This is a genomic window from Sorangium sp. So ce1335, from assembly GCF_051521615.1.
Lineage (GTDB): Bacteria > Myxococcota_A > Polyangia > Polyangiales > Polyangiaceae > Sorangium.
The window spans coordinates 6,604,764-6,661,846 of the sequence record NZ_CP150363.1 but is presented as its reverse complement, the minus strand read 5'-3'; the positions used below and the strand labels follow the sequence as shown (position 1 = coordinate 6,661,846).

Sequence of the window (57,083 nt, the reverse complement as noted above, 5' to 3'; positions counted from 1 at the left end):
TGTTCACCAGGTGATCGATCGGCCGCTCGGCGAGCAGCGACTCCATCGCCCGCGCGACGTCCTCCGCCCGGCTGATGTCGAGCTCGAGGACGTCGACGCGCGCGGACGGGTGCTCGCGCCGGATGCCCACCGCCGCCTCCTCGAGGAGGGCCCGGCGGCGCGCGACGAGCGTCACCGCGGCGCCGTGACCCGCGACGAGCCGCGCGAACGACAGGCCGATGCCGCTCGAGCCGCCGGTGACGAGAACGCTCTTGCCCTGGAAGTAAGTTCGGGTGTCCATCGGGGGGCGGAACCTACTCCAGGACAGCGTCCGGCGCGAGACGCTCGTGCGGCGCGCGCGGGAGCGCCTCGGCGCGCGGGGGTGCTCCGCGCGCCCAGGTGCTCCCGCGGCGGGGCAGCTCAGCGGCCGCGCCGCCGCTTCTTCAGCGCGTCCTTCAGCAGGCTCCCGGCGGCGGCGCCGATCGTCTCGACCGCGATCATCGCGGCTGCCGTCGACACGGCCTTGACCGCCCTTCGAAGGGCACGACGGGTCTTCTTCTTCATGACGACTGCACGAGCTCGACTTCCGGGCGAGCTCTCCCCGAGACGCCATTGGCCAGCTTCGATACGCCCAGCGAGCTCGCCAGTCCCTTCACCTTGCGGGTCACGGCGCTGCCGGCGCTGGACAGATAGCTCCTCGCCGCGCCGCTGTACAATCCGGCCGCGAACACCGCGGCGATGCTCGTCACGGCGGCCACGGGCTTGAGGACCTTCCGACCGAGCTTGTTGAGCTTCTTCTTTTGCTTCTTGGACAGCTTCGTCTTCATGCGCGTCAGTCCAGCACGCAGCATGCCATGCATTCCAATTCGAAACGCTGTGACCATCACGACGAGCAATCGTGGCGCGCGCCCGGTGACCAGGGCGCTTTGCCCCACTGTGGTGAAATGGCGCGGCCTCCGGATCGCTCCTGCCGCGAGGGCGCCCGCCGTGAAACGCGCGCGACGTTCCACCCGGCGCCGACGCCAGGGCAGCCGCGCGAGCGCCGACGCCAGGGCAGCCGCGCGAGCGCCGACGCCAGGGCAGCCGCGAGCGCCTACCCGCGGCAGCCGGGCGGACGGGCGCGACGCCGCCCGCGCTCCGCTCGCCGCCCACAGCTCGGGCCGCTGTGGTGAATTGTTGTTCATGTTACATATTCTGGGCGCTGTCTCGTTCTTCCTGGCGGCGCCGCCCCGCCGCGTCGTCGCCGCGTCCGGCCGCTCCGGGCGGAGCCGCTGGCGATCGGCGGCGAGTTCGTTTACTCACGGTTGTAAGCAGGCTCATGCGAGGTCTCAGGTAAGACGGGGCGTCGGGATGCGCGTGGGAGACGTCATCGACCGTCGCTTCCAGATCGAGCGCCTCGCCAGCTCGGGGGGGATGGGCGACGTCTACCGCGCCCTCGATCTGGCCACGAACGAGCTGGTGGCGCTCAAGGTCCTGCAGCGCCGGGGGCTCCAGGAGGGGGTCCGGTTCGCGCGCGAGGCGGAGGCGCTCGAGGCGCTCACCGCGCTGCGGCACCCCGGCATCGTGCGCTACATCGCGCACGGCGTCACCGACAAGGGGCAGCCGTTCCTCGCGATGGAATGGCTCGCCGGCGAGACGCTGACCGAGCGCCTCGCCCGCAAGCCGCTCACGGTGGCCGAGAGCGTCACGCTCGCCTCGACCCTCGCCTCCACGCTGGGCGTCATCCACCGCGCGGGCCTCGTCCACCGCGACCTCAAGCCGAGCAACCTGCTCCTCGTCGGCGGCGCGATCGAGGGGGTCACCCTCATCGACTTCGGCGTCGTGCGCCTCGGCGCCATCGACCGGCACCTCACCATGCCCGGCACGATGCTCGGCACCCCGGGCTACATGGCGCCGGAGCAGGCCCGCAGCGAGCCGGTCATCGACGCCCGCGCCGACGTCTTCTCGCTCGGCTGCGTGCTCTTCAAGTGCCTCACCGGGCGCTCGGCGTTCCAGGGGGCCGACGGGCTCTCGGTGCTCATCAAGGTCATCCTCGAGGACCCGCCGCGCCTGCGGGAGCTGCGCGGCGACATCCCCGAGGCGCTCGACGACCTCGTCGCGCGCATGCTCGCGAAGGCGCCGCAGGCCCGACCCCGCGACGGCGACGCGGTCGCGGCCGAGCTCCTCGCGCTCGACGACGTGGGCGCGGGCGCCGTGAGCAGCCGCCCGTTCAACACGCTGCGCGGGAGCGAGATCACGACGAACGAGCGCAAGATGATGTGCCTCGTGCTCGCGCGCGACGTGACCGGCGACGCCGAGGCGACGCGCTCGCAGGAGGAGGACCTGGAGCGCAGCAAGGCGCTCATCGCCGTGGCCGAGCGCTACCAGGGCGAGCTCGAGATCCTGGAGTCCCGCTCGCCGCTCATCGTGCTCACCGCGGGCGGCGCGCCGACCGACCTCGCGGCGCAAGCCGCGCGCTGCGCGCTCGCGCTGAACGCGCTGCTCGGCTGCGTGCCCGTCGCGCTCGTCACCGGCCGCGCGGAGATCTCCTCGCGGCTGCCGGTCGGCGAGCTGATCGACCGCGCGGTCCACCTGCTGCCGCCCGCGCACGCGCCGGTCCGCGTGGACGCCGTCCGCATGGACGAGGTGACCGCGGGGCTGCTCGGCTCGCGGTTCGACGTCACGCGCGACAAGGGCGGCCTGCGCCTCCACGGCGAGCGCGAGGCGCTCGCCACGACGCCGCCGCTGCTCGGCAGGCCGACGCCGTGCGTCGGGCGCGACCGCGAGCTCGCGCTCCTCGAGGCCGCGTTCTCGCACTGCGTCGAGGAGTCGACGCCGAGCGCCGTGCTCGTCACCGCGCCCGCGGGCGCCGGCAAGTCGCGCCTGCGCACCGAGCTCTTGCGGCGGCTCCGCGACCGCGGCGAGGAGATCGAGGTGTGGTTCGGGCGCGGCGACCCGATCAGCGCGGGCTCGGCGTTCGCGATGCTCGCCCCGGCGCTCCGGCGCGCGATCGGCCTGTTCGACGGCGAGCCGATCGAGGCGCGGCAGCACAAGATCCGCGCGCGCGTGGCGCGGTACGGCCGGGGCGACTCCGCGCGCACGGCGGCGTTCCTCGGCGAGCTCATCGGCGTGCCGTTCCCCGACGGCGACAGCGTGCAGCTCATGGCGGCGCGGCGCAGCCCCGTGCTGATGAGCGACCAGATCCGCCTCGCCTGGGAGGAGCTCCTGCGGGCCGAGTGCTCGGCGCGGCCGGTGCTCCTCGTCCTGGAGGACCTGCACTGGGGCGACCTGCCGAGCGTGATGCTCGTCGACTCGGCGCTGCGCAACCTCGTCGACCAGCGGCTCATGGTGCTCGCGCTCGGGCGGCCCGAGGTGCACGAGCTCTTCCCGAAGCTCTGGGCGGGCCGCGGGGTGCACGAGGTGCAGCTCTCGGGGCTGCCGCGCCGCGCGAGCGAGCGGCTCGTGCGGCAGGTGCTCGGCGAGGACGTGGCGCCGGAGCTGCTCGCGATGATCGTCGACCGGGCCGACGGCAACGCGTTCTACCTGGAAGAGCAGCTCCGCGCGGTCGCCGACGGCAAGGGCGCCGACCTGCCCGAGACGGTGCTGGCGATGGTGCAGGCGCGCATCGAGGCGCTCGACGTCGAGGCGCGGCGCGTGCTTCGCGCGGCGAGCATCTTCGGCCAGACGTTCTGGCAGGGCGGCGTGTCGGCGCTCGTGGGCGGCGCGCAGGTGGCGCCGAAGCTCGTCGAGCTGGAGCAGCGCGAGGTGATCGCGCGGCGCGGCGAGGGGAGCCTGCCCGGCGAGGTCGAGTACAGCTTCCAGCACGCGATCGTCCGGGAGGCGGCGTACGGGATGCTGACCGAGGGCGACCGGCGGCTCGGGCACCGGCTCGCGGGCGACTGGCTCTCGCGCGCGGGCGCGGCGGAGGCGATGGCGCTGGCGGAGCACTTCGAGCGCGGCGGCGAGCTGTCGCGGGCGGCGTCCGCCTACTGCCGCGCGGCCGAGCAGGCGCTGCGCGCGCAGGACCTCGCGGCGGCGGTCGAGCGGGCCGAGCGGGGGATCGCGTGCGGCCCCACGGCGCACACGCTGGGCGCGCTGCGCCTCGTCGAGGCCGAGGCGCACGTCTGGCGCGGGGAGCTCGCGCTCGCGGAGCAGCGCGGCATCGAGGCGGTCGACCGGCTGCCGGCCGGGTCGGCGGCGTGGTTCTCGGCGATCAAGCAGGTGGCGGTCGCCGCGGGCAAGCTGGGCGGCTTCGAGCGGGTGGAGCGCTGGATGGGCGTGGCGCAGGCCGCCGAGGCGGCGGAGGGCGCGCTCGTGGCGAAGCACATGTGCCTCGGCGAGGGCGCGCTGCTGCTTGTGTTCGGGGGGCGCTACGCGTTCGCGGACGCGCTGATCGAGGCGGTCGAGGGCGACGGGACCGACCTCGCCGAGCGCGAGGTCGAGGTGGCGGCGCGGCTGCACGAGGCGCGGTCGGTGCGGGCGCTCGTGAACGGCGATCCGGGCGCGTGCCTCGCGGGGCTCCGGGCGGCGCTCGCGGCGTTCGAGCGCGCCGGCGACCGCGGCAACGCCTGCGCGGTCCGCATGAACGTCGGCTACATGCACGCGGAGCTCGGCGATTTCACGGGCGCGGAGGAGGTGCTGCGCAGCGCGCTGGCGGGCGCCGAGGGGATGGGGCTGCACGAGCTCGTGGCGGCGACGCTGAGCAACCTGGGGCACGTCCTCGGCTACCAGGGGCGCATCGACGAGGCGCAGCGGACGGAGCGGGAGGCGATCGCGCTGTCGCAGCGGCTCGGGGATCCGCGCCAGGAGGGGAGCGCGCGGACGTACCTCGCGCGGATCGCGCTGATCGCGCGCGACTACGAGGGGGCGGAGCGGGAGGCGCGGACGGCGGCGGAGGTGCTGCAGAGCGCGCCGCCGCTGCGCGCGGCGGCGGTGGCGGAGCGCGCGCGGGCGCTGCTCGGGATGGGGCGGTTCGACGAGGGGCTGTCGGCGGCGGGGGAGGCGTTCTCGATGCTGAAGGCGATCGGCGCGATCGAGGAGGGGGAGTCGTCGGTGCGGCTCGTCTACGCCGAGGCGCTGGCGGCGAACGGCATGGAGGCGGACTGCGCGGCGGCGATCGCGGCGGCGAGGGAGCGGCTGCTGGAGCGGGCGGCGAAGATCAGCGATCCGGTGTGGCGGGAGCGGTTCCTGACGCTGCCGGACAACCGGAGGACGCTCGCGATGGCGGAGCGGTGGCTCGAGCACCGGCCCGCGTGAGAGGCCGGTGGCAGCGCGAGACGCCGTCGAAGAGAAAGAGAGATTCGAACCACAGAGGCACAGAGGGCACAGAGGAGAGAGAAGAATTTTTTTCTCTTCTCTTCCCTCTGTGCCCTCTGTGCCTCTGTGGTTCCCTTTTTCTTCTCTCTCCTCTGTGCCTCTGTGATCAGCCGTCGCCGGGCTCGGCGGCGAGGCCGGCGTTCTTGCGGAGGGTGGCGAGGAGGGCGTCCATCGACTCGCGGTAGCTCTTCTGGGCGGCGGCGATGCGCTCGTCCATCGCCTCGTCGATCTGCTTCGCCTGGGTCGCGGACGCGTCGAGCATCGCCTTGCTGCGGCCGAGCTCGTCGATGCGCGCGTCCGACGCCTTCTTCTCCTCGTCGGTGCGCTTGCCCGACGACTGGAACGCGCGCTCCGCCGCGACGGCCTCGTCGATCGACGCCTTGACCGCCTCGATCTCCTCGAGCATCCGGCGGAGCCGCACCTTGTGCTCGACCAGATCGATGTGCACGAGGTAGCTCGTGAAGCTCACGGCGTCGGCCTGCTTCTCGAGCGCCGCGGCGTTCTCCTTGCCGAGCGAGGCGCGGTGGCGATCGAGGCGGCGGTGCGCCTCGTTGCGGTCGCGGACGTACTTCTCGAGCTGGCGCTCGACGCCCTCCTCGAGCGCGTGGGACGTGGCGCCGGTGACGTCGACGTCGCAGCCCTTCTGCTTGACGACGTACTGCGCGGCGCCGCTCACCTTGCGGGTGAGCTCGTCCTTGTTCTCGTTGAAGAACGCCACCGCGCCGTCCACGGCGCGCACGCGCTCCACGTAGTCGTAGCTGCGGCCAGCGGCGTCCGCCTGCTCGATGACCTCGACGACGACCTTCCAGTCCGGCTTCTTGAGCTGGTCGGGGTAGCCCTTGAACTGGTCGGCCGTGCGCTTCGCGATGTCCTCGCGATCGCTGAACGACGTGGCCGTGGCCTGGAGCTCGGCCGGATAACGCTCCGCGTAGCCGCTCTGCGGGGCCGAGGAGGCGATCTCGGGCTCCGGCTTGGGAGCGCTGCAACCGAACGCGAAGAGGTGGCCGGCAAGGAAAATCGCGCCGGCGACGAGGCGAGGGCGGTTCATGGGGGCAGGGCTATACCCCAACTCGGCCCCGGCCGATCGCTCGTGCACCGGACCCGGGGCGGTTTTGACGCGTCGCGTTGTGCGATTCTGGCTACAGCGCGGGGCGGTGCTTTTCTCGACAGCGCAGGTTGGTGCTCGCTGGAGGGCTGATCGAGAGGGGGCGCCCGCCGGGCAAGGCGGAACAACGCGGGTAGGGAGCGGCGCCGCGATGCACCTCGCTGGACGCCCGGACAGCCATTCACCGCGTCCATGAGCGCTCAACCGCCCGCGCCACCTGCTCCGCCCGCGCCAACCTCGTCGCCGCAGCTCACCCCATCACCGTTGTTGTCGAAGCCATCGCCGCGCTCCTCCTCGGCTCCCGGATGGACCAGGGGACTGCTGTCATTGCAGTCCGACACCTCGTCGTACCCACCTCGGTCGCAGCCCGATCACGGCTTGTTGTGCACCAGCAGGCCTTCGGCGAAGTAGTTCCGCTCCGGTCCATCGATCGTCAGGTTGAAGACCTCGATCTTGCCGGCCGACGGCGCCGGGCGGTGCGCCGTGACCGAGAGCTCGCGGACGTCCGCCGAGCCGAGCCAGGCGAGGAGCCGAGTCCCTTCGCGCAGCGTGCTCGCCTCGATCCAGGCGCCGCGCTCGGCGTCGTAAAAGGGGTGCTCGGCCGTCACGCCGGCGATGACGAGCTCCCCCGCGGCGACGTGGAGGACCTCGGTCGCCGTGGCGCGGAGCACCCGCGCTACCCGGCGCACGACGGGCGCGCGCCGCGCCAGGTCCAGGCTGAAGACCTCGTCGCCGAAATCGAGCTCGTCGATGCGGCGGAAGCCCCGCGGCGTGATGATGCGCGTGCCGCGCACGAAGCAGCTCTCCGAGCAGCACGCCGCGCCCGCCGTCAACAGCCCGGCCCCGAACACCCCGATACCCCGCCACATCGCTCTCATCGTCATCTCTCCTGCGCGAGCGCGGGAACATACCCGCCATCGCCCGGGAACACGAGACGAAAGACCGAAGCAGAGGTTGCGCGGCCCACACCGGCGCGGCGGTACGAACGCAAATTGCCATGAACCGCCATGTCCCCCCCAGGGCCGCGCGCCGCGCGCCGCGCCGAAGCACGCGAAGGGCGCCGGAATCGCTTCCCTTTTCGCCGCGCCCTTGGCATCGTCGCCCGTCCGTCTGGCGCGGCTGGTCGGTGCTCCAGGCGCCGGAAGACCGTTGTTCCATCTCGGCATCTGGAGCGCCGGAGCCGGTCGCGGCGGCTTGTTTACCTTCGAGAGAGGACGTGCGGCATGGGAGCTTTGCAAGGCAAGGTCGTCATCGTCACGGGCGCGAGCTCGGGCATCGGCAGGGAGACGGCCGTCGCGCTCGCCGCCGAGGGCGCCAGGGTGGTCGCGACAGCGCGGCGCGAGGCGCAGGGGCGCGCGCTCGTCGCCGAGGTCAAGGAGCGCGGCGGCGAGATCACCTGGGTCACCGCCGACATGCGGGTCGAGCGCGACATCGAGGCGCTCGTCGACGCCGCGCTCTCCACCTATGGCCGCCTCGACGGCAGCTTCAACAACGCGGGCTGCGGCAGTTTTGCGCGGCTCGCAGAGACGACCAACGACGACTACGACCTCGTGATGGACACCAACCTTCGCGGCACCTTCTGGTGCATGAAGCACCAGATCAAGGCGATGCTCGCGGGCGGCGGGGGCTCCATCGTCAACTGCGCCTCGGTGGCCGTGTCGCGCTTCTACCCCGGGCTCTCCGCCTACAGCGCCGCCAAGGCGGGCATCGTCGCCATGACGCGCACCGCCGCGGTCGAGTACGCGCAGCAGGGCATCCGCGTGAACGTGGTGAGCCCCGGCATCATCGAGTCGGAGCTGTCCGTCGCGAACTTCCGCCTCGACCAGCCCGAGGGCCGCGCCTTCGCCTCGTCGCTCCACGCGATGAACCGCGTCGGCAGGGTCGAGGAGGTGGCCTCGGCCGTCGCGTTCCTCCTCGGCGACAAGGCGTCGTTCATCACCGGCCTGGACCTCGCCATCGACGGCGGCAGCCTCTCGGCGGCGTGGCCGGCGAACTACGCCGGCAAGGGCTGACGCGCGCTCCACGGAAGAGCCCGGCACCGCGCGCCGTGCGGCCGGCCCCCAGGCGCGCGCGCCAGTCGAGCGCGCCGGTCGAGCGCGCCGGTCGAGCGCGCCGGTCGAGCGCGCCGGTCGAGCGCGCCGGTCGAGCGCGCCGGTCGAGCGCGCCGGTCGAATGCGCGATGCCCGGGTCCGCGGGCGCAGCCCGTACAATACTGCGGCCATGGGTCAGCCTGAAGCGGTGCCGCCCCCCGCGGCCTCGGAGCGCGCGCGGCCGCCGGCTTCCCGCGCGGCGCTGCTGCGCGCGCTCCGCCACCGGAACTACCAGCTCTTCTTCTCGGGGCAGCTCGTCTCGCTGGTCGGCACCTGGATGCAGTCGGTCGCGCAGTCGTGGCTCGTCTACCGGCTCACGGGCTCGTCGCTGCTGCTCGGCACGGTCGGGTTCGCCACGCAGATCCCGGTCTTCGTGCTCGCCCCGATCGGGGGCGCGGTCGCCGACCGGCGGAGCCGCCACCGCATCCTCATCGCCACGCAGTCGACCGCGATGGTGCTCGCGCTCGGGCTCGCCGCGCTCACGATGAGCGGGCGCATCCAGGTCGCGCACATCCTCGGGTTCAGCGTGCTCCTCGGCGTCGTGAACGCGTTCGACATCCCGACGCGGCAGGCGTTCGTCGTCGAGATGGTGGGCCGGGAGGACCTCGCGAACGCGATCGCGCTGAACTCGTCGATGTTCAACGGCGCGCGGATCGTCGGCCCGGCGGTGGCGGGCATCCTCGTCGGCGCGATCGGCGAGGCGTGGTGCTTCCTCGCGAACGGGGTGAGCTTCCTCGCCGTGATCGCGAGCCTCCTGGCGATGCGCGTCCCGCCGCGGCCGCGCGTCGCGGCGCGCGCGTCGGCGCTCGCCGAGACGGCGGAGGGCTTCCGGTTCGTCGCGCGCACGCGCGCGGTCCGCGCGCTGCTCTTGCTGCTCGGGGTCGTGAGCGTCACCGCGATGCCGTACGCGGTGCTGATGCCGATCTTCGCCGACCGGATCCTCCGCGGCGGCGCGCAGGGGCTCGGCATCCTGATGGGCGCGTCGGGCGTCGGCGCGCTGCTCGGCGCGCTGGCGCTCGCGAGCCGCCGGCGGCTCCGCGGGCTCGGCCACTGGGTCGTCGGGGCGTGCGCGGGCTTCGGGGTGGCGCTCGGGCTGTTCGCGCTGTCGCGCTCGTTCTGGCTGTCGGCGGCGCTGCTCGTGCCCGTGGGCTTCTCGATGATGGTGCAGATGGCGGGGTCGAACACGCTCGTGCAGGCGATGGTGCCGGACGCGCTGCGCGGCCGCGTCATGGCGGTCTACGCGATGATGTTCATGGGGATGGCCCCGCTCGGCGCGCTGCTCGCGGGCTGGCTCGCGGACCGCATCGGCGCGCCCGCGACGGTCGCCTCCGGCGGAGCCTGCTGCGTCGTCGCGGCGGCGGTGTTCGCGACGAAGCTCTCCGGGCTGCGGCAGGAGGCGCGCGAGCTCATCATCGCGCAGCAGATGGCCGCGGGGACGCCGCCGGAGCAGATCACCCCGGCGGTCGCGGTGCAGGCGTCGACGGGCGGGCAGGGCGCGGCCGGCGTGAGCGGGGGAGGGGACGCAGCGCGGCCGGCGTGAGCGCGGGCGGGGCGGCGGCCGGGGTCGGCGCGCGCCGGCACCTCGCGTGCACGCAGCGGACGGCAGCGCGCGTGTGCGGGAGGTGCACGGCGCGCGTCGGCCGAGGGAGGGGAACCATGGGGCGCGATAAGAAGGCGCGGTCCGAGCCGCAGGCGCAGGGCAAGGGGCGAATCGACGAGGTCGATCAGTCGAAGGGAATCTTCCGGCTCGACGGGCCGCATCCGAAGGACGCCGAGCTGCGCGCGCCGGGCACGCTCGGCGGCGGTCCTTACGAGGAGTCGGGCCGCGGGGGCCCCGCGGGCTCGCTCGAGCCGCGGGATCCGAGCATCGCGGCCGCAGCCGCGGCTGCGGGCGCGGCGGCTGCGCAGGAGGAGGAGCCGGCGCCGGACGGCGGCGCGACCGAGGAGGCGCGGCCCATCGGGGCGCTCCCGCAGCACGAGGAGCGGGGCCCGGAGGAGCGCAGGCCAGGCGGGCAGGGGTAGCCGCGGGGCTCGCGGGGCTCGCGGGGCTCGCGGGGCGTGGTAGCATGCAGCCATGAGCGTGCTGGACCCTTCGGAGCTGGAGAAGATCCTCGCCGCAGCGCGACGTCTGCCCCGGAAGGCGCAGACCGAGCTGGCCGAGATGCTCCTGCGCGAGGCCGGGGCGCCCGCTGACGAGCCGTCCGGCCAGCCGGGGCTCGAGGCGCTGCGAGGGATGAGCGAGACGGAGCTCGTCGCGCTGTCCAGCTCCGTTGTCGCGCCCGGGCGCCAGCGACGGATGAGGGCGCTTCTGCGGCACAATGCACGGGGGGAACTCGGCGATGTCGAGCGGCAGGAGCTCGAGGCGCTGCTGGAAGAGGCTGACCGCATCGCCCTGCTGAAGGCCAGGGCTGCGTACACCCTTGCCCAGCTCGGACGTCTCCGCACGGCCGCGGCGTGACCGCGGGCCGGATCCCCCTCCGGCTGCGCAAGCTGATCCTCGCCCGCGACACTGGCCGGTGTGCGTTCTGTCGCTGCGCCGAGGCCCTCATGGGCGTGACGTTCGAGATCGATCATGTCGTGCCTCGCTCCGCGGGCGGCTCGACATCGCCCGACAATCTCTGCCTCTGCTGCCCGACGTGCAACCGCCACAAGGCGGCACGTACATCTGCTCTCGACCCGACCACCGGAGAGAGCGCTCCGCTGTTTCACCCCATCCACGATGTCTGGCAGGACCACTTCCGGTGGCGCGAGGGCGCGACGCTCATCGCGGGCTGTACGGCAACCGGTCGCACGACCGTGGCGGCTCTCCAGATGAATCGACCCGTGGTGGTCGAGCTCCGCCGCTACTGGGCCGCCACGGGCCTCCATCCACCGCACGAGCGTACCGGATAAACGTTCCCGGGCTCTTGGGCCATCGCCGCACCTGGCAGCGCAGCGCCCGACGATCCCGCCCCCCGACCTGCCTCAGGCAGGGCCGAGGGCGATCGCATCGGCGCCTCGCGCGCTCACCGCCGCGGGGCCGCGGCGCTCGCGACGCCGAGGGCGACGTACTTGCTCAAGGTGCCGAGCACGCCCATCTTTCGGCGGAAGTTCTTCATGAGCCGGTCGGGCAACACCAGATCGTCGAGCAGGAAGCCGCCGAACGCGGACAGCGCGCCCGTGAGCGCGTCGCTCCGCCGCCCCGCCGCGTCGAGCGCCTTCTCGTAACCGATCCCCCAGACGAGCAGACCCCCGGCGAGCGCCGCGATCCCCGCAGGCGTCACCGCCGGGTCGAACCGGTCGCCCACGCGGCGCCCCCCGACCCCGATCGCGGTCGCCATGGCGTTCATGGACGCCCACGGCGACCCGCGCTTGAGGGTGGACGCCGCCATCATCGTGCACATCGTCGCCGCCGTCATGACGGCGCCGGTCCGCAGCCCGCGCGTGACGATCTCGCGCATCGGGGTCCCCTGCCGGGGGCGCGGCTCCGCTGCGGGTGGTGTCGCCCGGGGAGCCTGAGGCATCGCCTCGGGCGGCAAGGCGGTCGCCTCCGGCGGCAGCGCCGTCGCCTCGGGCGGCAGGGCGGTCGCTCCGGGCGGCGTGGCCGTCGCCTCCACACGCGGCCGCATCCCCTCGGAAGGAGGTACCAGCGCCTCGGGCTGGTCGGTCCCAGCGCCCCCCTGGCGGCCGACATGGAGGTAGTCCTCGCGGCCGTCATGGTACGTGTACGGGACCGGCCTGGGACCCTGGTGCTCCGGCTCCGACGTGCCTGCAGCGTGTTCCGGGTTCATTCGATTATCCATCTGACACCTTTCAGCATTTCTTCGAAACGGTTGGGCTGGGGCATGTGCCAACTCCGTGCCAGTCCCGAAGCGGCCATTCGACAGGGCGAGACCGCGCTCCAACGACCGTCGGCGGCACCACCGCGAAGCCCGCGTCTGCAAGCTGGAAGACGAGCGACACCGCCGGCCCGGAGGGTCCGTCCGCGCCGGGGTCGACGCCGTGGTTTGGCGCTCGCATGGCTGCGCCGCGGAGGAACCGATGAGCACAGCCCGCCCGTTCGCGACCGATCTCCCCGCGAGGACACGGCGCGCCGTGAAGACGGCGGGAGTGCTCTTCGGCATGGGCGCAGGCGGCCTCATCGACGGCATCCTGTTTCACCAGCTCCTCCAGTGGCATCACCTGATCTGCTTCAGCTGCCACCCGGGAGCGACCATCGAGGACGTGCGGCGGAACATCTTCGCGGATGGGCTATTCAGCGTCGTCGCATTCGGTCTCACCGTGGCAGGAGTCAGCAAGCTCTGGAGCGCGCTGCGCGCGGGCGCAGCCCCGCTGCCGGGGCGGATCTTCCCGGGCGCCGCCGCCGTTGGCTGGGGCGTGTTCAACCTCGTCGAGGGGGTGATCGACCACCACCTCCTCCAGATTCACCACGTCCGTCCAGGGCCGGGTCAGACGGCCTGGGATCTGGCGTTCCTCGCGTCCGGCGCCCTGCTCGTGCTCGGCGGCCTGCGCCTGATGCGCGAGGCGCCCAGCGGCGCGTCGGCCCGGCTCTCGGCGCGGTGAGCGGCGCGGCGCGGGCGGCGCCCGGCGCTCCGCGAGGACGCCTGTGCGGCCCGGCGTGAACGCGCCGGGCTCACCGGGACACGCGCGCTCCAGTCACCGCCTCGTGCCACCGCGGTGAGCTCCCGCCTCCGGCTGCGCCTCTGGCCTATGCGTCGGACGGGCCGCTCTCGGCCTCGACCCAGGCCATCCGGGCGAGGCGGCGCAGCAGGGACAGCGAGGGCGCGCCCGGGCCCGCCTCCAGCGACGGGAAAGGGCAGGTGAGCTGGACCGCGGCGAACGGCGTCCTCCTGGCGACGAGCAGCTCGCAGTGGCCGCCGAACACCGCCGGATCCCGCGGCGCGGCGGGGGAGCCCAGCGAGAGGCCGTCCGGCAGCTCCGCGAGCGCCCGCTGGAGATCGTCGATCTCCTCGGGCGCGAGGCGCCGCGCGCGGGGCTCTCCGGCGGTGCCCCCGCCGGCGCGGACGAGCGCGTACCCCGCGGCCTGCGCGCGGAACGGGGCCGCCGAGGACGGCGGCAGCGAGAGCTCGACCTTGATCCAGCGCCGCCCGCCGCCGGCCGGCGCGATGCCCTCGAGGACGAGCAGCCAGTCCGGCGCCGGCGGCCGCGCCATGGCGCGCGCTGCCCAGCGCCGCAGCGCCCGGGGCCCCACCCAGGGCGAGAGCCCCGCGTGCCAGTCGCGGAACGCGAGCTCCTCCCGGAACGCAGCGCCGGGCAGCCACGCCCTGGCCGTCCCGAGCGACTCCCAGACGACGAGCCCCGCCGCGAACGCCGGGCCCACGCTGATGCACTGGACCAGCCCCGGAATGCAGGCCGCGGCCGCCGCGAGCACGGCGCCCCCCGCGACCGTCGACGCGACGAGCTGGATCGCGCCGAGCCCGACCTCCCACGGGTGGCAGCTCCGGCACTGCCGCCGCAGCTCGGCGGTGCTCAGCTCGATGGGATCGCGCTCGTCGCAGGCCGCTCTGGTCATATCCCTCGTCGCCGCCGCCGCGCCCGGACCGCCTGGCCCAGCCTCGCCAGCATACCGCGATCCGGCGGCGGGCGCCCTCACTCCGGCTCGCTGCCGGGCCCGGCGATGGCGCCGACCCTGGCCCGGGTCGCGCGCAGGTAGTCGGCCGGGGACAGGAGGATCTGCGTGCCGCGCACGCCGGCCGAGACGGAGACGACATCGAAGAGCTCGATCGTCTCGTCCGCGTAGACGGGATAGGCCTTCTTCGCGCCGAGCGCCGTGACCCCGCCGCGCACGTACCCCGTGAGCGGCTGGACCTCCTTCAGGGACACGGTGTCGACCTTCCTGTCGCCCGTGAGCCGCGCCATCGCCTTCAGGTCGAGCTGGGCGTTGCCCGGGACCACCGCGAAGCAGACGCCGTGGCGATCGCCGCGCGCAACGAGCGTCTTCCACACCTGCTCGGGCGGCAGGCCGATCTTCCTGGCCACCGTGCCCGCGGTGAGGTCGCTCGGGTCGACCTCGTAGCTGCGCAGCTCGTACTCGATGCCGAGCCCGTCGAGGATGCGCGCCGCGTTGGTCTTCGTGGTCATGAGCCCGGCCATGCTACTACGAGCCCGCCGCGCCGATGACGACCGGGAAGAAGGTCGCCGAGGGTCGCCCTCAGGCGCTCGGTCGGGCGAGCTGCTCGATGACCGCGGCGAGCTGCTCCGGCTCGATCGGCTTGGCGAGGTACGCGGCGAACCCCGCCGCGAGCGCCTTCGCCCGGTCGTCCGCGCGGGCATACGCCGTGAGCAGCGCGGCCGGGAGCGGCCGGTCCCCCCGCGCGCCTTCCAGCGCCCTGAGCCGGCGGAGCAGGTCGTAGCCGTCCATGCCCGGCATGCCCAGATCGCTCAGCAGCACGTGCGGCCTCCTCGCGCGGCTCGCCCCCGGATCGAGGGCGTCCAGCGCGGCCTGCGGCGACCCGACGGCCGTCACCTCCGCCCCTTGCTCCTCCAGCATGCAGACCATCACCTCCCGCGTGTCGATGTCGTCCTCGACAAGGAGCACCCGGATCCCCTCCAGCGGCCGCTCAGCCCTGGCCACCTCGGCCTCGCGCGGCGCGACCGCCTCGGCCGGAGCGGCGGCCGCAGCCGGCCAGGCGGCGCGGGGGGCCGCGCCGCGGACCTCGCCGGCGACGAGGGGCAGCGCCACCGTGAACACGGCGCCGAGCCCCTCCCCGGGGCTTTTCGCGGACAGGGTGCCGCCGTGCAGCTCGACGAGCTGGCGGCAGATGGCCAGCCCGAGCCCCAGGCCGCCCTGCCGGCGCTGCGCCTCCGCGTCGTCCTGCCGGAAGCGCTCGAACACGTGGGACAGGAGCTCCGGGCGGATGCCGCGGCCCGTGTCGGCGACCTCGATGCGGACCTCGCCGCCGTCGCGCCGCATCGAGAGCCGCACCTGCCCGCCCGGCGGGGTGAACTTGACGGCATTGCTCAGCAGGTTCCAGAGCACCTGCTGGATGCGCGCGGGGTCGACCCGCGCAGCGCCGAGCCCGGCGTCGAGCGCCGCCTCGAGCCGGATGCGCCTGGCCTCCGCCGCGGGGCGGACCACCTCGACGGCCGCCTCGACGATCTGCGCGAGCTCCACGTCCTGCACGCTCAGCCGGAGCTTGCCCGAGGCCATCCGCGCCAGGTCGAGCAGGTCCTCGACGAGGCGCGACTGGGCGCGGGCGCTGCGCTCGATCGCGAGAAGGCCGCGCGTCACCTCCTGTGCGTCCGGCGGCTTGCTCGTGAGCAGGTGAGTCCGTAGCAGGATCGCGTTCAGCGGGGTGCGGAGCTCGTGGGACACGTTCGCGAGGAACTCGTCCTTGACCCGGGACGCGTCCTCCGCCTGCCGCCGCGCCGTCTCCGCGGCCTGCCGCGCGTCCCGCTCGCGCTCGACGAGGTCGCGAACCTCGATCTGCCGCCGGCGCGCCCGGAGCGCCGCCTGGACGGCCGTCACGAGCGTGAGCTCCCGGACCGGCCGCTCCAGGACCGTCAGGTTGCCGGCCGAGCGCAGCGCCGCGACGGCCTGGGCGCTGCGGGGCGCGAGCGGCTCCGCGCCGGCCAGCAGCAGCAAGGGCAGGTCCGACCACGAGGGCTGCGAGGCCAGCTCCGCGAGCAGGACCGACACGGCCGCGGGCGAGAGCGCCTCCTCCGTCAGCAGAACGGCGCCCGCGCCGCCCCGCAGGCAGTCCGCCAGCTCGTCCGCATGGCCGCACGGGGCGGCCTGGAGCCGGGCCCGGTCGAGGACCTGGCACAGCAGCGGGGCGTCCCGCCCGACCGGCGCCAGCACGAGGACGCGCGCGCTGCACGCCGCGGCGCCCCCCTCATCCACCGCGGCCGTCCTGGCGTCGGCCGCTGCCGGCAGGCACCGGATCTCCGCTGAGAATGCTGCGGAGGTGCCGCAGCGGCTCCGTCCCGACCCGCACGCCGTCGGGGCTGATGCAGAGCTCCCGGATCGACGTGTCGTGCTCGCCCTGGCGCTTCTTCACGGCCGCCAGGCACCGGCGGATGCCGCCTTCGGCCTCGAACATCTGCAGGACGATGATCGAGTCCGACAGGTAGCTCATGTCCACCACCTGCCTGGACCCGATGCCCAGCAGCCACTCGCTCGATGTCGTCAGGATCGTGAGCACCCCTCTGCGGTTCAGGAAATTGAGCAGCTCGTGCATCTGCACCGCGAGCATCGAGATGTCCGTCATCACGTTGAAGTACCCCATGAGGCTGTCGATCACGACCAGCCGGGCCCCGCTGTGTTCCACTGCCCCGCGGACGCGGTGCGCGAACTCGCCCGGGGTGATGTCCGGCGTGCTCATCTGCTCGATGGCCAGCCGGCCGCTGTCCAGGTGCGGCTGGAGGTCGAGCTTCACGCTCCTGGCCCGCGCCGTGAACGTCTCCGGGCGCTCCTCGAGGAGGAAGATGGCGCCGGCCTCGCCGATCCGGGCGGCCGCCAGGGCGTAGACCGAGGCCAGCGTGCTCTTTCCCGCGCCGGCCGGACCGATGAGCAGGCAGGTGGTGCCGTGCTCCAGCCCGCCGCCGAGCAGCTGGTCGAGCGGCGCGAGGCCGCTCCGGATCTGCCGGAACTCGGCGTACTCCTCCGGGACGCGCTCCCCGAGGCGCGGATACACAGCGAGCCCGCCGGTCCGGATGCGGAAGTCGTGGTGTCCGCTCTGGAACGGGACGCCGCGGACCTTGAGCACCTGGAGTCGCCTGCGGACCTCACCGTAGTCCGGCGTCCTGTGCTCCAGGTGGAGCACGCTGGCGGCCAGGCCCTGAAACGCGACGCTGTCGTGGCAGTCGAGCGCCGACCCCGAAGGCACCTCGCCGATGAACAGCGCCGTGCATCCGTACCCGGCCAGGAACTGCCGGAGCGCCATGATTTCCCGGTGGAGCCGCGATCGGCTGCCAGCCAGCAGGCCGAGCACGCCGATCGAGTCGATCACCACGCGCGGGGGCCGGGCGTGCTCCACCGCCTGGCGCATCCTCCGGGTGAGCTCACCCAGCTCCACGTCGGCCGTGTGCAGCACCGTCTGTACCGCGGCGAGCTGCTCCGTGATGTCGCCCAGCGACAGGTCGTGCACGGCCACGCCGTCCAGCGACCACCCGTGCGAGCGCGCGATCGCCTGGAGCCCTCTCCTCGTCTGAGAGAGCGTGATGTACAGGCCGGCCTCACCGGCACGCACGCCGGCGAGCAGGAATTGCAGCGCGAGCGTGGTCTTGCCGGTCCCGGAGGCGCCCTGGACGAGGTGCATCTCTCCGCGCGGGAAGCCGCCTCTCAGGATCTTGTCCAGACCGTCGATCCCTGAGCTCGCTTGTCTCTCGCAGAGCTCGTCCGCGTCGTCCTGCCGGGGCGCCATGGTGACGCATGTATGTCACGCGGCGGCGCGTGTCCCAGGGGCCCGGCGAGCTGGTGAGCTGGTGGAGGTCGCGCGGGCCGGCGGCGCGTGCGCGATCCGGCGCGAGCGCGCCGCTGGTGAGGGGCGCCCAGGCGAACGCCTCGACGGCCTCGGGCGGAGCGATCGATCTGATATAGGCTGATCGAGGCCCGTTGTCAGGGCAAGGCCATGGAGGCCCACATGAACAGACTGGCTTATCGAGGGACGATCGCCGCGCTCACCCTGCTCGCCGCCGCTTGTGGCGGATCGTCGGACGATACGCCCGCTGGTGCGGGCGGCGGGACGACCGCCTCCGGTAGCGCGGGAGGTGGGACGACAGCGTCGGGTGGCGCGGGAGGCGGGACGACGGCGTCGGGCGGCGGGACGACGGCGTCGAGCGGCGAGGGAGGCGGGACGACAACGCCGGAGAGCAAGATGCCGTCGCTCGAGATCGTCGATTGGAACCAGGACGCGTCGGAGGTGCGGGTGCGCTTGATCCTGAAGAACGAGGATACGTTGCCGCTGCCCGTGACGCCGTCGAGCTTCTCCATCGAGACCACGGAGGGGTTCTCGATCGCCGGGGAGCCGTTTCACGGGCACGAGGAGCCGTGCGGCTCGGTGAACCTCGCGTCCTCTGCCTCCTTGCGCTGCGAGATGGGCTTCAGCAAGCGCGAAGGCCAGGAGCCGGCGCGGCTCTTGTTCGCCGCGCTCGACGGGCGCCAGGCCGGCGTCCCGTTTCCGGCCGAGTCGCCCATCACCCCGGACAACTTCTGCGAGCACGTCGGCTTCGGGGGGGACCGTTGCTACGAGTGCGCGATCGATTGTGGGCTGGTCGATACCGTCTGCTCGTCGGAGGACGATTATACACACCTCGACATCCTCCTCTTCTCCGGGGGGCCCTATTGCGCTGAAGGTGTTTCCCTCCTGAGCGAGGCCTGTTACGACGGGCTGCTGGCGTGTGTACGCGGCGAGTGCGCCGATCGCTGCGAGTTCCAGCCGTGATCCACGGGGCGCCCGACCGCGCGAGCGCGCCTCGGCTCCCCGGCCGCCGGTAGGCCGCGCGGCGCGCGGTCAGCGCGGGCGGCGGTCGTGGAAGAGGAGCATCTCGATCGTGCCGGCCTCGCGCAGCCAGGGCTGGTCGTGCGGGCCCGGCAGGACGCGGAGCGCGTGGGGGATGGAGCGCTTCGCGAGCTGCGCGGCGAGGGCCGCGTTCGCGTCGTGGAACGGGTCGCCCTTGCTCGTGAGCAGGTGCAGGTCGCGCGGGCCTGCGGCGGCGACGGCCCTGGCGAGCCTGTCGGCGTAGGCCGGGGCGCGGTGGGCGCTGATGGCGGACTGCACGCCGCCCCAGGCGCCGAAGAGCTCGGGCCTGCGGAGGAACACCTCGATGCCGACGAAGCCGCCGAGCGAGCAGCCGTCGAGCGAGGTGCGGGCCGCGTCCTGGAACACGGGCGCCTCGGCGCGGGCGCGCGGCAGGACGACCTCCGCGAGCCAGCGCGCGTAGCCGTCGAGCGCGGCGGAGGGGTTCGGCGCCTTGTGGACGTTGGGCGTGAACGGGCACGCGACCGCGAGGCCGCGGAACGGCCGCGCGGCGAGCGCGGCGTTCACCTCGGCGAGCCGCGCGTCGGTCCAGTCCTTGCGGCGCGCGGTGCGGCCGAGCGGCGGGCGGCGGAGCCGCTCGTAGGAGGACCCGAGGCCGTAGCGCTCGAGCCACGCGAAGGCGCCCATGCGCTCGTCGCCGGTCTCGCCGAGGCCGTGGAGCAGCACGAGCAGCGGCACGCGCTCGCCGGGGGCGAGGTGCTTCGGGACGAGCAGCGTGAACCGCCGGCCGAGGGCGCGCTCGCCGGGGACCTGGAGGTCGCGCACCTCGAAGGCGGGCGGGGCGGCGGGGGGCGCCGGAGCCGGCGGGGTCGGCGGGGGCGCCGGGGTCGGCGAGGGCGCCCGGGCCGGCGGCGCGGCGCCGGCGGGGTCGGCGAGCGCGGCGCGCGGGGCGAGCGCGGCGGCGCAGAGGGCGAGGAAGGGGCGCCGGGGGAGGAGCATGCGGGGGAGTGTCGCAAGCTCGGCGGCGCCCGGCCAGCGGCACAACGCACGTCCGCGACATCGGAGGACCGGGCTCGCGCCCTGCGCCGACAGCGCGCTTGACTCGGCTTTGTGGGGCCGTACGCTCCAGGGTAGGTGTCGCGCCGCTGCGCTCTGTTCGGGGTGCACCGCGGCGGCGCGCGCAGGAGGCCTGTCGCGCTCGAGGGAGCCGAACAGGAAAAGCGCGCCATTCGCCGGATCCTGACATGCGGTGTCGGCGATGGGCGCGCGCTCGCGGCGGAGCTCACGCCGATCCGGGTGAGCCTGGCAATCAGGGGGCGACCATGTGGAGAATCCAGATCGGCGCGATCGCGCTCGCGGTGCTGGCGGCGTCCGCGTGCGCGCACTCGAAGGGGCGCGGGCGCGCGGGTGATGTCGTGTTCCTCGACCAGGGGTGGGGCGAGGAGGAGCGCCGGATCTTCTACCGTGTCTCCCAGGGCACCCGGCTGATGCCGCTCCGGTGGTTCCTCGCCCTGGAGCGGGAGGACAGCGCGGAGCGGTTCGCCGCGAGCGACAACGTGGCGCGCTATCGCTTCATCGAGGACACGGCATCGAAGGACAACCCGGAGCGCCTCCCCGTGGGCTTCGCCAGGGACGTCGACGCCGCGACCGGCGAGGAGTACGTCGGGTTCACGTGCGGGGCGTGCCACACCCGCCAGATATCGTATCGCGGCGCGACGATCCGGATCGACGGCGGCCCGGCGACGATCGACGTCGTGGCCTTCACTGGTTCGGTCTTCCGCGCGCTCGATCGCACCCTGAAGGCGCCCGACAAGATGGAGCGCTTCGCCACGGCCGTCCTGAAGGACCGGTACGGCGAGGGCTCCGTGAGCGCCCTGCGAGCGCAGATGGAGAAGGCGCTCGACGTGGTGAAGCTGCAAGCGCGCTCCGATGCCGCGGCGGGGGCCCACGCCACGGTGGCGGGCTTCGGCCGGCTGGACGCGCTCGGGCGCGCCGGCAACCTGCTGTTCGGGCAGCTCGACCCGAGGAACCTCCGCCCGACCAACGCGCCGGCGGACTATCCGCACCTCTGGGAGACGCCGACATACGACTGGGTGCAATGGAACGGATCGATCATGCAGCCCATGGCGCGCAACATCGCGGAGGCGCTCGGCGTTGGCACGCACACGGAGCTCGTCCCGGCGGCGCAGGGGAGGATGGAAGTCCGGTCGAGCATCCGCGTGGACAACCTGCGCCTGATCGAGCAGCAGATCGAGAAGCTCCGCGCCCCGCGCTGGCCGGAGCACCTCTTCGGCAGCATCGACCAGGAGCGGGCGGACCGCGGCAGGCGCCTCTTCCGCAGGCACTGCGCGAGCTGCCATGATCCGGGGCTGACGCGCCCGAACGAGCACGGCAAGCGCTTCCGGAGAGCATCGATGTCCCCGCTCGACCTGATCGGCACCGATCCGGCGCACGCGGTCAGCTTCAACGAGCGCACGGCGGATCTCGGGGCGCTCGGGCTCGGCACGCTCGGGATGGCGCAGGCGCTGGAGATCGGCACGTGGGCGATCCGCGAGACGAAGTACGAGGCGTACGGCCTCTCCCCGGAGCAGCGGGCCGCGTGGGACGGTTACCGCCCGAACCGGTGGCGCGCGCCGCTCGCGTACAGGGCGCGCGATCTGAGCGGGATCTGGGCGACGGCGCCGTACCTCCACAACGGCTCTGTCCCGAGCCTGTACGAGCTCCTGCTCCCGGCGGAGCGGCGCTCGAAGCGGTTCACTCTGGGGAGCGCGGAGTTCGACCCGGAGCGCGTCGGCCTGCGGGTGGAGCCGTCGAAAGGCGGGTTCGAGCTCGTGACGGACAGGCCCGGCAACTCGAACGCCGGGCACGAGTACCGCGACGGCCCGCGCGGAAAGGGCGTGATCGGGCCCGCGCTGACGGAAGAGGAGCGGTGGGAGCTCGTCGAGTACATGAAGACGCTGTGACGAGCGCCTCGCGGGCACCTCGCGCGGGCGCTGGCGCCTCGCGGGGCGCGGGGGCGCGCGCGCCGGGCGGCTGTCCGGAGGGAGCACCGGATCCGCGGGAGCTGACAGGAAATGACCGAGGCGCGCTGGACGGGGTGGACGCGGCGTGCGCCGAGCGGGTACACCGGGGCGCCCATGGACACGGCAGACGAGGCGACGGACGGGACGCAGGACGAGGTGGGGCAGGCGCGGTCGATCCGCCCCGAGGACCAGGATCCGAAGCTGTGGAGGGGCCAGGGGTGGACGGCGCGGGTCATCAAGAACGAGGACGATGACGGCTGGGCCGTCGAGATGACGTGCGACGGCCAGAGCGAGCCGTCGCTCGTGGGGCCGTGGACGATGGGGCGCGACAAGAAGAACCCGAAGCCCCTCGACGCGAGCGCCTTCGCCACCCTGGTGAAGACGGCGAACGAGGTGCTGGCGCGCCACGTCCAGCAGCGCCGGGCGCAGCTCCACCGGAACGTGACGGTCCCGGTCGAGGGCGGCGCGCGGGTGCGGGTCGACCTCGACGTGGTGCCCGACGAGGACGATCCCCACGCGATCCTCACGGTGCACGACGCCGCGGGGGAGGTCGTGTCGCGGTCGCGGGTGCCCGCGGACTTCAAGCTCACCACGGAGAGCGCACGCAGGTGGCTCCAGGGGGGCGCTTCCGAGGGGTGACGGGCACGCGGCCGGGCGTGCGTCCGGCGACGGCGCGATGTGCCAGGTGGGGCTCCCGCTGTGCCAGATGAGGGGGTCCGGCACTGGCTCAACCGCAATGCATTGCGGCACACAGTGGTCCGGACCCCCCCGAGACGATCCGCAGAGCGAAATTCTGGGCATGGTTGTGCCAGAGTTCGCTCTGGATTGCTCGATCCTGAGCCAGCGGACCGGTGGAAACGCTCGATTTTGTGCCACAGGGGGGCCGGACCCCTCCGGACCGCAACTCAGAGCGCGATCACCGGGTCCGGACCCCTCCAGAGCGGAATTCAGAGCGCGATCACGGGGTCCGGACCCCTCCGGACCGCGGTTCCGGATGGGGCGACGGGCAAGACGCCTCGTCCGCGGTTGCGTGCGCCGGAACGGGAACGCTCGCCGGTGGGCCGCGGTGCCCACGCGAACGGACGGGCCGATGCGTCCGGAACAGGCCGTCGGGGCGCTTCAGTAACGCGGAATCCCGACGTTTCAGGCGAACACGAGCGCGCAATACCTCCGCACGTCCTCCTGCAGCGGCCATCGTTGCGGTATTCTCACGTCGTCATGGTGCAGGTTACGCTGGACGAAGCATTGGCCCGCCTCGACGAGCTGATGGGCGCCGCCCGCGGCGGAGAGGCGGTCGTGATCGTGCACGGCGGCGCTGCCGTCCAGCTCGTTCCAGTCCCCACACCCGCCGAGTCACACGGAAGGCGGCGGAAGGCGGGGGGAGCCGCCGGGCAGATCTGGATGGCTCCCGATTTCGACGCGCCTCTCGATGACTTCGCGGAGTACGAGCGGTGAGGCTACTTGTCGATACGCATGCCTTTCTCTGGTTTCTCGCGAATGATCCCCAGCTCAGCACCGAGGCGAAGAGGTCCCTGGAGGAGCCGACGAACGACCTCGTGATGAGCGTGGCGAGCCCGTGGGAGATCGCGATCAAGGTGAGCCTGGGCAAGCTGTCGATCCCCGGCGATGTCGAGGCGTTCCTCAGGCAGCACCTGGTGATCAACGACATCGCTTTGCTCGACATCACGCTGCGGCACATCGCGCGTGTGAGCGTGTTGCCGTTTCATCATCGCGATCCGTTCGATCGCCTCATCGTCGCGCAGGCGCTGGTCGAGAACATCCCCATCGTGAGCCAGGACGCTGTCTTCGACGCCTACGGCGTCGAGCGCATCGGCTGAACCGTGTGGGGCCTTGCGTGAGCGCTCGCAACGCTCGCCGACGGCGACTCATGGCCCGGCCAGCGCGGCGACCCCGCGGCTCAGCCCGGGCAGCCCGGGCAGCTCGGCGTCCAGAACGGGGCGTCGCTCGCCGGGAACGACTCCTTCGACGCCTGGTCCACCGGCTCCATCCGCGCGTCCAGCGGCCCGTCGGGCGCGAGCGCCCCGCCGCGGTCGACCGGCGCCTCCGGAAGGCGCGTCTCGTCCACCGCGCCATCGAGCCCGTCCGCCGCGCCTTCAGGCGCCTCCGCCCGTCGCCTCACCGCCGCCCGCTTGCTCGCCTCCATGCGCTCCATGCGTCCCCCCTCCGGCGTCCTCGTGCCTCCACGGCAACTGGCGCCGGCGAGGGGAGCCGCAAGGGGGATCCCGCGCCGGATCGCGGCAACGCGCTGTGCTCTCCGCGCTCGGCGCCGCTCGCTCCCCGCTTCCCGCTCAGAGCGCCGGCTGCGCCCCGACGAACCGCTCCATCACCGCCTTGCGCAGGAGCTTCGGCGGCAGGATCCCCTGGGCGAGCACGAAGTCGTGGAACCGCTGCGCGTCGAAGCGGGGCCCCATCGTCGACTCGACCTCTGCCCGCAGCTCCATCAGCCGCGTGAACCCGTAGAAATACGATGTTGCCTGCCCCGGCGCGCGGAACGTGTAGCGCTCCACCTCGGACTGCGCGAACGGCGCCGACAGCACGACCTCCTTCTCGAGGAAGGCGCGCGCCGCCGCGGGCGTGATCTTGCCGGCCTGGAGCTCCGGGTCAAGGAACGCGCGCGCGGCCCGCAAGAGGCGGTATTGCAGCGACACGAGCTGCCCCTCGGGCGGCATGAACGGGAGCACGATCGCCTCCGCGTAAAGGCCCCACCCCTCCACGTTGGCGCTGTTCATCGCGAAGATGGCCCGGGCGATCGACACGCCGCGCTCGACGAGCGACGCGAACTGGAGCTCGTGACCGGGGCGCGCCTCGTGCGCGGTGAGCGTCCACGACGCCGCGGCATGGGTGAAGTCGTCGATCTTCCGCAGCTCCTCCGGCGACCCGGGCGGCCCCGGGAGGCTCAGCGGCAGCACGAACTCCCCCTCTTCCCCCTGGTTGCCGAGCAGCCGCGGCGGCCGCATGTGCGGCGCCGGCGTCTCGGCGCTCTCGGCGGCCGTGCCGAGCCGGATGCGCGCCGGCCGCTCTGGAAGGGTGACGAGGCGCTCCCTCCGGATGATCTCCTCGATCTGGGCGAGCCGCTCCTTGTAATGCGGCAAGATCGCCTCGCCAACGAACTGCTCCTTCTTCAAGGCGCGGAGCACCTCGCGGTGATCCGCGGACGGCAGCTTGCGCGCCCGGGCGATCGGCTGCGCGAGCTTCTGCATCTGCGCCTTCAGATCGTCGAAGGCGGCGTGGGCCAGCGGCGCGAGCTCGGCGGGCGGGAGATCGACGCCATACCGCTCGAGCGCGTATGCGTAGAGCGGTGGCGGCAACGCGAAGTCGGTCCGCGCCCGGGGGAGCACGTCGGCCTGCAGCGACGCGTCGTACGCCTCGAGCTGGCGGTTCAGTGCAGCGAGCGGCTCTTCATGGCCGGCGATGGCGTATTTCCGGAAGAGCTCACCGATGCCCTCGCGCACGCGGGCGTTCGTGGCGAGGTGCCGCTCGATCTCCATCTTCGAGGGGGCGAGCAGCCCGGGCCTGCCGAGCTTCTCGAGGAGCCTCGCCCTGGCCCGCTCGGCGATGGGCGTATAGCCCTTCTCCATGCCGGCATAGCGCCGGAGCCGCGTGAGGGCCGCTGTCCGCCGCCCCGGCGACACCCGGTCGTCGAGGAGGATCGAGATGCCCTCGAACACGAGCCCCGTGACGTGCACATAGGGGACCAGGTGCTTCTCCTCCAGCTCGGAGCCGCGGACGAACCGGTCCGCCGTGTCCAGCAAGATCTGCAGATCCTCGGCGACGGCCGGATCCTTCTCGGCCTCTCGCCGGTCCTGGAGCTCCACGATCGCCTCGCGGTAGGCCGCGCGCTCCCGCGCCTCGATCCCGGGCGAGAGATCGGTGATCTCCAGATCCGCGCGCTCGATCCCGATCGCGCCGGCGTGCTCCGGCGAGAACCTGGCGAGCACGTCGAGGAGGACCTGCGCGTGCTCGTTGCTGCGCTCCACCCACGCGGGGAGCCGCCGGGCCGCGGCGGGCGCAGCGGGCGTCGCAGGCGCGGCGCTCGCCGTCGCCGGGGTCGCCGGCGAGGGCAGGGGAGCCGGCGCGGCCGCCGGGGGCGGCGCCTCGCGGGCGCACGCGGCCACGAGCAGCGAGACGAGGGAGAGATTGCGGAGCGCGCGCAATGCCATGGGCCACCTCTTGCACAGGCGCCGCCGTGCGCCAACCCGATCGGACCGACGACGGTGGTCAGGTGGTGAAGGTGGTTGGAGAGAGGCCGGGCTCTTCTGGCCTTCCGCTGTCCTGTGGACTTTCTCCGGGCAAACACGGCCATTGCCAGGTCGTCCCGCGCCGCTGTGGTGGATCCTCGTTTCCTGTGGGCGTGGGGACGAGGCGCTCGTCGGGGCTCCTCGACTGCCAATCTGCCGATCTCGCAACGACCTGTATTGCCAGCCCTGGAGACCAGGCGTAGCGTGGTGCGCATTGAAGTTCCTTCAACATCGGGGGGTTCATGAGTTTCCCGTCCCTGCCGCAGAAAGACGCTCCCGCGGAGCAGCAGCAGCGCAAGAAGGCGCTCGCCCGGGCCCAGCAGACCTACGTCTACGCGTACAACACCCGTCTGGCGCCGCTCGGGGTGGCCAAGAGCGTTCCTGACGGACAGGGCTTTGCCCCCATCCTCGTGGGATCGGCGGCGCTCGTCGTCCTCGATCTCGTCGGCAATGTGGTGGCCAAGGCGTCCAAGCTCGTGGGCCCTGACGGCTCGCTGCGCACCGCCGAAGGCGCTCCGATGGAGAAGACGACGCGCGACAGGATCCAGGGCGTCTTCCTCGACCTGAAGCAGAGCCATCGCGATCTCGCCCGCCGGCTGACGCCGCTCCACGCCGAGCCCGAGCGCGCTCCGGCGCCGCCGGTTCCGCCGCCGCCGCCGGCGGGCGGGCCGCCTGCGGCGCTCCGCGGAGCGGTCGCGCAGCAGAGCGCCCCGGGGGCGCAGGGGAGCGCGGCGGGCATCGCCCCCGGCGCGACGGAGCTCTCCGTCGATCAGGTGGGCGATCTCATCAAGAGGCTGCTGAAGACGCTGCTGAGCGACGCGGGGAAGCTCCTCCTCGACATGGTCGGGATGTACGGGCAGGCGACGAGCGTGTACGCCTATGCGTCCGAGTTCCAGACGTTCCGCCTGCCGGAGATCGCGAGCGTCTATCAGGACGACGCGACCTTCGCCTGGATGCGCGTGGCGGGGCCGAACCCGCTCGTGATCCGGCGCGTCCCGTCGCCTGGCCCGAGCTTCCCCGTGACCGACGCGCAGTTTCGATCCGTGATGGGCGAGGGCGACTCCCTGGCGAGCGCCGGCGAGCAGGGGCGCCTCTACCTGGCCGATTACAATGTGCTCTCGCAGCTCGAGCCCGGGAAGGCGCCGGACCGGCAGAAATACGTCGAGGCGCCGCTCGCGCTCTTCGCGGTGCCCGCCGCGGGCTCGCCGAGCCGCCAGCTCCGCCCGGTGGCCATCCAGTGCGCGCAGACGCCCGGCGCGGCGAGCCCGATCTTCACCCCGTCGGACGGCGTGGCGTGGGAGGTGGCCAAGCTCCACGTGCAGGTCGCCGACGGGAATTACCACGAGATGATCTCCCACCTCGGGCAAACCCACCTCCTCATCGAGGCGTTCGCGATGGCCACGCCGCGGCAGCTCGCCCCCCAGCACCCGGTGAACGTCCTGCTCACGCCGCATTTCCAGGGCACCCTGGCGATCAACAACGCCGCGGAGGCCGATCTGATCGCCCCCGAAGGCCCGGTGGACAACCTGCTGGCCGGGACGATCGCGTCGTCCACGAAGCTCGCTGTGGACTCCGTGCTGAGCTACAGCGTCAATCAGCAGTTCCTCCCGGTGACGCTCGAGGGCCGCGGGGTCGACGATCCGAGCGCCCTGCCGAGCTATCCCTACCGCGACGACGCGCTCCTCCTCTGGGGAGCCCTCCATACGTGGGTGTCGCGCTACCTCGCCGTCTATTACGCAAGCGACGCGGACGTGCTCGGCGATTACGAGCTGCAGGGCTGGCTCGCCGAGCTGTCGTCCTCGCCAGGCTCAGGCTCGGGCTGCGGTCTGAAGGACATCGGCGAGGACGGGGCGATCCGCACCGTGGCCTACCTGGCCAACCTGCTGACACACGTGATCTTCACGGCCAGCGCCCAGCACGCGGCGGTGAACTTCCCGCAGAGCTCCCTCATGAGCTTCACCCCGGCGCTGCCGCTCGCCGCCTACGCCCCGGCGCCCAGCGTCACGACGGGCCTGCCGCCGTCGGAGATCTATCAGCACCTGCCGCCCCTCGAGCAGGCGCTGCTCCAGCTGAACGTGATGCAGCTCCTCGGCGGGGTGTACTACTCGCGGCTCGGCGACTACGACCGGAACATCCCGGGCACGTATTTCACCGACCCGCGGATCCGAGAGCCCCTCGAGGCGTTCCAGCGAGCGCTGATCGAGATCGAGGCGACGATCGGCAAGCGCAACCTCCAGCGCTTCCCGTACATCGTGCTCCTGCCGTCGCAGATCCCGCAGAGCATCAACATCTGAGCCTCTCCGGAGAGGCGGCGCCGCCCTCGGAGTCGACGGCGGAAAGACCGTCCTGACGCGGCAGATCGGCGGGGAGGCCGGCTCGGCCGGACACCGCTGCTCGCCCGCCGCGGACCCTTGCCGGTGGATACCGCCTCGCCCATGTTCCCGCCCGCAGGACCGCGCCGCGCTGTGGAGCCCGGGAGGCCGTGACTGCCTCTCCGCGTCGCCGCCTCGTCGAGAGAACATGGACGCCGTCATCCCTGGAGTCCCAGCGCCGGGCGAGATCCTCGCGGAGAGGTATCGCGTCGAGCGCGTGCTCGGGCGCGGCGGCATGGGCGTGGTCCTCGCCGCGGAGCACCTGGCGCTGCGGCAGCCGGTCGCGCTGAAGCTGCTGCTCCCGGGTTGCATGCAGTCGGCCGGCTCCGTGGAGCGCTTCCTGCGCGAGGCGCGCGCCGCCGCGTCGCTCCAGGGCACGCACGTCGTGCGCGTGCTCGACGCCGGCCTGCTCGAGGCGGGCACGCCGTACCTCGTCATGGAGCGCCTCGCGGGGCGCGATCTCCGGGAGGTGCTCCGCGAGCGCGACCACCTGCCGGTCGCCGAGGCCGTCGACCTCGTCCTGCAGGCGTGCGAGGCGATCGCGGAGGCCCACGCCCGCGGGATCATCCACCGCGACCTGAAGCCGGCCAACCTGTTCCTGGCGAAGGACGAGCGCGGCGCGGCGCTCATCAAGGTGCTCGATTTCGGCCTCTCGAAGTGCACGACGGACGACGACAGCTCGAGCCTCACGAGCCCGAACCTGATCGCCGGCTCCTTGCCGTACATGGCACCCGAGCAGGCGCTCAGCTTGAAGTGGGCCGACGCGCGCGCCGACATCTGGGCGCTCGGCGTGATCCTCTACGAGCTCATCACAGGGCACCGCCCGTTCGAGGTCGGGGGGACGCCGGAGAGCCTGCGCACGAGCCTCGAGGCCCCGCCGGCGGCCATCAGCGCGTGGGGCATCGACGTGCCGGCGGGCATCGAGCGCGCGATCCTGCGCTGCCTCGAGAAGGAGCGACGCCTGCGCCCGCAGACGATCGCCGAGCTGGCCCAGGCGATCGCGCCGTTCGGGACGCCGGCGGCCAGCGGCTCCGTCGAGCGCATCGGCCGCTGCGGGGCGCCGGCGGAGCCCGGCGAGCCGCCCGGCCGCGGTGATCCGGCGGTCGAGCCCACCGAGCGGCTCGCGCCGGCGCGCGCGGACGGGACGCGCCCTCACGGCGAGAGCGCCGCGGAGATGCCGCCGCAGGGCGCGAGCACCACGCGGCGGATGGCGGCCGCCGCGCTGCCGCGCGCGCGCTGGTCCATGGGCCGGCTGGTCGTCTCGCCTGCCGGCACGAGGGCCGCGAGGGCGCTGGCCCCCCGGCTCGCCGCGGGCGCGGCAGCGCCGACGCGGTCCGGGTGGGGGTGGTCCGTGTTCCTGGCGGTCGCCGTCTCCGCCGCCGCCCTCGTCGCCTTCGCGCTCGCGCGCGTGGCGCCGTGGCTCGGTGGCGGGCCCTCGATCATCGCCCCGGAGCGGCTCGCGAGCTTCGCGCCGCTGCCCACCGGGCCGGCCAGGCCGCTCGACCCGGCCACCGCGGCGCAGATCAGGCTGGGCCGGATGCTCTTCCAGGACCCGCGCCTGTCCGGGCACCACGACGTCGCCTGCACCTCGTGCCACCCGCTCGACACCTGGGGCGTGGACGGCCGGAAGCTGTCGCGGGGGAGCGAGGGCCGCGAGCCCCCGCGGAACACGCTGAGCGTCTACAACATCGCCGGCTACTTCGCGCTCCTCTGGGATGGCCGGCAGACGAACCTCGTGGATCAGGCGAAGGAGGTGCTGCTGTCCCGGAACGCGATGGGGGCGACGCCCGAGGGCATCGAGGCGGCGCTGCGCGCGTCGAGCGGATACGCGCAGGCGTTCGCGGAGGCGTTTCCCGATCAGCCCGAGGCCGTGACGTTCCACAACGTCGCGCAGGCGCTCGCGGCCTTCCAGGCGACGCTGTTCACGAGGAGCCGCTGGGACGTGTTCCTCGAGGGGGACAAGACCGCGCTGAGCGACGAGGAGAAGGCGGGCTTCAACGCGTTCGTCGACACAGGCTGCGTGTCGTGCCACTTCGGCCCCGACATCGGCGCGACGATGTACCAGAAGAGCGGGCTCGTGAAGCCGTGGCCCGACTCGAAGGACAGGGGCCGCTACGAGATCACGCGGCGGGACGTCGACTGGATGGTCTTCCGGGTGCCCGGCCTGCGCAACGTCGCCAGGACGGGGCCCTACTTCCACGACGGCTCGGTCTCCTCGCTGGAGGAGGCCGTGAGGATGATGGCGAGACACCAGCTCGGGAAGGAGCTGGGCGGCGAGGAGGTGCGCCTGATCGTCCGCTGGCTCGGCAGCCTGACGGGCGAGATCCCGCGCGCCGACGTCGAGCTCGACGAGGCGTCGCGCGCGATCGTGAACGGCCGCGCGGCGCCGTGAGCGCCGGAGCGGCCTGACCTCACCTCGGGTGCGCGCGGCGCGGTGCCGCCTCGCCCCGCGCCGACACGGGCACGCCGGAGCGCCGCGCGCGGCGCCTCACGGGCGATCGAGGAACGTGACCTCGCCGGTCTCCAGGGCGTACTCGGCGCCGACGATCAGCATGCGCTCCTCGGCGCAGAGCCGCTCGAGCAGGCGGCTGCCGTGCCGGAGGTGAGCGCACGAGTTGCGCACGTTGGCGCGCATCGCCTCGCGGAGCAGGAAGTCCCTTGGCGCGTGGCGGCCGGCGACGCTGAGCACCGTCTCCACGGGGGGGCGGCAGCGCTCGACGATATCGCGGATGTTGTCCGTCAGGAGGCCGCCGTCCTCGTCCTGGAGGAGCTCGCCGACCGTCGCCTCGATGGCGCCGCAGCGCGAGTGGCCCATCACCACCGCGAGGCGCGTGCCGAAGGCGGCGGCGGCGAACTCGACGCTGCCGACGAGCGAGGGCGCCACGACGTTGCCCGCCACCCGGATGACGAACAGGTCGCCGAGCCCCTGGTCGAAGATGATCTCCGCCGGCACCCTCGAGTCCGAGCAGGTGAGGACGATGGCGAAGGGCCGCTGCCCGTCGGCGAGCGCGGCCCGCGCCCGCTTCCCCAGCGTGACGTGCTCGCTGCGGATGTCGTCCACGAAGCGCCGGTTGCCCTCGATCAGGCGCTGCAGCGCCTGGTCGGCGGACAGGGCGGGGATGGCGGGCGGATGCTTGCTGATTCCCATGGCGCGCGCACCGTGGTGAACCCCACCGCGGGCGTCAACCACCGTCCCGGGCGCCCGCCCCCCGCGGCCCGGCCGGCGCCCCGGCGGGCGCCCGCCCCCCCGCGGCCCGGCCGGCGCCCCGGCGGGCGCCCGCCCCCCGCGGCCCGGCCGGCGCTCCGCCGGGCGCCCGCCCCCCGCGGCCCGGCCGGCGCCCCGCCGGGCGCCCGCCCCCCGCGGCCCGGCCGGCGCTCCGGCGGCCGGCTCGGCTCCGCGCCTACGCGCTCCGCCGCCGCCGCCGCGCGAGCGCCGCGGCGGCCGTCAGCGCCCCGAGCGCCCCGAGCGCCCCGCGCGGCGCGTCCCCCGGCACCGCGCAGCCGCACGCGTCGTCCGGCTCGCCCGAGAGCTCCATCGCCGGATCGACGACCACGCTCACCTCGTCGATCGCCTCCAGCATCCCGTCGCTCACCTTCACCTCGAACGTGAACGTCGTCGCCGCCGCCACCTCGGGCGCCACGAACGTCGCCCGCGCGCCCTCGCCGGTCAGCTCGACCGCCGGCCCCGCCGTCTGCGTCCAGGCGAACGTCAGCGCGTCCTCCTCGGGATCCGAGCTCCCCGACGCGTCGAGCGTCACGAGCTCGCCGACAGCGACCGTCCGGTCCGCGCCGGCGTCGGCCACCGGCCCTCCCTGGCAGGAGGCCGTGTCCGGGACGATCGTCGCGAACGGCTTGTTGGTCACGCCCACGAACCCGATGTCGTCGAGCTCCCAGCCTGTGTCGCCCGCGGCCTCGTCCGTGCCCACCCGGAACCGCACGCGCACCGTCTTGCCAGCGAACGCCGTCCCCAGATCCACGGCCACCCGGTCGACCTCGGGCCACGAGGGGCTCTCGCCGACATAGGCCCTCCGTCGGCCCAGCGGGTTGCCCGCCTCGCTCGTGATCCGCCCGCTGTAGCCCGCGTCCGCGTACCTCGCGACGTCCTCCCACGTCTCGCCGCCGTCGGCGCTGATCTCGATCACCGCGCCGTCCCAGAACAGGCCGTCGCTCTCCTCGAACTTGTACCGGTGCGCGAACGTCAGCACGAAGCGCTCGGCCTCGCTCACCTCCAGCGCCGGCGACACGAGCGCCGCGTCGGCGAGGCTCCCGAGGTTGACGCCGCGCCACACGCGGTTCGGCGGGGTGCCCTCGGCGCGCGACCAGACGAGATCGCCGGAGAGCCCCTCGACGGTCCACGTCGTGCTCTGCGTCTCGACGCCGTCGACCGCCGACGACGCCGCGACCTCGTCGTAGTTCACGCGCCGCACGAGCGCCTCCACGCGCGTCGGCGTGCACGCCTCGGCGCTCTTCAGCGTCAGGTCGAGCTTCAGGTCCTCGGACGGCTTCACCGTCCTGTCGAGCTTCACCCTGACCTTCGCCGTCCCGGTCGCGAACGGCGCGACGTCGCCGAACGACACGCGCTCGCCGTCCGGGAACGTCACCCCGCCGCCCGGCCCCTCGACCGTGGCCACCGCCCCGGTCAGCGGCGCCGTGCCGCGGTTGACGATCTCGATCGTGACGGTGCCCGTCTCCTCCGCGTCGAGCAGCCCGTCGCGGTCGCAGGATCCGGCGCTGTCGTCGAGCTCCGCGCGCACGAGCGCGATCTCCGGCTGGACCTCGAAGCCCTCGACCACGCCCGCGAAGTCGTACGAGTCGGCGCGCGGCGACGCGGCGCACGTGCCGGCGCCCCGCCGCGCGAACGCCTCCGCCAGGGCGAGGAAGTCGCCGTGGTCGCTGGCGAGCGCCGCGGCCAGGATGGCGTCGCGCTGCTCGGTGAACGTCGGGTTGGCCGGGGCGAGCTTCATGCCCGCCACGACGTAATCGCTCATCCGCCGCTGGGTCTGCGCGAACGGGCGCGGCGGGGTCAGCCCGCTCCCGTGCCGGATCAGCGCGACGTAGGCCTCGAACATCATGCTCGCCCAGATCTCGCCGGCGTTGTGCACCTCGGAGTTGTCGGGCGCCGAGACGCTGAGCGGGTGGTCGGGCAGGCCAGCGTCGTCGGCGATGTGCTTGAACGTCAGGCCGTTCTTCGTGAAGTCGACGGAGTAGGGCGCGCGGCGGATGCCGAAGTAGCTGTCGCCCATCACCGCGCTCCCGTAGCCCGAGATCGCGTAGGCCCCGTCGAGGTCGTCGCCGTCGCGCAGCATCATGTGGAGCGCGATGAAGTCGCCCCACCCCTCGCTCTGCGCGCCGCACATCTGCGTGCCGCACGGCACCAGGCGGAGGTGGATGTAGTGGCCCCACTCGTGCGCCACGATGGTGTTGTCGATCGTGCCGTCGCGCTCGACGCTGGGCGCGCGCGTCATGGTGACCGTGAGCGGCTCGCCCCCGGCGGCGAGCGCCGCCCTGAGCGCGCGGCCGTCCTCCAGCGAGATGCTCTGGGCCGGCGTCGTCACATCGGGCGCCTCGCCCGCCAGGCGCGGGGCCCCGTCGCTCTCGCGGTTGTTGGCGATGAGCACGCCGACGGCGCCCGCCTCCTGCGCGTTCTGCGCCTTCTTCGCGAAGGTGCAGCCGCCCCTGTCGACGAGCGCGATCTTGCCGGCGACGTCGCTCGTGAGCGGCCCGCACGCGTCGCTGCGGGGCTCCGTGTCGTCCTCGCCGAGGGCGAGCTCGCCGGTCACCTCGTAGTGCTCGGGCCCGAACAGGGCGGTGTTCGAGGCGTAGCTCGCGTTCTGCGGCGTGACGCTGAGCGACCGCTGCTCAGGCCCGGACCACAGGTACATCTGCATCCGCGGCGGCGCGCCGTCGTATGTCGCGTCCATGTTCGCGTTGTCGCGGCTGCCGCCGGGCGCGTCGTCCTGCGCCTCCGCGAGCAGCGGGTCGCCGTCGAGGCCGCCCCGGCCGAGGTTGTCCTGCTGGGCGTTGCCGGCGGCCTCGTTGAAGCCGGAGTCGTAGTACCAGTCGTGGAGCCAGTTCGTGACGTAGAAGACCTGGGTGACCGCCGCCATGATCTGCTCCTGATCGGCGAGCGGCTCGGCGGAGGTGTCGTAGACGTGGTCGAACGCGCGCGGCCCCGTGAGCGTCGCGCGCGTGTCGCCGCTGGAGAACCCGTCGGGCGCGCTGTGGTCCGCGTAGGCGTCGACGTTGTTGCCGCGGGTCGAGGTCGCGTCGTCCGGCAGCCACGGGTCGGCGCCGCCGCCAGGGCTCGTGTTGAAGCCGTCGATCGAGATGAGGTTCGGCGCGATGAACCGCGGGGAGGAGCCGTCCGGCCGCCCGGTGGGGTGCGGCGAGAAGTCCGCGAGCGGCCCGTCGAGCGGGACGTGCGTGCCCCCCTCCTCGGCCCAGACGCGGTAATCGAACGCGGCGGCGTGGGAGAGGTTCTCGCGGTAGAGATACCGCCCGTCGTCGGCCCCGAACACCCACGCATACGCCTCGGAGCTCGTGCTGTTCCCGTCGCCCGAGACGAGCTCGACGAAGTGGCCTGGCACGAGCCGGTCGGGCAGCGGGAAGAGGACCTTCCTGACGCGCGCCGGCTGCGTGAAGCGGAGCGTCCCGACGCGCGAGCGCGCGTGCCCGGTGTCCGCGATATCGAAGTACCGATACCCGCCCTTCGTGTGGGGCAGCTCGCGCAGATCGACCGACTTGATGTCGACGCGGTGCGCGTCGCGCACGGCGCGGACGACGGCCTCGGCCGGCGAGCGGGAGAACGCGCGGCTGCGCTTCGATCCGGGCCGAAGCGATCCGGCGCCGGGCGGCAGCGCGACGGCCGACGCGTGGAGGTTGCCCGCGAGGGCGACGAGCGCGAGGTCGCGCCGCAGGAGCACCTTGAGCTCGCTGCGGAAGACGGGCACCCCGTCGACGTCCTGACCGAGCGTCACGACGATGCCGCCGCGCCCGGTGTCGTGGACGTGCCGCACGACGGCCGTGTCGAGCGCGGCCTGGGGCAGGTTGTACAGGCGCGCGTACCGCTGCACGTACCAGCGGGCCGCGGCCTCGGCCGAGCTGTGGGTCGCGGCGGGCGGGCGGTGCTCCGGCGAGGTCGCCCACACGAAGGTGGGCACCCCGCGCTGCGGATCGATCGAGGCGACGACGGCGCCCGGCACGTCGTCCTGCGCGACGCGGGCCACGCCGGGGGGCAGCGCCGGCGGCTCCCTGTAATAGGCGTCGTGGTTCGGGCGCTCCCGCGCGTGGGCGAGGGGACCGGCGAGCAGCGCGAACGAAAGCGCGGTATACCGAACTGAAACCTTCATGTTCCTCGATTCTCCGACTCCGAGGGAACGACGCCTGACCGGACGGCGCGAGAGAGATGGCCGCGCGCAGCGTCCCTGGGCGCCTCGCGCCCACCCGTCGAATCCGCGACGGCGGGCACCCTAGCCGCAGCGTGCGTGCAGGGGAAGCGCGGTGTCTCGCGCTCTGACACGCACAGTAAGGCGCCTCTCATGCGCTCTCGCGAGGCGCTCGCCAGGGTGCAAATCGGGCGGAACCGAGCTCATGATGGAAATCGCAAGGAGACCTTCTGGCGCCCACCATGAATCCACGAATGCCATGTTGCGCCGGTCGCTTCACCCGATCGCGCGGGGCGGACCGGCGTCTGCCTGTGTCGGCGGAGTTCCGGCTCGCACGGCGCGCCGCGGGAGCGGGCTCATGCGATGGGCGTGGCGGGCTCGTGGGCTGAGCGCCGTTGGCTCGCGCGCTGTGCGCCGCCGGCTCATGAGCCGCTGCGCACGCGGGCTCATGCGCCTCGGATGCGTAAGGCGTTGCGCATCGCGCTCTGCGTCACGCGTCATGAGCTCAGGGGCTCATCGCGGGCTCAGGCCGTATGTCCCGCAAGCCACCTCACTGTCGGGCTGCGGGTATGACGAAGCGCTGACACGCAGCGCGAGTTCCGGGAACTATCCTCACAAAAGCGAACGTGATCCACACCTTGCACCTCGAGACAAAGCTCGTCTCCGAAGAGCTCTGCGCTCTTCTGCGTCAAGTTGATCCCGCGGTCTTCGCGTTCCGGGACGAGCCCGAGGTTCGTGCCCGGGTCGATCGGGTGGCGTCGCGGCTCCGGGAGCTCGTCGTGGCGGCCGAGCGCGACGACCCGGGTGGCGCGCTCGAGAGGCTCCGCGAGCGCCTCCGCGCGCTGCTGGCGGCGGTCGAGCGGGCGACCCCGACCAGAACGCCCTCGCCCAAGGCGGCGTGGATCGCGTTTCAGCGGGAGGTGCAGCCCGCCTACGAATCGCTGCTGTTGACGCTGCGTGGCGTCGTCGTCGCGCCGCCGAGCGTCAGGCCGACGAACCATGCGCGGAGCCTGTGGCATGTGGGCTCGGGGCTGGCGGTGCTCGGGCTGGTCCAGCTCCTGCCCGAGCGTGGCTGGCTGGTGGCCGTGAGCGGCGCGTTCGCGGCGGCGGCATGGTCGATGGAGATCGCGCGCCGGGTGAGCGAGCGGGTGAACGACCGGCTGATGCGGGCCTTCCGGCTCGTCGCGCACCCGCACGAGCGTTACCGGGTGAACTCGTCGACCTGGTACATGACGGCGCTCCTCTTGCTGGCGCTGTTCGGCACGCGGCTCAGCCAGTCGCTCGCGGTGGTGGTGCTCGCGGTGGCCGATCCGGCGGCGGCCCTCATCGGCCGCCGCTTCGGCCGCACGCGGCTGCTCGACGGCCGCTCGCTGGAGGGGACGCTCGCGTTCTTCGTCGCGGGCGCGCTGAGCTCACTCCTTGTGATGTGGGCGCTCGGCCCGGCGTCGCTCTCGTCGCGCCTCTTGCTGGCCGCCGTCGCCGGCCTGGCCGGGGCGGCGACCGAGCTGTTCTCGTCGCGGCTGGACGACAACTTCACGATCCCCGTCGTGGTGGCGGCCGCGGTGACCGTCGCCGGCGCGGGCTGATCTCGGATCGCCTGGCCCCCTGCGCCGAGACGGGCCCGGCTCAACCATCTGTCGCAAAACGCTGCGGTATGCCGTCCGGGGCTCGGTGGCTCAAGCCGCGCCGTGTTGACCAGCCGGTACCGAAATGAGCCCGGCTTCGATCAGGATCGCACGCTCCGATCTCGTGCACCGCGAACGCCATCGACTCGGGGAACAGGCAGTACTCGCACGCACCTCCGGCACGCCCATGAACGAGCCGTCGCAGCGCCGCCGGGATGTGTTTCATCGCTGCCGCAGCTTCAGTGCCGCTTTCGCTTTTGCGAGCCTTACCAGGTGTTCGACGGCCTGATAGCGCTGCCACTCCTCGTCTTCCGCGGGCGAGAGTCCCACGGACCGGTTCTTCTCGAGCAGCTCGCTCGTTCGCGCCTGAAGCTGAGGCGAGGGGCGGAGCGCCAGGACCTCCTCCGGGGTTGGCAGGCTGGCGAGGAACTCCAGGATGTCCGAAGCACCCGAGAACGAGGTCACGGACGCGGCATCGAGCTCCCGGAGAGCCAACTCCAGGATCTTGGGCAGGCGATCGGCGTGCGAGCGCAGCCGGTCCGCGAGCTCGTCTGGAAGGTCGAGGGTGATGGCGGCCATGTGGCCGTACTCTACAGGAGAAGACGAACCTGGCACGTTGCGCGTGCACGGGCAGGATGACGCGGGGGCCGTCCGCGGCGTGAGGTGGTGCCGGTGCTGTCCGGCCTCTCGTCCGTCTGCAGCCGGACGCTGGGCGCCCTCACGGAGCGCTCAGCGCTCGGCCTGGCGTCGCTGTCGTCGCGCCTGCTCCTGGGCGCCGTCGTCGGCTGAACGGGGCGGACACCGCGCTGTTCTCGTCGCCGATGGACGACAACTTCGGGATCCCCATGGCCGTGGCGGCCGCGGTGACCCTGGCCGATGCGCGCTGCCCGTCAGGGCATCTCGCCTCCAATCTCGACCGCGAGGCGATCGAGATATTGCCTCATGAACTCCGCCCGTCGCGCGCCCTCGCGCCGCCCGGCGGCCGTCGTGAGGCTCTCGGCGGTCTTGAACAGCTTCACATGGAAGTGATCGATCGCGTTCTCGCGATCGTTCCACGGCCTCCGCTCGGCGAACGGGTCGTGCGGATCGTAGAACCGCACGCCCATCAGGCCGCCGACGGCGAAGCACCGGGCGATCCCGATCGCCCCGAGGCCATCGAGGCGGTCCGCGTCCTGGACAACCCTGGCCTCCACGGTCCTCGGCTCGATTCCGGCGCTGTAGCTGTGGGCCTCGATGGCGTGGGCGATGTCTCCGAGGAGCTCCTCGGGGTAATCGATGCTCCGGAGGAAGGCCAGCGCCTCCTCCGCGGAGAGCCGCGAGGCCTGGGAGCGCCTGGGGTCGTTCTTGGGGACGTTCACGAGATCGTGCAGCCACGCCGCGGGGACGACGACCTCGAGCCTGGCGCCCTCGTCGGCCGCGAGCGCCTTGGCCGTCGCGACCACCCGCGTGAAGTGCGCAAGATCGTGGGCGGGGTCATCGCCGAGGTCGGTCGCCTCGAGCTTCTTCACGAAGAGCGGTTCCCAGGGTTTCATCCCCCGGCTCTTATCCGTGGATGCGCGCGCCTGCAATGCGGACAGGGCAGACCACGCCTCCCGGGCTGAAGAACAATCGCTCTCGGCGTGGTGTCGGGAAGACCATCGTCGTCGTGCCCGACGACAGCGATCGAGGGGCGGCCCACGTGTGCGAGACCGGGCGCAGACACGCCCCCGCGATGCCGCCGCGCAGCGGCGCATGGCCCCGGCCGTGGTGGGCCGTGCTCCTGCGAGCTAGGCCGTCGGGTGCACCTCGGCGTTCCCGCTGCGCAGGGGAGGCGCCGCCGCGAGCTGCTGGATGTGCACGTGCTGGCTCGGGACAGGCAACCCCATCTTCCCGAGCTCCTCGCGGATGACCTTGGTGGTCGCGAAGTACACGTCCCAGTAGTGATCGGTATGGCAGAAGGGCCGGACGGCCAGCACGGGCCCGGCGAGGTTGAACTCCAGGATCTCGACGGTGGGCCCCGGCTCCTTCATCACGTCGGGGATGAGCGCGAGGCGCGCCCTGAGCCGCGTGATCGCCGCCTCGTGATCCGCGCCGTGGGCGAGCTGCGCTGTGCAGTCGACGCGGCGGAACGGGTTCGTGCTGTAGTTGTGGATGTTGTCGCTGAAGATCTTGCCGTTGCCCACGATGGTGCGGACGTTGTCCGGCGTGTCGAGGGCGGTCGCGAAGAGGCCGATCGAGTGGATCGTGCCGGTCACGCCCCCGGCCATCACGAAGTCGCCCACCTTGAAGGGGCGCAGGAGGATCATGAAGATGCCCGCCGCGAGGTTCGACAGCAGGCCCGACCACGCCATGCCGATGGCGATGCCGATGGCGGCGAGCAGGCTCGCGAACGTGGTCGTCTCGACGCCGAAGACGCTGAGCACCGCGATGACGAGCAGGATGTTCAGCAGCACGGACGCCGCCGACTCCAGGTAGCTGGCCAGCGTCACGTCCAGCTTCTTCAGCGCCGCGCTCCGCTGCATCAGCGACATGACCCCCCGGATGATCACGCGGCCGATGACCCAGACCAGGATCGCGCCCACGATCTTCCCGCCGACGTTGACCCCGAGCGCGACCCCCATATCGACATACCGCTGAACCCTCTCGTCCATCTCGAGCCTCCTGGCGGCGTCCACGCCGCTCGCGGGGCCCCAGTGCAAGGGGCGTGCGCGCATCGCACCGCGCGGTATCCCCCCGCTGAGAGCTCACGGCGCCGCAGGGGCGCCCTGCGAGGCGACGATAGCGTCCTTCAAGCATCAACGCTGCGGCCTGTACACATCAGGTGACCGCGGATCTCGTCCTCTGGCGCCGCTCAGCTTCACCACGGTAGGCCCGAGGATCCCCTGTTCGCCGGGCGGCGCGGGGGCTCCTCGGGCCCGGGCGACTCGGCACGACCTTCGCGTTCCGGCCCGCCCCCCCCCGCGGAACTACGGCGTGAGCGACAACCCGCGCACGTACTCCTCGAGCGCCCGCTCCGCGCTCGCCACCGCCTCCCGCGCCCCCGAGAGCTTCGCCCCCAGCGCCGCCATCCGATCTTCCTGCTCGCTCAGCGCGCGCAGATACCGCTCCTCCAGCGCGCTCCCCCTCGGCACCACCTTGAGGTTCTGCCGCACGCGCTCCTGCTCCTCCCGCAGCGTCGCGAGCTCGGTCTCCAGCGCCGCCAGCGCCCGCTGCCGCTCGGCGACCGCCGCCCTGAGCTCCGCCAGCCGCGCGAACACCGCCCGCACCGCCTCGGGCATCTCCCGCGACGACAGGTACACCTGGATCTGCTCGCTCGTCAGGCTCGTGAGCGCGACCGTGTGCGAGATGGGCTGCTCCAGCACCACCGTGAGCCGCGCCGTCTCCCCCGCCGCCACCTCCCGCCGGATCCGGTAGCGATCCCTCGTCGTCTCGACGCCCTCCGCCGGCTCCGCGAGCTCCCACCCGGCGGCGCGCGGGTGCTCCACGACAACGACGCGCGGCTCCCGCGCGGCGCCGACGATCGTGTACTCCGTCACCCGGCGCGCCGTCCTGACGATCTCCAGCATGCCCCCCTGGATCCGGGCGCGCGACAGCACCTCCTCGCTCCGCTCCTCGCGGTCGATGCGCACCTTTCGATCCACGGCGAAGCTCACGAGCCGCGACTCCCCCGGCGGCAGCGGCGCGAGGCGCGCGTCGCCCACGTGGGTGATCTCTCCCCTGTCGGATCGCTCGTAGATCGTCACCGCCCCCGGCGGCAGGCTCGCGTCGCCGTCGTTGCGCAGCCGCACCGACGCGAGCGGGCTGCGCGCGCTCGCCTCCGGCTGGTACAGCCAGAGCCGCTCCACCGGGATCTGCCGCTCGACGACCGGCAGGAGCGCCGTCTGCCCGCTCGCGAGCGTGAGCGGCGCCGGGAAGCGGAACACCACCTGCGTCGCCGCCTCCTCGCGCTCCGGCACCCGCGGCGCGGCGGTCCCGGGGGGCGCGGCCGCCTCGTCGCGGGCCCCGCCCGCGCCGTAGCGCTCGCGCCGCACCGCCCTCATCGCGAGCGCCGAGGCGCCCTCGTCGAGCCGCGGCAGCACCCGCTCGGCCACGTCGACCGGCACCTCCGGGCGGTCCACATAATAGATCTCGTAGAGCGCCTGGCGGAACGTCACCGGGTCTCCCGACACCAGCGTGAAATCGACGTTCTCCCAGTCTCCGCCGCTCTGGTTCTCGACGACCGCCCACCCCGAGAGCCCGCCGGTCTTCGCGTGCGGATCGGCCGCGACGGTCAGCCGATACGACATCTTCCAGAGCGGCGTCTCGACCACGTACGCCACCCGCACGACCCGCTCTCCCTCGCCGGCAGCGCGCAGGATCAGCGTGCGGCGGTTCCGCTCGCGCAGGCTCGCGAGCCCGACGAGCGCCGCGCCGACCTGCTGCCGGAGCCGCTCCTCGACGAGCTCCACGCTCTCGAGCTCCTCCAGCACGACCTGCCTCAGCGCGCCTTCCGAGATCAGCGCGAGCCGGTGCCGCCCCTCCGTGCCGCCGCCCGGCACGCCGACCTGCGCCTCCGTCACAGCGACGATCCGCCCGGCGATGGCGCCATCGAGCCCTCGAGTCCGCACCTCGGCGCCGCGCAGCGCGTTCAGCAGGGTGGCCTCGGACTCGAGCGCCCCCTCATCGAACGGCAGCTCCCGGAACAGGTCGCGCAGCGGCTCTTTCCCGGGGAGCGTGATCTTCCCGGCCGCGCCGCGTTCGTCGTACACGACGATGCTCTTCAGCACGTCGTCGACCTGATCGAGCCGCACCTCGAGCGCGAGCTCGGCGTCGCCGCGCACGCGCGCCTCGTGCTCGAAGTACCCGACGCCGCCCGTCGAGAGCACGACCCGGCGGAGCGGGAGCGCGTCCGCCGCCCCCGGCCGGGCAAGATCCATCGTGGCGGCCGCCAGCGTCGCTGTCGTCCACAGCCCGTGATTCATCGTTGCCTCCCCCCGGCGGAGGCGTGCGAAGGCCTCGCCTCGTGGGTTCATAGAGCCCCTCGAGAGGCCGTCAACGACGCGGCTGGACGGTACCTGGGTCGATCGCGCGCCGCCCCGGCGCGCGCGTCAACCGCGGCGGGAGGCCTCGAGGCGCCTCACGACGGCGAGCGCCTCCTCGACGTGCCTGGCGGCGCGGAGCTGGGAGGAGAAGACATGTCGAACAACACCGTCCCTGTCGATGACGAACGTCACGCGGCCCGGCAGCAGGCCGAGGACGGGCCTCACGCCGTAGCGGGCCGCGGTCTGCCCGCCGGGGTCGCTCAGCAGCGTCATGGGCAGGCGGTGCTTCTGCGCGAAATCGGCGTGCGAGCCCTCCGAGTCGGCGCTCACGCCGATCACCTCGGCGCCGGCCTCCACGAAGGCGTCGTACTGGTCGCGGAACGCGCACGACTCCGCCGTGCACACGAGCGTGTCGTCCTTCGGATAGAAAAAGAGGACGACCGTCTTCTTGCCGCGAAAGTCGGAGAGCTTCACCGCCTCCCGCTTCTGCGATTGCAGGGCGAAGTCGGGGGCGGGCGCGCCGACGGACAGCGTGGATTGGCCGAACATGGAGTCGTCTCTACCCGATGCGTCGGCGCGCGTCCAAGCGCCGGGGCGCGTCGAGCGCGCGGGCGGCCGGGGCGCGTCGGGCGCGCGTCCAGGCGACGGGGCGCGCCGGGCGCGCGGGCGACCGGGGCGCGTCGGGGCGCGCGTCCAGGCGGCGTCCAGGCGGCCGTGGCGCGCCGGGCGGGCGCCCCAGGCGCCGGCGCTCGGGCTACCCTGGGCCCCATGGCCACCACGTTCGCTGCGCTGATCTTTCGACCCGCCGAGATCCCGGACCGCGCGCTGTCCCAGGGCTTTGCCGTGGCGCTCGGCGGCTGGGACGTCGCCTCGCCGCGCCTGTTCGTCGCGCCGCTCCCGGGCGTGCCCGGCTTCAGCGCCGCGTACTACGCCAGCGGCGACCCTGCCTCCGCCGGGGGCGACGAGCTCGACCACCTCGCCGAGCTCTTCGAGGACGAGCTCTCGCCGCCCGTCGCCGTCCTCGACGCCGCCGCCGAGCTGGGCCACCCGGGCGCGACGATCTTCGCGCTCGTGTACTCGGACGAGATGGTCCACGACGACGGCTGGCGGTTCGAGGCGAGCGGGTATCTCCGCCATTTCGTGAGGGAAGGGGAGGAGGGCCTCGAGGCCGGCGTGGAGACGCCCGACCGGAGCGACGTCGTCGAGCTCGACGTCGATCTGCCGGACGGCGCGACCGAGGCGCAGGAGCGCGAGGCGACGGACCGGGCGATCCGGCCGCACCGCGGCTCGACGTTCCTCTCGACGGAGCTGGGCGCCCCGGTCCTTGGCGCGCTCGTGGGGGGCCTCTTCGCGCCCGAGCGCCGCGTCGACGTGCGCCTCGTCGAGCCGGGGCCCGCGTCGATCGCCGCCGAGGTGAGCCGGCTCAACCGCGTGCTCCGGCGCGAGGACGGCCGCGGCGCGCCCGCGTCCGTGCCGCCGGTCCGCGGCGTCGCCGCGCCGGCGGCGTACGAGGCGTTCGCGCGCGCGTACGACTGGGCCGACCCGGCGGACCCGGAGGACCTCTACCGCGAGCTCGCGATCGGCGCCGTGGAGGGCACCCTGCGCTTCCTGCGCGAGGACGAGCTCCGCCACCACGAGCGCGAGCCCGGCTGGGGGGCCGCGGCGGCGCGGCGGCTCTACCCGATCGCCCGGCTCTCGGGCTCGGCGCTCGGCGGCGGCGCCGCGCAGCGGGCCATCGTCGCGCTCGGCGAAGGCGGCGAGCAGCTCTGGATCGTGCGCGGCGGCGCGAGCGCGGCGCCCGCCGGACCCACGTTCGGCGAGCTCCTTCGCTACCTGTCGCTCGGCTGGTCGCGCCGGAGCGACGCCGAGGAGGACCTCATCGGCGCGCTGATGCTGCGCGCGCGGCTCCGAGCGTCCGGTGGTTGATCCGGGGAACAGCCGCCGTGACGCTCGGAATTGAACGGCCGGACAGGACACCAGGAGCTCCAGTGTCCTGTGGGGCCATTCAATGGATATCCATTCAATGGATCTACATTCAATGGATCTGTCGTGCCTCTGCGCCCATGGCTCGAGCGGTGGGGCGCTTTGCCACGCACGCTCCGCTGGAACGGAGGATCCATGCGTGTCGCGTCCCCGACACCCGCGACGTGGGCCGCCTTGCTTCGCGAGGTTTCGTTCAGATGAACGTCTCGTAGGCCTGCGGGCCGGTCGTCGCAGGGCGCACCGCGAACCTGCCGGAATCGTCGAGGACGAGGTGGAGCAGGCCGACGTCTCGTTCGCTGTGGGCGAAGACGCTCACGAGGATCCCGCCCTGCCGGACGCCCGTGTCGTAGCGCTCTGCCCAGTGCTTCGGGACGCCGGCGGAGATGAGGATCTCGCGCAGGCCACCCGTGATCCCGGCGCCGACCGCGCTGGCCACGACGGCCGCCAGCGGCCCGGCCACGACGAACCCGAGGTCGGGGACCACGACGCTCATCGCGATCGCCGCGCCGAACGTGTGCGCCGGCGGCGATCCGTCCGGGATCCTGAAGTGCCTGTGGCGCGTCGCGTCGGTCATCAGGAGGCTGATGTCCTGTCGCGTGTAGCCGCAGTCGATGATGCGTTCGGCCGCAGCTTCCGCCTCATCGCGCGTCTGAACCAGGCCAATTACGAGCTTCGTCATGAAGAGACCTCCTTCGCGTTGAGCGCGTCCTCGCTCCGGGCCCCCGCGACCGTTACCGCATGACCTGTGCCAATCGGAAATTGGCACGCGCCGATGAGGTTCCCCTGATTTCGATGGTCTCCGCGCCCCGGCGTGGCGAGGCGGGATGTCGCACTGCGCCCGCCTCGCCTCGCTTTTCTGATGCTGACTTTCGCCCGCAACCACGCGATTTATTCCAGGTTTTGCAGGCCTGCGGCGGCTGATCGCGCTTTCCAGGGGTGAGCCTCTGGCCGCGCTCGACGCACGACCACGGTGCGCGCGGAAGTGCGGACGTTGAAGACGGCCGATCCCGGCGTGGAGGATCGCCTCAGAAGCCGATCGTGTCCTCGGGCGGCGGCGGCAGCGGCTTCGCTGTCGCGCGCCCCGTCGCCGCGTCCTTCGGCGCGGCGCGCCCGCGGCCGTCCGCGGTGCCGCGCGGCGCCGCCGTCGCGCTCGGCCTGGCCGCTGTCGCGCCCGGCTTCGCCGGCTGCGCGCCCGCCGTGGCCGCCTTCTGGACTGCCTGGGCCGCCGGCGCCGCCGTCCTCGCGGGCTCTGCCGTGGCTGCAGCCCTCGCGGGCTCTGCCGTGGCCGACGCCGTCGCGGGCTCTTCCGCCGCTGCCGCCGGTGCGGGCGCCACCGGCGTCGGCGCTGCCGCGCTGGCCGGCACCGCCGCGGCGCCCTGAGCCGCCGGCCCTGCCGGCTGCGCGACAGGCCCGCCCCGGGGTACGGTCTGGTCGTCCGAGGAGGGCGTCACCTCGACCGTGTGCGACCCCCTCGCCGTCAGGAACACAACCACCGCCGCCAGCGCCCCGAGGGCGAGCGCCGCCGCCGCGATCGCCGGCGCCCATCGGCGGGGCCCGTCCGACCCCGACGCCGCCATGCCGGCGAGCGTCCGTCCCGGCGTGCCGGTGGTCGAGAGCCGCGCGCCCGGCGCCGACGCCGGCGTGCCGGTGGTCGAGAGCCGCGCGCCCGGGCCCGACGCCGGCGCGCCGAGCCCCACCGTCGCCGCGCCGGCCTCCGGCGCCGCCGGCAGCGGCGTCGGCGCCCCGAACAGCACAGGCTGCGACGGGACCCCGGCCGCGCCCGCGTGGCTGAGCCGGTCGCCCGAGGAGGACGGGTCGTTCGTGAACGGCGTGCGCGCGATCCCGAGCACCGCGTGCTCCAGCGCCTCCGCCATCTGCCGCGCCGACCCGAACCGCGCCGCGGGATCGAGCGCCAGCGCCCTCTTCATCCAGGCGTCGATCGCCGGCGAGAGCTCCGGCCGCAGCGCGCTCGGCGGCGTGAAGATCCCCGTGTGGAGCACGACGGACAGCGCGCCCAGCGTCTCGCCCGTGAACGGGACCTGCCCTGTGAGCGCGTGGTAGGCGACGACGGCGAGCCCCCAGAGATCCGCGCGGAAATCGACGTTCTTCGCGCTGAGGAGCTGCTCGGGGCTCATGTAGAGCGGCGTGCCCAGCACGTGCCCCGTCGACGTCATGCCGAGATCGCCCTGCGGCGCCCCCTGGACCCGCTTGGCCACCCCGAAGTCGAGCACCTTCACGAACAGCTCGCCCTCGACGTCGAGCAGGAAGATGTTGTCCGGCTTGATGTCGCGGTGGACGATCCCGAGCTGGTGCGCCCGCCCGAGCGCCCTGGCCGTCTGCGCGACGATCGTCGCCACCTCGACCGGCGGGAGCGCGCCGAGCCGCTGGATGCGGCGCTTCAGGTCCTCCCCCTCGAGCAGCTCCATCACGATGTACGGCGCGCCGTCCTGCGTGACGCCGTGATCGAACACCTGCGCCACGTGCGGGCTCTTGATCTGCGCCGCCGCCATCGCCTCGCGCCGGAAGCGCTCCACGAAGCCGACCTGCTCCGCGTAGGCCGGCGACATGAACTTCACCGCCACCTGGGTCCCGAGCGTCAGGTGGTCGGCCACCCACACGCTCCCCATCGCCCCCTTCCCGAGCTCGCGCGCCAGCCGGAGCGTGCTCGTCACCTGCTGTCCGGGGTTCATCGGGGGTCGTTCTCCATCGGCCAGCTTCGTCCGCCGGCTCCGCCGCCGGGATGCGCCGGGCCGCGTCGGCCGCGCCGCCGACGCCGCCGACGCCATCGACCGGAGAGGGCGTCGTGCCCGCGCGGCGTGGGGCCGTGAGGCGTCTCTGCGCGCACAGCGTACAACAAACACCCCGGACCGTCACCACCGAGCGCGCGGACCGCGCACGTCGCAGGAGCTCTCGGATAAGCTTGCGCCATGCGCGAGGGCACGCTGGTCGCAGGCCGGTTCGAGGTGCACCGCCTCGCCGGCGCCGGCGGGATGGGCACGGTGTACAGGGCGACCGATCAGCTCACCGGCCGCCCCGTGGCGCTCAAGGTCGCACCCCCGGAGCTCGCGCCCCGCTTCCGCCGGGAGGCGCGCCTGCTCGAGGCGGTGCAGCACCCGCTCATCGTCCAGCACATCGCGCACGGCACGAGCGACGACGGCGCCCTGTGGCTCGCGATGGAGTGGCTCGACGGCATCACGCTCGGCGAGCGCCTCGAGCGGGGCGCGCTCCCCGTGGCCGACGCGCTGCTCGTCGCGCACCAGATCGCCGAGGCGCTCGCCGCCGTGCACGCCCTCGGCATCACGCACCGCGACCTCAAGCCGAGCAACGTGCTGCTGCGCGACGGCCGCGTCGACGGCGTCGTGCTCCTCGACTTCGGCGTCGCGCGCGCGGCCGCGTCGACGACGCTCGTCACCGAGGCGAGCTCGCTCGTCGGATCGCTCGGCTACGTCGCGCCCGAGCAGGCGCGCGGCGACGCCGAGGTCGACGCGCGCGCCGACGTCTTCGCGCTCGGCGTGCTGCTCTTCGAGAGCGTCGCGGGGCAGCGCCCGTTCGCCGCCGAGGACCCGCTCGCCGAGATGTGCCGCATCCTCCTCGAGGAGGCGCCGCGCCTCGCCGACAGGGGCCCGGACGTCCCGCCCCCGGTCGACGAGCTCGCCGCGCGCCTGCTCGCCAAGGACCCGGCGGCCCGCCCTGCCGACGGGCGCGCGGCGGCCGCGGCGCTCGCGGAGACGCGCGCCCTGCTCGCGCGCTCGCCGGGCGAGGGCCAGAGCGGCGCGCCCGCCTCGGTCACGGGCGAGGAGCGGCGGCTCATCAGCGTCGTCCTCGTCGACCTCGGCCCCGCCGAGGTCGAGCCGGCGAGCGATCGCGGCGCGGAGCGCGTCGTCGCCGAGGTCGCCGAGGCGTTCGGCGGCGAGCGCGTGCGGCTCGCGGGCGGCACGCGCCTCGTGATCCTGACCTCGCAGGGCGACGAGGTGTTCTCCGGCCGCGGCGGCGCTGGCACGATGGTCGCCTTCGACCTCGCCGCGCGCGCCGCGCAGTGCGCGCTCGCGATGAAGGCGCGCCTGCCCGGGCGCCCCGTCGCGCTCGCCACGGGCCGCGCGCAGGTCGGCGAGCGCCTGCCCGCGGGCGACGTGATCGACCGCGCCGTCGCGGCCCTGCGCGAGGCCGGGGGCGACGTGCGCGTCGACGAGGTCACGGCGGGGCTCGCGGCCCCGCGCTTCGAGGTGACCGGCGACGGCCCCTCGTTCCTGCTGAAGGGCGAGCGCGACGGCTCGGAGCCCGAGGGCACGCTGCTCGGGCGCGTCACCGCGTTCGTCGGGCGCGATCGCGAGCTCGCGATGCTCCGCGGCCTCTTCGAGCAGAGCGCCGACGAGCCCGTGGCGCGCGCCGCGCTCGTGCTCGGCGAGGCGGGCATCGGCAAGACGCGCCTGCGGTGCGAGCTCGTCCGCGCCGTGCGCGACGGCGACCCGCGCGCGTCGGTCTATGTGGCGCGCGGCGATCCGATCGCCGCGGGCGCCCCGTTCGGCATGATCGGCGAGATCGTCCTCGCGGCCGCCGGCTGCCTGCCCGGCGAGCCGATCGAGGCGCGTCGCGGCAAGATCCGCGAACAGGTGGCGCGCGTCGTGCCCGCGTCGCCCGCGGCGCCCGACGACGCGCGGCGCGTCGCGTGGTTCCTCGGCGAGATCGCGGGCACGCCGTTCGACGATCCGGATCCGGAGCTCCTCGCCGCCCGGGCGGACGCCGTCCTGCTCGGCGATCAGGCCCGCCGCGCGGTGCTCGACTGGCTGGCCGCGCGGTGCGCGGCGGGGCCGGTCGTCGTGGCGCTCGACGACATGCACTGGAGCGATCACGCGTCGGTCGCGGTGCTGGACGAGGCGCTCCAGGCGCTCTCGGATCGCCCGCTGCTCGTGCTCGGCTTCGCGCGCCACAGCGTGACGGAGACGTTCCCCGGCCTGTGGGCGCAGCGCGGGGTGCAGCAGATCAAGCTCGGCCCGCTCAGCCCGCGGGCGTCCGAGCGGCTCGTCCGCAGCGTCTTCGGCGACGAGCTCGCGCCGTCCGAGGTGGCGCGGCTCGTCGAGCACGCGGACGGCCACCCGTTCTTCCTCGAGGAGCTCATGCGCGCGCGCGCCGAGGGCCGGAGCGACCTGCCGCCCACGGTCGTGGCGCTGATGCACACGCGCATCGAGGCGCTGCCGGCCGAGGCGCGGCGCACGCTGCGGGCGGCGAGCCTCTTCGGCGGCAGCTTCTGGCCCGAGGGGGTGCGTCAGCTCCTCGGCGCCGGCACGCCGGCCGAGTCGGTCGACCGGTGGCTCAAGAGCCTGCTCGAGGAGGAGCTCATCGCCCGGCGCGGCGCGTCGCGCTACCCGGGGCACGAGGAGCTCACGTTCCGGCACGGCCTCGTGCGCGACGCCGCCTACGGGATGCTGACGGACGGCGATCGCCGGGCCGGCCACCAGGCCGCCGCGCGCTGGCTGCGCTCGGTGGGCGAGCGCGACGAGCGCGTGCTGGCGGAGCACGCGGAGCGCGGGGGGTAGAGCTCATCCCCGCCCCGCGGTCGTGCGGTGCTTTGTCGAAAGTGCGGGACTCGGGGAACCGCCAAGGCGCCAAGGACGCCAAGAAATCTCAATAATTTGGCGCTCTTGGCGTCTTGGCGGTTCGATCCTCTGCGGCCCGTCTGCGGTACGTACCGCACCACCCACCCCGCGCGGAGAGGACACCCTCGTCGCGAGCCTGCGGGAATTCGTTTGCGGTGATGAGCCGTCGCCTCCTCGAGCGCCTGACCTTGGTGACGGAAGCTTCGGTATTGGATGGGGTGAGCGCGGCCGCACGCTGGAGATCGCCGCTGCTCCGATGCCCCGCCGAAAATGAAGTGATAGTCTGGCGGCGGAGGGGCGCCCATGTCGGATCCCTACGACTTGCAACGATTCGTGGACGCGCAGGCTCCGGTCTATGACCGCGTCCTGGCCGAGCTGCGCCGGGGACAGAAGACCAGCCACTGGATGTGGTTCATTTTCCCGCAGGTACAGGGCCTGGGACACAGCGCCATGGCGCGAAGGTATGGCATCGCTTCGAAGGCCGAGGCCGAAGCCTATCTGCAGCACCCGACGCTCGGCCCGAGATTGATCGAGTGTGCTCGCCTCGTGAACCAGATCGAGGGGTGTTCGCTGTACGATATCTTCGACAGCCCCGATGACATGAAGTTCTGCTCGTCGATGACGCTGTTCGCCCACGTGGCTCCCGACAACGAGACGTTCCGCGCGGCGCTCGAGAAGTATTGCGGTGCCGAGCCCGATCCGCGGACGCTCGAGCTCCTCGAGGAGCGCTGAGGGGGGCGCCGGTCCGCTGCTCCGCGCCGGAGGGCGGGCGCGGTGACACCCGATGAGGGCGTCGACCCGGATCTGCCTCGTGAGGGCGGTCCGCGATCTCAGGCCCGCCCGCGCAGCGCCCCGGCGGCAGCGCCGAGGAGCGCGCCGGCCGCGATCGGCAGGCCGTGCGCGAAGGCGACGTGGAGGAGGTCGTCGTACGAGCAATGCGCCTGGATGCCGATCACCGCCCCGAGCCCGCACAGGGCTCCGACCGCGGCGCCGCGCCATGCCGGAGCCGAGAGGAACGAGCGGCGCAGGACGAGCGCCGCCAGCGCGAGCGGCAGCAGCGCCATGCCGAGGGCGATCGCGCTGCACCTGAAGTGCGCCATCAGCGGCAGCGGTCCGTCGGCGGGGGCCGACATCGCGACGGCCGCAGCCAGGAACCCGATCGGCGCCGCCGCGACGAGCGCCTGGAGCGCCCTCACGCCGGCCGGCAGACCCCGGGCGCGCGGCGCCAGCGCGAGCCGCAGTCCGAGGCCGGAGAGCAACGCCCAGAGGACGAGCGGGATCGCGACCCGGGGCGAGCCGATGTCGGCGCGGAAGCCCGCGATCAAGGTCAGGAGCAAGACCCAGCCGAGCCCGGCCAGGATCGCGCTCATCACGCGGCGCTCGCGCGCAGGCCGCGTGAGCGACGGCTCGGCCGGCGCCGCCATCCGGGGCGGCGGCGGGCGGCCAGCGACGTGGGCCGCGGGATCGGGGATGTCCTCGAGCCCTTCCAGCAAATCACGATCATCCGTCACGGGCACCTCCTCGGACGTCCCCCCGAGCCCTGCCGCGGCGGCCGCCCTGCTCCGGCTCCGCGGCCGCGCGCTCCTCGGCGCCCGCTCCCGCGCGCCGCTTCGCGCTCTGTTCGGCGCGCTGTTCCGCGCTCTGTTCGGCGCGCTGTTCCGCGCTCTGTTCCGCGCGCTGTTCCACGCGCTGTTCCACGCCCTTCCCGGCCTCGGGCCGCCGCCTGAGCTCCTCGATCTCGGCCCGCAGCGCCTCATAGGCGCGGAATGCGCGGAGCTTCACCGCGCTCGAGGTCGTACCCAGGACGGCCGCGGCGTCCTGAACGCTCAGCCCCTCGTAGCGGAGCAGGATGAACGCCTCGCGCTGCGCCGCCGGGAGGCTCGCGAGCACCCGCTCGACGGCCCGCGCTGTCTGCGAGGCCATCGCGATGGCCTCGGCGTCGGCGCCGCGGGTGTCCGGCGGCTCGGCGCCCGGGTCGCTCGGGAGGCGCTCGGCGCTGCGGTGTCGCTGCGCGCGCACGTGGTCGAGGTAGACGTTGCGCGCGATGGAGTAGGCCCACGGAGCGACGGCGCCGCCCGGGGCGAAGGTCGAGCGGGCGCGGTGCACCCGCAGGAAGGTCTCCTGCGTCAGGTCGCCCGCGAGCGTCGCGGAGCTGCACATGCGGGTGAGGTACGCGAGCAGGCGCGCGTGGAGCGCGCGGTGCAGCTCCGGGAAGGCGCGTGCGTCGCCGCACGCGTACCGATCCATCGCGGCGTTCAGAGCGAGCTCATCCATCGTCAACAGGCGCCTGCGGGCATGCTGCTCCCTCTACGCGCGCGCCGCACCGTGGTTTCGCCGGCGCCCGTTGAGCGAGCGAGAAATAAACCGCCAAGACGCCAGGGACGCCAAGAAGAAGACGATGCCTTCGCGTCCCTGGCGTCTTGGCGGTTCGAAGTTCTGCTCGTTTCAGGCGGGTTCAACCCGTTTGTTGCTCCAGACGATTGCCGTTCAGGGTGAAAAAATCCTTCCGGTCGCGATCGTGCAGGCGCGTGAGAGGGGCGCGAAACCGACCTGCTCCGGGGGCGTAGCACCATCGAACGACGCGCCGCGGACCATCGCGAGCCGAGGCGGGCGCCATGCGGGCGCCCGCGGCCGCTCCGGTCCCCTTGGCGCGTCGAACGATCGCCGACACGCGGCTCGCCGCGGCGGGGGCGATCCATGTCGCGTCATCTCATTCACCGCTCCTGGAGGATCGTCATGAAGGTTCGGAATCGCGCGCTGTCAGCTCTGCCCCTCGTCCTCACCCTCGCCGCTGCATGCAGCGATGGCGGAGGCGGCGATACGACCGGCGCCGAGGGCATGGGCGGCGGAGGCGCCGGTGGGGCCGCTGGCGGGGGTGCGGCCACGCGCTTCGAGGTGACCCTCGAGAACGTGACCCCCGCGCGGGACTACCGCGTGGCCGGCGTGTTCGACACGCCCGTGGGCGAGAGCACGCCCGGGCCGCTCTTCCCCGAGAAGAGCTTCGAGTTCCGCGTCGGCGCCCTGCCGGGCGACAGGCTGTCGTTCACGACGATGTTCGGGCAGTCGAACGATCTGTTCTACGCGCCCGACGGGGCCGGGATCGCGCTCCACGACGAGGCGGGCAACCCGGTGAGCGGGGACGTGACCGACAAGGTCCTTCTGTGGGACGCGGGCAGCGAGGCCAACGAGGAGCCGGGCGCGGGGCCGAACCAGGCGCCCCGGCAGGGCGGCCCCAACACGGGCGCCAGGGACCCGGACAACACGGTGCGGCTGGTCCAGGATGCCTACACCTACCCGGCGGTCGAGGAGGTCATCCGGGTGACGGTGACGCCGGAGCCGGGCAATGAGTTCACGATCCGGATCACCAACGTGTCGGAGGTGGGGACGCTGATGCCCGAGGGCGGGGAGCCGGCCGCCGTGCCGCTGTCGCCGGGGCTCTTCGTCGTACACGCGATGGACAACCCGCTGTTCACCGTCGGGCAGGCGTACCCCGACAACGGCCTGGAGGCGCAGGCCGAGGACGGGAACCCGAGGATGCTGTACGAGGCGGCCGTGCCCCGCGCGGGCCTGACCTCGCCGGCGGCGCCCGGCGTCGCGGTGGTGCACGGGGCCGCAGCGCCCCTGTTCAGGTCGGGCGAGGCGGACCGGGGCAAGGGCCTCGAGGTGCTGGCCGAGGACGGGAACCCGGCCACGCTCGCGGCGTCGCTGGAGGCCGAGGTCGGGGGCGAGAGCGGGATCTCGTCGGTGCTCGTCTACGACACGCCCGTGGGCGCCTCGATGCCTGGGCCGCTGCTGCCGGGCGCGAAGTTCAGCTTCACCGTGACCGCGCGGCCCGGCGAGCGGCTGAGCTTCGCGTCGATGCTGGGGCAATCGAACGATCTGTTCTTCGGGCCGAGCGAGGAGGGGATCGCGCTGTTCGACGCGAGCGGCGCGCCGGTGAGCGGCGATGTCTCCGACAAGGTCTCGATCTGGGACACGGGCACCGAGGCCAACCAGTGGCCCGGCGTGGGCCCCGACCAGGCGCCGCGCCAGGCCGGGCCGCAGAGCGGCGCGGACGACCCGACGGACCAGGTGCGCTCCGTCGATGACGGGTATCTGTATCCTGCGTCGAGCCAGATGCTGAAGGTGACAATCACCCCGGCGCCGTAGCACATCGTGCCACGCCGGGCGCTGCTGTGGGAACGCCGGGCATCCGTGGTGTCCGCGCCGCGGTACCGTCCCGCGAGCCGGGCGAGCGCTTCCAGCCCTGCAGATCTCGATTGCGGCCCGACGAGAATGAGGCGAGGTTGCTGAATTTCCATTGACGTGATAACCGACCGCCCAGAGTATCGAGCATGGGTTCGACCGGTCCTGGCGCTGTCGGTTCGTACGAGCTGCTCGTGCAGCTCGCGACGGGCGGCATGGCCGAGGTGTTCATCGCGCGTCGCACCGGCGACGGCGCCGGCGGCGAGGGCGCGGGCGACGGCGAGCCCCTCGTCGCCGTGAAGCGGATCCGGGCCGATCTGCGGTCCGAGTCCGGGTACGCGGCGATGCTCTTCGACGAGGCGCGCATCGCGTCGCGCATCGTCAGCCCGCATTTCGTCCCGGTGCTCGACTGCGGCCTCGACGCAGGCGGCGCCCCGTACATCGTGATGGAGCTCGTCGTCGGGGTGACGCTCAAGCACCTCACGCGGCCGCCGGACATGCTCGATGTCGGCGACGCGCTCGACCTCATCGCCCAGGCCGCCGAGGGGCTCCACGCGGCGCACGAGGCGCGCGACAGCTCGGGGGAGCTGCTCCAGGTGATCCACAGGGACATGTCGCCGTCCAACATCCTCGTCGGGGTCGACGGGCGGGCGCGCATCTGCGATCTCGGGCTCGCGTACGCCCTGCGCCGCACGACGCGGACGAAGACGGGGACGGTGAAGGGGAAGCTGAGCTACCTCTCCCCGGAGCAGGCGCACGCCCGGCCGCTGGATCGGCGCTCCGACGTGTTCTCCCTCGGGGTCGTGGCGTGGGAGGCGCTGGCCGGAAGGCGGCTGTTCATCGGCAGCAGCATGCTGTCGATCCTCCACGCCGTGCTCGAGCGCGAGGTGCCGCCGCTCTCGAGCGAGCGCGAGGGCGTGGGGGAGGCGGTCACGGCCGCGGTGGCGCGCGCGCTCGAGCGCGACCGCGACGCGCGCTGGCCGACAGCGGCCGACTTCGCGCGGGCGCTCCGCGCCGCGGCCGAGCGCGAGGGGCACGCCCCGTCGCGCGGGCGCATGGGCGCGCGCGTCGACGCGATCCTCCCGGAGCCGCTGAAGCCGCTGGCGCCGTCCAGCGGCGCGGGCGGGCCGCTTTCGACGCCGGACATCATCGCCGCCCTGCGGTCGATGCACGCGGCGGGCGTGGTGGGCGAGGGGGACGCGAGCGGCATCCTGGCCCCGCCGCGGCGCTCGCGGGGCTGAGCGCGCCGCCGCGGTGTCGGCCTCCGCGCCGCCTCGCCGCCGTCTTGACGCGGCGCCCCGGAGGCGCCCCACCAGCCTTGTCCTCGCTCGAGCTGGGGGAGACGCGCGGGCCGGTCGATAGGCGTTGACACTGGTCATGTGAGCGTTCACATTACGGGTTATCCGCTTGCTTTGCTCCGGGGGTGGGATGCGCACCGCGACCTCCGTCATCGGTCGATCCTGGCGCGCGCGAGCGATTGCCAGACGAGGGTGAACGGCGTCTCGCCAGGGGTGAGACGAGGTCTGCGTCGCGCGTCGTTCCCATGATCTCCCGAGAGGCCACGTGGCTTCATGGCTGTTGCAACACGGGCGATGGTGAACACCAGATCCTGCCCAGGCTCCACTTCAGCGTGCCCACTGCGGGCGAGGAGAGAGAACCATGTCCAGGCCCTCAGATCATGAGCAGGCGCGTCCTCTCCTGGGCCGTCGGTCAGGCGCCGCCATCGCGTTGATCCTGGCCAGCGGCTGCACGGGAGACCTGGGCGCGTCGGGTGCCGAGGATCCCGTCGTGGTGGACCCGCCGCCCACCACGACGGGCCCGCAAGCCTGCGAGGACGGCGCTGTGTACCCCGGGCGAGCGCCGCTGCGGCGATTGACGCGCTTCGAGTACAACAAGACCGTTCGCGACCTCTTCGGCGACACGACCGAGCCAGCCTTCTCGCTGCCGAGCGAGGATGTCGGCAACGGCTTTGGCAACGACGCGGACGCGCTGTCGGTCTCGAGCCTGCTCGCCGAGCAGCTGAGCACCGTCGCGGAGGGCGTCGCCCGGCGCGCGACCTCCAGCCCGGAGGCGCTCGCGAAGCTCGACCCGTGCGCCAGCAACGTGAAGGCGGAGAACGAGGAGGCGTGCGCCCGCACGATCATCGAGCGGATCGCGCCGCTCGCCTATCGAAGGCCGCTCGTCGCCGACGAGGCGGGCGAGCTCATGGCCCTGTACAGCGTCGGGCGGGCGGATGCGACGTTCGACGTCGGCGTCGCGACGGTGATCGAGGCGCTGCTCCAGTCGCCTGATTTTCTCTACCGCATCGAATGGGGCACGCCCGACCCGGAGCGCCCCGAGCTCCGCCGGCCCACCGGCGACGAGATGGCGACGCGGCTCTCGTACCTGCTCTGGGGAACGATGCCCGACGAGGAGCTGCGCATGGCGGCGCGGGCAGGGAAGCTCTCGACGAAGGAGGGCGTGCGCGCCCAGGCCGAGCGCATGCTCGAGGATCCTCGGGTTCACACCACCGTCCGGTTCTTCTTCGACAACCTGCTCCCCATCAGCAACCTCGCGGACCTGGAGCGCAACGCGGAGGCGTTCCCGACCTTCTCGCGGACGATCGGCTCGTTCATGCGCGAGGAGACGCAGCGCTTCCTCGAGCACGAGATCTTCGAGGGGACCGGCACCTGGCCGTCCATCTTGACGGCCCCCTACACGTTCATGAACGGACCTCTCGCGGCGTTCTACGGCGTCGACGGCGTGAGGGGCGACGAGTTCCAGCAGG

The 57,083-nt window shown here is 73.2% G+C and carries 46 protein-coding genes (2 of these 46 cut by a window edge); 21 read left to right on the top strand and 25 right to left on the bottom strand.

The annotated features are described in order from the left end of the window. The 3 genes from WMF24_RS24575 to WMF24_RS24565 all read right to left on the bottom strand — a co-directional run. Nucleotides 1-280: the beginning of an SDR family oxidoreductase gene (locus WMF24_RS24575; protein ID WP_437729804.1), read on the bottom strand. 545 nt of this gene lie to the left of the window's left edge; only the first 280 of its 825 coding nucleotides appear in the window; it begins with the start codon at nt 278-280; its stop codon lies off the left edge, out of view. Between the two features lie 119 nt (nt 281-399). Next, complete coding sequence (locus WMF24_RS24570; RefSeq protein ID WP_437729803.1) at nt 400-543, bottom strand: hypothetical protein; 144 nt, start codon at nt 541-543, stop codon at nt 400-402. Beyond that, entirely contained in the window at nt 540-1,163 is a 624-nt protein-coding gene (locus WMF24_RS24565; RefSeq protein ID WP_437729802.1) for a hypothetical protein, read from the bottom strand. The genes WMF24_RS24570 and WMF24_RS24565 overlap by 4 nt, the downstream gene beginning before the upstream one ends. A 166-nt stretch (nt 1,164-1,329) precedes the next feature. Here WMF24_RS24565 and WMF24_RS24560 point away from each other — a divergent pair, with 166 nt between their 5' ends. Further along, entirely contained in the window at nt 1,330-5,214 is a 3,885-nt protein-coding gene (locus WMF24_RS24560; RefSeq protein ID WP_437729801.1) for a serine/threonine-protein kinase, read from the top strand. Between the two features lie 166 nt (nt 5,215-5,380). Here WMF24_RS24560 and WMF24_RS24555 read toward each other — a convergent pair whose 3' ends face one another. The 3 genes from WMF24_RS24555 to WMF24_RS24545 form a co-directional block, all read right to left on the bottom strand. Beyond that, nucleotides 5,381-6,322 (bottom strand): hypothetical protein, encoded by a 942-nt coding sequence (locus WMF24_RS24555; RefSeq protein WP_437729800.1) that lies wholly within the window; start codon nt 6,320-6,322, stop codon nt 5,381-5,383. A 257-nt stretch (nt 6,323-6,579) separates the two neighbouring features. After that, nucleotides 6,580-6,720: a MopE-related protein gene (locus tag WMF24_RS24550; protein WP_437729799.1), complete on the bottom strand. Its 141-nt coding sequence runs from the start codon at nt 6,718-6,720 to the stop codon at nt 6,580-6,582. A 30-nt stretch (nt 6,721-6,750) separates the two neighbouring features. After that, nucleotides 6,751-7,257 carry a Hint domain-containing protein gene (locus WMF24_RS24545; RefSeq protein WP_437729798.1) on the bottom strand — a complete coding sequence of 169 codons (507 nt, stop codon included), beginning with the start codon at nt 7,255-7,257 and terminating at the stop codon, nt 6,751-6,753. 345 nt (nt 7,258-7,602) lie between these two features. Here WMF24_RS24545 and WMF24_RS24540 point away from each other — a divergent pair, with 345 nt between their 5' ends. From WMF24_RS24540 to WMF24_RS24520, 5 genes are all read left to right on the top strand, one after another. Further along, nucleotides 7,603-8,391 carry an SDR family NAD(P)-dependent oxidoreductase gene (locus WMF24_RS24540; RefSeq protein WP_437729797.1) on the top strand — a complete coding sequence of 263 codons (789 nt, stop codon included), beginning with the start codon at nt 7,603-7,605 and terminating at the stop codon, nt 8,389-8,391. Nucleotides 8,392-8,599: 208 nt separating this feature from the next. Continuing rightward, nucleotides 8,600-10,009, top strand: coding sequence for an MFS transporter (locus tag WMF24_RS24535; protein WP_437729796.1), 1,410 nt, complete (start codon nt 8,600-8,602; stop codon nt 10,007-10,009). A gap of 116 nt (nt 10,010-10,125) precedes the next feature. Further along, on the top strand, nt 10,126-10,491 hold the full coding sequence (locus WMF24_RS24530; RefSeq protein ID WP_437729795.1) for a hypothetical protein: 366 nt from the start codon (nt 10,126-10,128) through the stop codon (nt 10,489-10,491). A 52-nt stretch (nt 10,492-10,543) separates the two neighbouring features. Further along, nucleotides 10,544-10,927 (top strand): hypothetical protein, encoded by a 384-nt coding sequence (locus tag WMF24_RS24525; RefSeq protein WP_437729794.1) that lies wholly within the window; start codon nt 10,544-10,546, stop codon nt 10,925-10,927. Between the two features lie 11 nt (nt 10,928-10,938). Continuing rightward, nucleotides 10,939-11,361 carry an HNH endonuclease gene (locus tag WMF24_RS24520; protein WP_437738850.1) on the top strand — a complete coding sequence of 141 codons (423 nt, stop codon included), beginning with the start codon at nt 10,939-10,941 and terminating at the stop codon, nt 11,359-11,361. Between the two features lie 113 nt (nt 11,362-11,474). On the opposite strand, the gene WMF24_RS24515 is transcribed toward WMF24_RS24520, so the two are convergent. Continuing rightward, nucleotides 11,475-12,239 (bottom strand): hypothetical protein, encoded by a 765-nt coding sequence (locus tag WMF24_RS24515; protein WP_437729793.1) that lies wholly within the window; start codon nt 12,237-12,239, stop codon nt 11,475-11,477. A 250-nt stretch (nt 12,240-12,489) separates the two neighbouring features. On the opposite strand from WMF24_RS24515, the gene WMF24_RS24510 reads away from it, so the two are divergent. Further along, complete coding sequence (locus WMF24_RS24510) at nt 12,490-13,011, top strand: DUF2243 domain-containing protein (protein WP_437729792.1); 522 nt, start codon at nt 12,490-12,492, stop codon at nt 13,009-13,011. A gap of 145 nt (nt 13,012-13,156) precedes the next feature. Here WMF24_RS24510 and WMF24_RS24505 read toward each other — a convergent pair whose 3' ends face one another. The 4 genes from WMF24_RS24505 to WMF24_RS24490 all read right to left on the bottom strand — a co-directional run bounded on the left by WMF24_RS24505 (nt 13,157) and on the right by WMF24_RS24490 (nt 17,834). Continuing rightward, a complete protein-coding gene (locus WMF24_RS24505) occupies nt 13,157-13,981 on the bottom strand; it encodes a hypothetical protein (RefSeq protein WP_437729791.1) in 825 nt (274 codons plus the stop codon). A gap of 77 nt (nt 13,982-14,058) precedes the next feature. Further along, nucleotides 14,059-14,550, bottom strand: a complete 492-nt coding sequence (gene ybaK, locus WMF24_RS24500) for a Cys-tRNA(Pro) deacylase (protein WP_437729790.1) — start codon at nt 14,548-14,550, stop codon at nt 14,059-14,061. Between the two features lie 70 nt (nt 14,551-14,620). Beyond that, nucleotides 14,621-16,312, bottom strand: a complete 1,692-nt coding sequence (locus WMF24_RS24495) for an ATP-binding protein (protein WP_437729789.1) — start codon at nt 16,310-16,312, stop codon at nt 14,621-14,623. Further along, the gene (locus WMF24_RS24490) at nt 16,305-17,834 is read right to left on the bottom strand and encodes an ATPase domain-containing protein (protein ID WP_437729788.1); all 1,530 of its coding nucleotides are present in this window, start codon (nt 17,832-17,834) and stop codon (nt 16,305-16,307) included. Before WMF24_RS24490 ends, WMF24_RS24495 begins: the two co-directional genes overlap by 8 nt. Before the next feature lie 219 nt (nt 17,835-18,053). Here WMF24_RS24490 and WMF24_RS24485 point away from each other — a divergent pair, with 219 nt between their 5' ends. After that, on the top strand, nt 18,054-18,854 hold the full coding sequence (locus tag WMF24_RS24485) for a hypothetical protein (protein WP_437729787.1): 801 nt from the start codon (nt 18,054-18,056) through the stop codon (nt 18,852-18,854). A 69-nt stretch (nt 18,855-18,923) separates the two neighbouring features. Here WMF24_RS24485 and WMF24_RS24480 read toward each other — a convergent pair whose 3' ends face one another. Further along, nucleotides 18,924-19,889 carry a hypothetical protein gene (locus WMF24_RS24480; RefSeq protein WP_437729786.1) on the bottom strand — a complete coding sequence of 322 codons (966 nt, stop codon included), beginning with the start codon at nt 19,887-19,889 and terminating at the stop codon, nt 18,924-18,926. A gap of 323 nt (nt 19,890-20,212) precedes the next feature. On the opposite strand from WMF24_RS24480, the gene WMF24_RS24475 reads away from it, so the two are divergent. The 4 genes from WMF24_RS24475 (at nt 20,213) to WMF24_RS24460 (ending at nt 23,751) form a co-directional block, all read left to right on the top strand. Beyond that, entirely contained in the window at nt 20,213-21,853 is a 1,641-nt protein-coding gene (locus WMF24_RS24475) for a di-heme-cytochrome C peroxidase (RefSeq protein WP_437729785.1), read from the top strand. A 174-nt stretch (nt 21,854-22,027) separates the two neighbouring features. Next, entirely contained in the window at nt 22,028-22,552 is a 525-nt protein-coding gene (locus WMF24_RS24470; RefSeq protein ID WP_437729784.1) for a hypothetical protein, read from the top strand. 579 nt (nt 22,553-23,131) lie between these two features. After that, on the top strand, nt 23,132-23,368 hold the full coding sequence (locus tag WMF24_RS24465; RefSeq protein ID WP_437729783.1) for a type II toxin-antitoxin system Phd/YefM family antitoxin: 237 nt from the start codon (nt 23,132-23,134) through the stop codon (nt 23,366-23,368). Further along, nucleotides 23,365-23,751, top strand: coding sequence for a type II toxin-antitoxin system VapC family toxin (locus WMF24_RS24460; RefSeq protein WP_437729782.1), 387 nt, complete (start codon nt 23,365-23,367; stop codon nt 23,749-23,751). The genes WMF24_RS24465 and WMF24_RS24460 overlap by 4 nt, the downstream gene beginning before the upstream one ends. 80 nt (nt 23,752-23,831) lie before the next feature. Here WMF24_RS24460 and WMF24_RS24455 read toward each other — a convergent pair whose 3' ends face one another. After that, nucleotides 23,832-24,086, bottom strand: a complete 255-nt coding sequence (locus tag WMF24_RS24455) for a hypothetical protein (RefSeq protein ID WP_437729781.1) — start codon at nt 24,084-24,086, stop codon at nt 23,832-23,834. Between the two features lie 136 nt (nt 24,087-24,222). Beyond that, entirely contained in the window at nt 24,223-26,094 is a 1,872-nt protein-coding gene (locus WMF24_RS24450; protein WP_437729780.1) for a DUF885 domain-containing protein, read from the bottom strand. Between the two features lie 320 nt (nt 26,095-26,414). Between WMF24_RS24450 and WMF24_RS24445 the strand changes: the two genes are divergently transcribed. Both WMF24_RS24445 and WMF24_RS24440 read left to right on the top strand, forming a co-directional pair. Then, nucleotides 26,415-28,466 carry a lipoxygenase family protein gene (locus WMF24_RS24445; protein WP_437729779.1) on the top strand — a complete coding sequence of 684 codons (2,052 nt, stop codon included), beginning with the start codon at nt 26,415-26,417 and terminating at the stop codon, nt 28,464-28,466. Between the two features lie 226 nt (nt 28,467-28,692). Beyond that, complete coding sequence (locus WMF24_RS24440; protein ID WP_437729778.1) at nt 28,693-30,936, top strand: cytochrome c peroxidase; 2,244 nt, start codon at nt 28,693-28,695, stop codon at nt 30,934-30,936. Nucleotides 30,937-31,032: 96 nt separating this feature from the next. On the opposite strand, the gene WMF24_RS24435 is transcribed toward WMF24_RS24440, so the two are convergent. Next, a complete protein-coding gene (locus tag WMF24_RS24435; RefSeq protein ID WP_437729777.1) occupies nt 31,033-31,692 on the bottom strand; it encodes a carbonic anhydrase in 660 nt (219 codons plus the stop codon). Between the two features lie 253 nt (nt 31,693-31,945). Beyond that, complete coding sequence (locus tag WMF24_RS24430) at nt 31,946-35,893, bottom strand: M36 family metallopeptidase (protein WP_437729776.1); 3,948 nt, start codon at nt 35,891-35,893, stop codon at nt 31,946-31,948. A 662-nt stretch (nt 35,894-36,555) separates the two neighbouring features. On the opposite strand from WMF24_RS24430, the gene WMF24_RS24425 reads away from it, so the two are divergent. Then, entirely contained in the window at nt 36,556-37,515 is a 960-nt protein-coding gene (locus tag WMF24_RS24425) for a diacylglycerol/polyprenol kinase family protein (RefSeq protein WP_437729775.1), read from the top strand. A gap of 261 nt (nt 37,516-37,776) precedes the next feature. On the opposite strand, the gene WMF24_RS24420 is transcribed toward WMF24_RS24425, so the two are convergent. The 5 genes from WMF24_RS24420 to WMF24_RS24400 form a co-directional block, all read right to left on the bottom strand. Then, nucleotides 37,777-38,133 carry a hypothetical protein gene (locus WMF24_RS24420; RefSeq protein ID WP_437729774.1) on the bottom strand — a complete coding sequence of 119 codons (357 nt, stop codon included), beginning with the start codon at nt 38,131-38,133 and terminating at the stop codon, nt 37,777-37,779. A 311-nt stretch (nt 38,134-38,444) separates the two neighbouring features. Then, entirely contained in the window at nt 38,445-39,086 is a 642-nt protein-coding gene (locus WMF24_RS24415) for an HD domain-containing protein (RefSeq protein ID WP_437729773.1), read from the bottom strand. Between the two features lie 234 nt (nt 39,087-39,320). Continuing rightward, complete coding sequence (locus tag WMF24_RS24410) at nt 39,321-40,184, bottom strand: mechanosensitive ion channel family protein (protein ID WP_437729772.1); 864 nt, start codon at nt 40,182-40,184, stop codon at nt 39,321-39,323. Between the two features lie 315 nt (nt 40,185-40,499). Then, nucleotides 40,500-42,494: a DUF4139 domain-containing protein gene (locus WMF24_RS24405; protein ID WP_437729771.1), complete on the bottom strand. Its 1,995-nt coding sequence runs from the start codon at nt 42,492-42,494 to the stop codon at nt 40,500-40,502. Between the two features lie 126 nt (nt 42,495-42,620). Continuing rightward, nucleotides 42,621-43,103, bottom strand: coding sequence for a peroxiredoxin (locus WMF24_RS24400; RefSeq protein ID WP_437729770.1), 483 nt, complete (start codon nt 43,101-43,103; stop codon nt 42,621-42,623). Between the two features lie 219 nt (nt 43,104-43,322). Here WMF24_RS24400 and WMF24_RS24395 point away from each other — a divergent pair, with 219 nt between their 5' ends. Then, a complete protein-coding gene (locus WMF24_RS24395) occupies nt 43,323-44,480 on the top strand; it encodes a hypothetical protein (RefSeq protein ID WP_437729769.1) in 1,158 nt (385 codons plus the stop codon). Nucleotides 44,481-44,730: 250 nt separating this feature from the next. Here WMF24_RS24395 and WMF24_RS24390 read toward each other — a convergent pair whose 3' ends face one another. Further along, nucleotides 44,731-45,216 (bottom strand): hypothetical protein, encoded by a 486-nt coding sequence (locus WMF24_RS24390; protein ID WP_437729768.1) that lies wholly within the window; start codon nt 45,214-45,216, stop codon nt 44,731-44,733. 346 nt (nt 45,217-45,562) lie between these two features. Continuing rightward, a complete protein-coding gene (locus WMF24_RS24385; RefSeq protein WP_437729767.1) occupies nt 45,563-47,227 on the bottom strand; it encodes a serine/threonine-protein kinase in 1,665 nt (554 codons plus the stop codon). 237 nt (nt 47,228-47,464) lie between these two features. Between WMF24_RS24385 and WMF24_RS24380 the strand changes: the two genes are divergently transcribed. Both WMF24_RS24380 and WMF24_RS24375 read left to right on the top strand, forming a co-directional pair. Continuing rightward, the gene (locus tag WMF24_RS24380; RefSeq protein WP_437729766.1) at nt 47,465-50,071 is read left to right on the top strand and encodes a protein kinase domain-containing protein; all 2,607 of its coding nucleotides are present in this window, start codon (nt 47,465-47,467) and stop codon (nt 50,069-50,071) included. Nucleotides 50,072-50,434: 363 nt separating this feature from the next. Further along, the gene (locus tag WMF24_RS24375) at nt 50,435-50,863 is read left to right on the top strand and encodes a DUF1810 domain-containing protein (protein WP_437729765.1); all 429 of its coding nucleotides are present in this window, start codon (nt 50,435-50,437) and stop codon (nt 50,861-50,863) included. A gap of 98 nt (nt 50,864-50,961) precedes the next feature. On the opposite strand, the gene WMF24_RS24370 is transcribed toward WMF24_RS24375, so the two are convergent. Both WMF24_RS24370 and WMF24_RS24365 read right to left on the bottom strand, forming a co-directional pair. After that, complete coding sequence (locus WMF24_RS24370; RefSeq protein ID WP_437729764.1) at nt 50,962-51,642, bottom strand: NrsF family protein; 681 nt, start codon at nt 51,640-51,642, stop codon at nt 50,962-50,964. Then, nucleotides 51,632-52,405: an RNA polymerase sigma factor gene (locus tag WMF24_RS24365; RefSeq protein WP_437729763.1), complete on the bottom strand. Its 774-nt coding sequence runs from the start codon at nt 52,403-52,405 to the stop codon at nt 51,632-51,634. Before WMF24_RS24365 ends, WMF24_RS24370 begins: the two co-directional genes overlap by 11 nt. Before the next feature lie 462 nt (nt 52,406-52,867). Here WMF24_RS24365 and WMF24_RS24360 point away from each other — a divergent pair, with 462 nt between their 5' ends. From WMF24_RS24360 to WMF24_RS24350, 3 genes are all read left to right on the top strand, one after another. After that, nucleotides 52,868-54,280, top strand: a complete 1,413-nt coding sequence (locus WMF24_RS24360) for a spondin domain-containing protein (RefSeq protein ID WP_437729762.1) — start codon at nt 52,868-52,870, stop codon at nt 54,278-54,280. A 185-nt stretch (nt 54,281-54,465) separates the two neighbouring features. After that, nucleotides 54,466-55,557, top strand: a complete 1,092-nt coding sequence (locus tag WMF24_RS24355) for a serine/threonine-protein kinase (protein WP_437729761.1) — start codon at nt 54,466-54,468, stop codon at nt 55,555-55,557. Between the two features lie 418 nt (nt 55,558-55,975). After that, nucleotides 55,976-57,083: the 5' portion of a DUF1592 domain-containing protein gene (locus WMF24_RS24350; RefSeq protein ID WP_437729760.1), read on the top strand. Its footprint extends 605 nt past the window's final position; the window shows 1,108 of its 1,713 coding nt (coding positions 1-1,108); its start codon is at nt 55,976-55,978; its stop codon lies beyond the right edge, outside the window.

Coding starts and splice junctions, on each gene's coding strand:
- WMF24_RS24570 (WP_437729803.1), bottom strand. CDS start 543: ATGAAGAAGAAGACCCGTCGTGCCCTTCGAAGGGCGGTCAAGGCCGTG.
- WMF24_RS24565 (WP_437729802.1), bottom strand. CDS start 1,163: ATGAACAACAATTCACCACAGCGGCCCGAGCTGTGGGCGGCGAGCGGA.
- WMF24_RS24560 (WP_437729801.1), top strand. CDS start 1,330: ATGCGCGTGGGAGACGTCATCGACCGTCGCTTCCAGATCGAGCGCCTC.
- WMF24_RS24555 (WP_437729800.1), bottom strand. CDS start 6,322: ATGAACCGCCCTCGCCTCGTCGCCGGCGCGATTTTCCTTGCCGGCCAC.
- WMF24_RS24545 (WP_437729798.1), bottom strand. CDS start 7,257: ATGAGAGCGATGTGGCGGGGTATCGGGGTGTTCGGGGCCGGGCTGTTG.
- WMF24_RS24540 (WP_437729797.1), top strand. CDS start 7,603: ATGGGAGCTTTGCAAGGCAAGGTCGTCATCGTCACGGGCGCGAGCTCG.
- WMF24_RS24535 (WP_437729796.1), top strand. CDS start 8,600: ATGGGTCAGCCTGAAGCGGTGCCGCCCCCCGCGGCCTCGGAGCGCGCG.
- WMF24_RS24530 (WP_437729795.1), top strand. CDS start 10,126: ATGGGGCGCGATAAGAAGGCGCGGTCCGAGCCGCAGGCGCAGGGCAAG.
- WMF24_RS24525 (WP_437729794.1), top strand. CDS start 10,544: ATGAGCGTGCTGGACCCTTCGGAGCTGGAGAAGATCCTCGCCGCAGCG.
- WMF24_RS24515 (WP_437729793.1), bottom strand. CDS start 12,239: ATGAACCCGGAACACGCTGCAGGCACGTCGGAGCCGGAGCACCAGGGT.
- WMF24_RS24510 (WP_437729792.1), top strand. CDS start 12,490: ATGAGCACAGCCCGCCCGTTCGCGACCGATCTCCCCGCGAGGACACGG.
- WMF24_RS24505 (WP_437729791.1), bottom strand. CDS start 13,981: ATGACCAGAGCGGCCTGCGACGAGCGCGATCCCATCGAGCTGAGCACC.
- ybaK (WP_437729790.1), bottom strand. CDS start 14,550: ATGACCACGAAGACCAACGCGGCGCGCATCCTCGACGGGCTCGGCATC.
- WMF24_RS24490 (WP_437729788.1), bottom strand. CDS start 17,834: ATGGCGCCCCGGCAGGACGACGCGGACGAGCTCTGCGAGAGACAAGCG.
- WMF24_RS24485 (WP_437729787.1), top strand. CDS start 18,054: ATGAACAGACTGGCTTATCGAGGGACGATCGCCGCGCTCACCCTGCTC.
- WMF24_RS24480 (WP_437729786.1), bottom strand. CDS start 19,889: ATGCTCCTCCCCCGGCGCCCCTTCCTCGCCCTCTGCGCCGCCGCGCTC.
- WMF24_RS24475 (WP_437729785.1), top strand. CDS start 20,213: ATGTGGAGAATCCAGATCGGCGCGATCGCGCTCGCGGTGCTGGCGGCG.
- WMF24_RS24470 (WP_437729784.1), top strand. CDS start 22,028: ATGGACACGGCAGACGAGGCGACGGACGGGACGCAGGACGAGGTGGGG.
- WMF24_RS24465 (WP_437729783.1), top strand. CDS start 23,132: ATGGTGCAGGTTACGCTGGACGAAGCATTGGCCCGCCTCGACGAGCTG.
- WMF24_RS24455 (WP_437729781.1), bottom strand. CDS start 24,086: ATGGAGCGCATGGAGGCGAGCAAGCGGGCGGCGGTGAGGCGACGGGCG.
- WMF24_RS24450 (WP_437729780.1), bottom strand. CDS start 26,094: ATGGCATTGCGCGCGCTCCGCAATCTCTCCCTCGTCTCGCTGCTCGTG.
- WMF24_RS24445 (WP_437729779.1), top strand. CDS start 26,415: ATGAGTTTCCCGTCCCTGCCGCAGAAAGACGCTCCCGCGGAGCAGCAG.
- WMF24_RS24440 (WP_437729778.1), top strand. CDS start 28,693: ATGGACGCCGTCATCCCTGGAGTCCCAGCGCCGGGCGAGATCCTCGCG.
- WMF24_RS24435 (WP_437729777.1), bottom strand. CDS start 31,692: ATGGGAATCAGCAAGCATCCGCCCGCCATCCCCGCCCTGTCCGCCGAC.
- WMF24_RS24430 (WP_437729776.1), bottom strand. CDS start 35,893: ATGAAGGTTTCAGTTCGGTATACCGCGCTTTCGTTCGCGCTGCTCGCC.
- WMF24_RS24420 (WP_437729774.1), bottom strand. CDS start 38,133: ATGGCCGCCATCACCCTCGACCTTCCAGACGAGCTCGCGGACCGGCTG.
- WMF24_RS24415 (WP_437729773.1), bottom strand. CDS start 39,086: ATGAAACCCTGGGAACCGCTCTTCGTGAAGAAGCTCGAGGCGACCGAC.
- WMF24_RS24410 (WP_437729772.1), bottom strand. CDS start 40,184: ATGGACGAGAGGGTTCAGCGGTATGTCGATATGGGGGTCGCGCTCGGG.
- WMF24_RS24405 (WP_437729771.1), bottom strand. CDS start 42,494: ATGAATCACGGGCTGTGGACGACAGCGACGCTGGCGGCCGCCACGATG.
- WMF24_RS24400 (WP_437729770.1), bottom strand. CDS start 43,103: ATGTTCGGCCAATCCACGCTGTCCGTCGGCGCGCCCGCCCCCGACTTC.
- WMF24_RS24395 (WP_437729769.1), top strand. CDS start 43,323: ATGGCCACCACGTTCGCTGCGCTGATCTTTCGACCCGCCGAGATCCCG.
- WMF24_RS24390 (WP_437729768.1), bottom strand. CDS start 45,216: ATGACGAAGCTCGTAATTGGCCTGGTTCAGACGCGCGATGAGGCGGAA.
- WMF24_RS24385 (WP_437729767.1), bottom strand. CDS start 47,227: ATGAACCCCGGACAGCAGGTGACGAGCACGCTCCGGCTGGCGCGCGAG.
- WMF24_RS24380 (WP_437729766.1), top strand. CDS start 47,465: ATGCGCGAGGGCACGCTGGTCGCAGGCCGGTTCGAGGTGCACCGCCTC.
- WMF24_RS24375 (WP_437729765.1), top strand. CDS start 50,435: ATGTCGGATCCCTACGACTTGCAACGATTCGTGGACGCGCAGGCTCCG.
- WMF24_RS24365 (WP_437729763.1), bottom strand. CDS start 52,405: ATGGATGAGCTCGCTCTGAACGCCGCGATGGATCGGTACGCGTGCGGC.
- WMF24_RS24360 (WP_437729762.1), top strand. CDS start 52,868: ATGAAGGTTCGGAATCGCGCGCTGTCAGCTCTGCCCCTCGTCCTCACC.
- WMF24_RS24355 (WP_437729761.1), top strand. CDS start 54,466: ATGGGTTCGACCGGTCCTGGCGCTGTCGGTTCGTACGAGCTGCTCGTG.